At 62.0% G+C, this 55,588-nt stretch carries 44 protein-coding genes; 19 read left to right on the forward strand and 25 right to left on the reverse strand.

The features are described from left to right. Positions 1–259 precede the first annotated feature (259 nt). Positions 260–550 (reverse strand): DUF1127 domain-containing protein, encoded by a 291-nt coding sequence (locus RFN28_RS28205; protein WP_320290412.1) that lies wholly within the window; start codon positions 548–550, stop codon positions 260–262. Between the two features lie 180 nt (positions 551–730). On the opposite strand from RFN28_RS28205, the gene RFN28_RS28210 reads away from it, so the two are divergent. After that, positions 731–1,687 (forward strand): LysR substrate-binding domain-containing protein, encoded by a 957-nt coding sequence (locus RFN28_RS28210; RefSeq protein WP_320290413.1) that lies wholly within the window; start codon positions 731–733, stop codon positions 1,685–1,687. Between the two features lie 2 nt (positions 1,688–1,689). Here RFN28_RS28210 and RFN28_RS28215 read toward each other — a convergent pair whose 3' ends face one another. Continuing rightward, complete coding sequence (locus RFN28_RS28215; protein WP_320290414.1) at positions 1,690–3,900, reverse strand: bifunctional diguanylate cyclase/phosphodiesterase; 2,211 nt, start codon at positions 3,898–3,900, stop codon at positions 1,690–1,692. 119 nt (positions 3,901–4,019) lie between these two features. Here RFN28_RS28215 and xseA point away from each other — a divergent pair, with 119 nt between their 5' ends. Next, on the forward strand, positions 4,020–5,585 hold the full coding sequence (gene xseA / locus RFN28_RS28220; protein WP_320290415.1) for an exodeoxyribonuclease VII large subunit: 1,566 nt from the start codon (positions 4,020–4,022) through the stop codon (positions 5,583–5,585). A 1-nt stretch (position 5,586) separates the two neighbouring features. Next, positions 5,587–6,705: a DmpA family aminopeptidase gene (locus RFN28_RS28225; RefSeq protein WP_320290416.1), complete on the forward strand. Its 1,119-nt coding sequence runs from the start codon at positions 5,587–5,589 to the stop codon at positions 6,703–6,705. 37 nt (positions 6,706–6,742) lie between these two features. On the opposite strand, the gene RFN28_RS28230 is transcribed toward RFN28_RS28225, so the two are convergent. The 3 genes from RFN28_RS28230 to RFN28_RS28240 form a co-directional block, all read right to left on the reverse strand. Next, positions 6,743–6,997: a hypothetical protein gene (locus RFN28_RS28230; protein WP_320290417.1), complete on the reverse strand. Its 255-nt coding sequence runs from the start codon at positions 6,995–6,997 to the stop codon at positions 6,743–6,745. 467 nt (positions 6,998–7,464) lie between these two features. Next, positions 7,465–8,127 (reverse strand): Crp/Fnr family transcriptional regulator, encoded by a 663-nt coding sequence (locus RFN28_RS28235; RefSeq protein ID WP_320290418.1) that lies wholly within the window; start codon positions 8,125–8,127, stop codon positions 7,465–7,467. 493 nt (positions 8,128–8,620) lie between these two features. Then, positions 8,621–9,262 (reverse strand): hypothetical protein, encoded by a 642-nt coding sequence (locus RFN28_RS28240; protein WP_320290419.1) that lies wholly within the window; start codon positions 9,260–9,262, stop codon positions 8,621–8,623. Between the two features lie 415 nt (positions 9,263–9,677). On the opposite strand from RFN28_RS28240, the gene RFN28_RS28245 reads away from it, so the two are divergent. From RFN28_RS28245 to RFN28_RS28295, 11 genes are all read left to right on the forward strand, one after another. After that, on the forward strand, positions 9,678–11,762 hold the full coding sequence (locus tag RFN28_RS28245) for a GumC family protein (RefSeq protein ID WP_320290420.1): 2,085 nt from the start codon (positions 9,678–9,680) through the stop codon (positions 11,760–11,762). Further along, entirely contained in the window at positions 11,759–12,352 is a 594-nt protein-coding gene (gene nusG, locus RFN28_RS28250) for a transcription termination/antitermination protein NusG (RefSeq protein ID WP_320290421.1), read from the forward strand. The genes RFN28_RS28245 and nusG overlap by 4 nt, the downstream gene beginning before the upstream one ends. A gap of 527 nt (positions 12,353–12,879) precedes the next feature. Next, a complete protein-coding gene (locus tag RFN28_RS28255) occupies positions 12,880–14,364 on the forward strand; it encodes a hypothetical protein (protein ID WP_320290422.1) in 1,485 nt (494 codons plus the stop codon). 200 nt (positions 14,365–14,564) lie between these two features. Continuing rightward, positions 14,565–15,788 carry a glycosyltransferase gene (locus tag RFN28_RS28260; protein ID WP_320290423.1) on the forward strand — a complete coding sequence of 408 codons (1,224 nt, stop codon included), beginning with the start codon at positions 14,565–14,567 and terminating at the stop codon, positions 15,786–15,788. Between the two features lie 95 nt (positions 15,789–15,883). Next, positions 15,884–17,344 (forward strand): polysaccharide biosynthesis/export family protein, encoded by a 1,461-nt coding sequence (locus tag RFN28_RS28265; RefSeq protein WP_320290424.1) that lies wholly within the window; start codon positions 15,884–15,886, stop codon positions 17,342–17,344. A 424-nt stretch (positions 17,345–17,768) separates the two neighbouring features. Continuing rightward, positions 17,769–19,598, forward strand: a complete 1,830-nt coding sequence (locus RFN28_RS28270) for a type I secretion system permease/ATPase (protein WP_320290451.1) — start codon at positions 17,769–17,771, stop codon at positions 19,596–19,598. A gap of 32 nt (positions 19,599–19,630) precedes the next feature. Beyond that, complete coding sequence (locus RFN28_RS28275) at positions 19,631–20,938, forward strand: HlyD family type I secretion periplasmic adaptor subunit (protein WP_430679087.1); 1,308 nt, start codon at positions 19,631–19,633, stop codon at positions 20,936–20,938. Between the two features lie 70 nt (positions 20,939–21,008). Continuing rightward, positions 21,009–21,956: a sulfotransferase family protein gene (locus RFN28_RS28280; protein WP_320290426.1), complete on the forward strand. Its 948-nt coding sequence runs from the start codon at positions 21,009–21,011 to the stop codon at positions 21,954–21,956. A gap of 73 nt (positions 21,957–22,029) precedes the next feature. Beyond that, on the forward strand, positions 22,030–23,532 hold the full coding sequence (locus RFN28_RS28285) for a lipopolysaccharide biosynthesis protein (protein ID WP_320290427.1): 1,503 nt from the start codon (positions 22,030–22,032) through the stop codon (positions 23,530–23,532). Between the two features lie 124 nt (positions 23,533–23,656). Further along, complete coding sequence (locus tag RFN28_RS28290; protein WP_320290428.1) at positions 23,657–25,987, forward strand: RTX toxin; 2,331 nt, start codon at positions 23,657–23,659, stop codon at positions 25,985–25,987. A 302-nt stretch (positions 25,988–26,289) separates the two neighbouring features. Next, entirely contained in the window at positions 26,290–30,009 is a 3,720-nt protein-coding gene (locus tag RFN28_RS28295; RefSeq protein WP_320290429.1) for a metallophosphoesterase, read from the forward strand. Positions 30,010–30,306: 297 nt separating this feature from the next. On the opposite strand, the gene RFN28_RS28300 is transcribed toward RFN28_RS28295, so the two are convergent. The 9 genes from RFN28_RS28300 to RFN28_RS28340 form a co-directional block, all read right to left on the reverse strand. After that, positions 30,307–30,546, reverse strand: a complete 240-nt coding sequence (locus RFN28_RS28300; protein WP_320290454.1) for a hypothetical protein — start codon at positions 30,544–30,546, stop codon at positions 30,307–30,309. A gap of 90 nt (positions 30,547–30,636) precedes the next feature. Beyond that, entirely contained in the window at positions 30,637–31,635 is a 999-nt protein-coding gene (locus RFN28_RS28305; RefSeq protein ID WP_320290430.1) for a nucleotidyltransferase family protein, read from the reverse strand. Continuing rightward, positions 31,626–32,780, reverse strand: coding sequence for a PqqD family peptide modification chaperone (locus RFN28_RS28310; protein ID WP_320290431.1), 1,155 nt, complete (start codon positions 32,778–32,780; stop codon positions 31,626–31,628). Before RFN28_RS28310 ends, RFN28_RS28305 begins: the two co-directional genes overlap by 10 nt. Further along, positions 32,777–34,138, reverse strand: coding sequence for a cation:proton antiporter (locus RFN28_RS28315; RefSeq protein WP_320290432.1), 1,362 nt, complete (start codon positions 34,136–34,138; stop codon positions 32,777–32,779). The genes RFN28_RS28310 and RFN28_RS28315 overlap by 4 nt, the downstream gene beginning before the upstream one ends. 63 nt (positions 34,139–34,201) lie before the next feature. Beyond that, positions 34,202–34,771, reverse strand: a complete 570-nt coding sequence (locus tag RFN28_RS28320) for an adenylyl-sulfate kinase (RefSeq protein ID WP_320290433.1) — start codon at positions 34,769–34,771, stop codon at positions 34,202–34,204. A 17-nt stretch (positions 34,772–34,788) separates the two neighbouring features. After that, positions 34,789–36,969 carry a pyruvate kinase gene (locus RFN28_RS28325; protein ID WP_320290434.1) on the reverse strand — a complete coding sequence of 727 codons (2,181 nt, stop codon included), beginning with the start codon at positions 36,967–36,969 and terminating at the stop codon, positions 34,789–34,791. Between the two features lie 179 nt (positions 36,970–37,148). After that, a complete protein-coding gene (locus tag RFN28_RS28330) occupies positions 37,149–38,186 on the reverse strand; it encodes a hypothetical protein (RefSeq protein ID WP_320290435.1) in 1,038 nt (345 codons plus the stop codon). A gap of 4 nt (positions 38,187–38,190) precedes the next feature. Beyond that, complete coding sequence (locus tag RFN28_RS28335) at positions 38,191–39,030, reverse strand: hypothetical protein (protein ID WP_320290436.1); 840 nt, start codon at positions 39,028–39,030, stop codon at positions 38,191–38,193. 72 nt (positions 39,031–39,102) lie between these two features. Next, positions 39,103–40,383 (reverse strand): O-antigen ligase family protein, encoded by a 1,281-nt coding sequence (locus RFN28_RS28340; RefSeq protein ID WP_320290437.1) that lies wholly within the window; start codon positions 40,381–40,383, stop codon positions 39,103–39,105. Positions 40,384–40,773: 390 nt separating this feature from the next. Here RFN28_RS28340 and RFN28_RS28345 point away from each other — a divergent pair, with 390 nt between their 5' ends. Next, positions 40,774–41,022, forward strand: a complete 249-nt coding sequence (locus RFN28_RS28345; protein ID WP_320290438.1) for a hypothetical protein — start codon at positions 40,774–40,776, stop codon at positions 41,020–41,022. Between the two features lie 60 nt (positions 41,023–41,082). On the opposite strand, the gene RFN28_RS28350 is transcribed toward RFN28_RS28345, so the two are convergent. Beyond that, positions 41,083–41,670, reverse strand: coding sequence for a sugar transferase (locus RFN28_RS28350; RefSeq protein ID WP_320290439.1), 588 nt, complete (start codon positions 41,668–41,670; stop codon positions 41,083–41,085). A 716-nt stretch (positions 41,671–42,386) separates the two neighbouring features. On the opposite strand from RFN28_RS28350, the gene RFN28_RS28355 reads away from it, so the two are divergent. Then, positions 42,387–43,508 (forward strand): hypothetical protein, encoded by a 1,122-nt coding sequence (locus RFN28_RS28355; protein ID WP_320290440.1) that lies wholly within the window; start codon positions 42,387–42,389, stop codon positions 43,506–43,508. Positions 43,509–43,539: 31 nt separating this feature from the next. Here RFN28_RS28355 and RFN28_RS28360 read toward each other — a convergent pair whose 3' ends face one another. The 9 genes from RFN28_RS28360 to RFN28_RS28400 all read right to left on the reverse strand — a co-directional run bounded on the left by RFN28_RS28360 (position 43,540) and on the right by RFN28_RS28400 (position 53,043). Then, entirely contained in the window at positions 43,540–44,301 is a 762-nt protein-coding gene (locus RFN28_RS28360; RefSeq protein ID WP_320290441.1) for a LuxR C-terminal-related transcriptional regulator, read from the reverse strand. A gap of 550 nt (positions 44,302–44,851) precedes the next feature. Further along, positions 44,852–45,133: a hypothetical protein gene (locus RFN28_RS28365; protein ID WP_320290442.1), complete on the reverse strand. Its 282-nt coding sequence runs from the start codon at positions 45,131–45,133 to the stop codon at positions 44,852–44,854. A gap of 8 nt (positions 45,134–45,141) precedes the next feature. Continuing rightward, complete coding sequence (locus tag RFN28_RS28370; RefSeq protein WP_320290443.1) at positions 45,142–45,840, reverse strand: hypothetical protein; 699 nt, start codon at positions 45,838–45,840, stop codon at positions 45,142–45,144. Positions 45,841–45,900: 60 nt separating this feature from the next. Continuing rightward, entirely contained in the window at positions 45,901–47,298 is a 1,398-nt protein-coding gene (locus RFN28_RS28375; RefSeq protein WP_320290444.1) for an APC family permease, read from the reverse strand. A gap of 11 nt (positions 47,299–47,309) precedes the next feature. Further along, positions 47,310–47,477, reverse strand: coding sequence for a hypothetical protein (locus RFN28_RS28380; protein ID WP_189350760.1), 168 nt, complete (start codon positions 47,475–47,477; stop codon positions 47,310–47,312). Between the two features lie 10 nt (positions 47,478–47,487). Next, the gene (locus tag RFN28_RS28385) at positions 47,488–47,871 is read right to left on the reverse strand and encodes a hypothetical protein (protein WP_320290445.1); all 384 of its coding nucleotides are present in this window, start codon (positions 47,869–47,871) and stop codon (positions 47,488–47,490) included. An 11-nt stretch (positions 47,872–47,882) separates the two neighbouring features. Further along, the gene (locus RFN28_RS28390; protein ID WP_320290446.1) at positions 47,883–48,200 is read right to left on the reverse strand and encodes a hypothetical protein; all 318 of its coding nucleotides are present in this window, start codon (positions 48,198–48,200) and stop codon (positions 47,883–47,885) included. A gap of 414 nt (positions 48,201–48,614) precedes the next feature. Next, entirely contained in the window at positions 48,615–49,919 is a 1,305-nt protein-coding gene (glyA, locus tag RFN28_RS28395; RefSeq protein ID WP_320290447.1) for a serine hydroxymethyltransferase, read from the reverse strand. Positions 49,920–49,956: 37 nt separating this feature from the next. Then, a complete protein-coding gene (locus tag RFN28_RS28400) occupies positions 49,957–53,043 on the reverse strand; it encodes a phosphoenolpyruvate carboxylase (protein ID WP_320290448.1) in 3,087 nt (1,028 codons plus the stop codon). Here RFN28_RS28400 and RFN28_RS28405 point away from each other — a divergent pair. After that, positions 53,001–53,342 (forward strand): BRA0787 family protein, encoded by a 342-nt coding sequence (locus tag RFN28_RS28405; protein WP_320290449.1) that lies wholly within the window; start codon positions 53,001–53,003, stop codon positions 53,340–53,342. The two genes, RFN28_RS28400 and RFN28_RS28405, sit on opposite strands and share 43 nt — an antisense overlap. A gap of 112 nt (positions 53,343–53,454) precedes the next feature. Here the strand turns inward: RFN28_RS28405 and RFN28_RS28410 are convergent, their stop codons facing one another. Continuing rightward, a complete protein-coding gene (locus RFN28_RS28410) occupies positions 53,455–54,090 on the reverse strand; it encodes a LuxR C-terminal-related transcriptional regulator (RefSeq protein WP_320290452.1) in 636 nt (211 codons plus the stop codon). 376 nt (positions 54,091–54,466) lie between these two features. Here RFN28_RS28410 and folD point away from each other — a divergent pair, with 376 nt between their 5' ends. After that, positions 54,467–55,360, forward strand: coding sequence for a bifunctional methylenetetrahydrofolate dehydrogenase/methenyltetrahydrofolate cyclohydrolase FolD (gene folD, locus RFN28_RS28415; RefSeq protein WP_320290450.1), 894 nt, complete (start codon positions 54,467–54,469; stop codon positions 55,358–55,360). Between the two features lie 57 nt (positions 55,361–55,417). Continuing rightward, a partial coding sequence (locus RFN28_RS28420) for a formate--tetrahydrofolate ligase (protein WP_320290453.1) occupies positions 55,418–55,588 on the forward strand: 171 nt, incomplete at its 3' end.

Below are 55,588 nucleotides of genomic sequence, written 5' to 3' on the forward strand. Positions count from 1 at the left end.
CAGCGGTCATCGCACTCGACCGCACCAAAGGCCGAATACATGACCGCTCCAGACTGACGCCGTCGCCGCTATTTTGCCTCTTGCCCAAGAGGGGCCGTCCATACATGACGAAGCAGAAAAAAATGCCCGGTCCTGGAGGGGAACCGGGCAATGTGCAGGCAGGCCGGCGGGGAACCGGCAGGGAGTGTGGGAGCCTGCATGAAGCTTGGTCGCGCCGGGCCTTCAAAAGGTTCAAGGTGACCGAAAGCACCGAAGCCGATCAGGCGACCTTGCGGGCGAGATCCTCGATTGAATCGGCGCGCTCTTCTGCAATCGCGCGCAGCTTCACCGTCGGATCGCGGCCGAAAGGCACGGCAACGGCGACGTGGAGGTCGGCGCGGGTCAAGCCGATATCGGCAAGCTCGGCGTCCGACATCTCGCCGAGGCGATAGAAGGCGCGGCGGTTTTTCCAGGCGCGATAGGTGTCGGCGACTGCATTGAGCACGCGCGTCGCAACGGCCGGACGCGTGGTGATGCGCGGGGTCTCGGAGGCGAATTCGATCGTGGTCATGTCAGTCTCTCCTTCAGGAGTCGAGCGGACGAAACCGGGCGATCGGCGCCTGGGAGGAGCGCCGTTCCGGTTTCCATTCACATGCTTTCATGTGGACGATGCGAATGTGCCATGACGTGATTGATTAATCCAACGAATGTTTTTAATCTGTAGCATCAACATCAATGATAGGTTGGACCGATGAAAGCGCCGCTCGATCTCGATCAGTTGCAGACCTTTATCTCGATCGCCGACACCGGCAGCTTCACCCGCGCTGCCGAAGAGGTGCACCGGACACAATCGGCGGTGTCGATGCAGATGCGCCGGCTGGAGGAGCGGATCGGCAAGCCGCTGTTCGAAAAGGACGGCCGCACCAACAAGCTGACCGAGGAAGGCGACAGGCTGCTTTCCTATGCGAGGCGGCTGATCTACCTCAACCGCGAGACGCTCGCGGCCTTCGACGACCAGCGGCTCGAAGGCACGATCCGCATCGGCACGCCGGACGACTATGCCGACCGCTTCCTGCCGGAGATCATGGCGCGCTTCTCGCGCTCCAATCCGCGCGTGGAGCTGACCGTCATCTGCGAGCCGACGCCGGGGCTGGTCGAACACATCAAGCGCGGCAATCTCGACCTCGCGCTGGTAACGCACAACGACACGCGCGGCCAGTCCGAAGTGGTGCGGCGCGAGCCCTTGCTCTGGGTCACCTCGGCCAATCATGCCACGCATGAGCAGGAGATCCTGCCGATGGCGTTCGGCCGACCGAACTGCATCTGGCGGCGCGCCGCCGTCGACGTGCTCGACCGGCAGAACCGCGAATACCGCGTGCTGTTCTCCAGTTTCTCGGCCACCGTGATCACGGCCGCGGTGCTTTCGGGTCTCGCCATCTCGGTGCTGCCCGAATGTGCGCTCAGGCCCGGCATGCGCGTGCTCGGCGAAGCCGACGGCTTCGGCACGCTGCCGGATTGCCGCATCGGCATCATGCGCGGCCAGACCTCGCAGCCGGAGATCGTCGATGCGCTCGCCCGCCACATCGCCGAAAGCCTCGACAACATTTCCGTGCCGGTCGGCGAGGAGGCGGGAAGCTTCGATTTCGCCGCCCTTGCCTTCGCCAAGATGAAGCGGACCAAGCCCAGCCAGATCCTGCCCGGCTGGTAGGGTCAGGCACGCGCGGCGGAGCGCTCCGGAACGCTGGAAGACAGGCCAGGCAGCGCAAGCAACTGGCCGGGCTCCAACGGCGGCGACAGGAGATAGCCCTGCAACTGGTGGCAGCCCATGCTGACGAGCAGGGCTTTCTGTTCGTCGGTCTCGACGCCTTCGGCCGTCACCTCGACCTTCAGCGCCAGCGCAAGCTCGATCAGCGCCTTGGCGATCGCCGCCGCGCTTTTGTCCTCGTCGAGCAGGCGGATGAAGGAGCGATCGATTTTCAACTTGTCGATGGCATGGCGGCGCAGATAGCTCAGCGACGAATAGCCGGTGCCGAAATCGTCGAGCACGATGCGGATGCCAGATTTGCGCAGGGCGGCGATGACCGAATTGATCGTATCGTTGTGCTCGAGAAGGACGCTTTCGGTGGTCTCGAGCTGCAGGCGGGCCGGGTCAAGTCCGGTTTCGCTCAGGATCGCCGCGACCTGACCGGCAAAGCCCGCATCGCGCAACTGCAGCGGCGAGATGTTGACGGCGATCCAGGGCAGCTCGGTCCCGACGGCGAAACGGCACGCTTCCGTCAGCGCCCATTTGCCCAGATCGCCGATCAGGCCGCGCTCTTCGGCGATGGCGATGAACTGCGCCGCCGGCAGTGCGCTATGCACCTCGTGCCCCCAGCGGATCAGGGCTTCGGCACCGAGAATCCGCCGGCCGTCGATCGAGAAGACGGGCTGGTAGGCGAGCTTTATGCCGTCGCCCCCGGTCAGCGCCTTGCGCAGTTCGGCCTCGACCTTGCGCTTGCGCAGCAAGAGGTCGTCCATGTCGCCGGCGAAGACCTGATAGCGGCCGCGGCCGTTTTTCTTGGCCTCGTAAAGCGCGATGTCGGCCTTGCGCAGCAGGTCGTCGGCATCGGTGTCCGGCCCGGTCGACAGCGCGATGCCGATGCTGGCGCCGACAAAGACCTGGTCGTCGATCAGCTTGAACGGCTCGTGCAGCTTCTGCAGAAGCCTGTCGGCGATATCCTCCGCGCTTCTGACATCTCGAACGTCAAGCAGGATGATGGCGAATTCGTCGCCGCCGAGCCGCGCCACGGTGTCGACCTCGCGAATGGTGTGCCGGAGCCTCGCAGCCGTCTGCCTGACGAGCTCGTCGCCGGCCGGATGGCCGAGCGTGTCGTTGACATGCTTGAACCGGTCGAGGTCGAGGTAGAGCAGCGCCACCCTCGCCGCGTCATGGCCGGTGAACAGCAGCATGCGCCGCAAGCGGTCCTCGAACAAAGCGCGGTTGGGCAGCCCGGTGAGCGTATCGTGGAAAGCGAGATATTGCGCCTCGTCCTGGCTGGTCTGCAGCGCCGACGAGGCGCGGCGCAGGCGGCGCAGCAGGAACGCCAGAACGCCAGCCCCCACGAGCAGCGCGGCGGCAAGCGCCGGCGCCATCTTGCGCAGCAGGGTGAGCCCGGGCCGCTCCTGGTTCCAGCCGACATAGCCGAGGATGACGCCGCGGGAATCGACCAGCGGAACCGCCGCAGCGCCGACCGGTTGCGACAGCGGCACAAGGCGCGCGCCGTCGAGCAGGTATTTTTCGGCGATCCTGCCAATGACCGCGTCGTTGATGAACTCCACCGACACATGCAGATATTCGGTCCCGGGCGCCTGGGTGAGCCGGTTGGTGCTCGGCACCAGTGGCATGACGCTCAGGATCGCCGGATTGCCGCCGAACGACACGAGATCCTCCGCGACCATCTTGGCCGGCTGGCCGGAAGCATCGTTTGTCGGCGGCTGGGCGAGCATGGCGCGCAGCTTCCCAATGGTGGGCGCCATCACCGGCTCGTCCTCGCCATAGGCGGACAGATCGACCACCTTGCCTTCCCGCATGGCATGGATCGGGTGGTCGGCGGCGTCGAGTATGTAGACCCGGTCATGGCCGTAGTAGGAATACATCCAGACGCTGAGATTGTCGGCTATCCAGGTCTGGTTGTCCGCTTTCACGTTGGTGACGGATTCGTCCCAGACGGAAACGCTTTCCTGCTCCCGCACCAGTGACGCGATCTTGTCCTTCAGGCCATCGGCGATGAATATCTTTTGGCGTTCGAGCGAGGCATTGTCGGCCTGGGCTGCCGCGTAGACGCTGAAGCCGGCGACCATGGCCAACGCCAAAGCGGCGAGCGTCAGCACGGTCAGCGTGACCTGATGCGTCAACGGGGCGCTGTTCGGGCGTGGGCTCATGCGTTCCGGCCGGCTGTGTCGGGGCAGTCAAAGCAAATCCGGCTTAAGATCGCGTTATAATATTAGCGAGGATTGCGCCCTGCCTTGACGCAGCCCAATAAGCGTTCCCCAATCATGCGATGAGTGAAGCAGCAACCGAATCACGCAGCAACGCCACCGAATATACGGTGAGCGAGATTTCCGGCGCGCTCAAGCGCACGGTCGAGGACGCCTTCGGCAATGTGCGGGTGCGCGGAGAGATTTCCGGCTATCGCGGCCCGCATTCCTCCGGGCATGCCTATTTCGCGCTGAAGGACGACCGCGCGCGGCTCGACGCCGTGGTCTGGAAGACCACGATGGCGCGGCTGAAATTCCGCCCCGAGGAAGGGATGGAAGTGATCGCCAGCGGCCGGCTGACGACCTATCCCGGAAAATCCAACTACCAGATCGTCATCGACAATCTGGAACCGGCCGGCGCCGGCGCGCTGATGGCGCTGCTGGAGGAACGCAAGCGCCGGCTGCAGGCCGAAGGCCTGTTCGACGCCGGCCGCAAGCGGCGGCTGCCGTTCATGCCACGCGTCATCGGCGTCATCACCTCGCCGACCGGTTCGGTGATCCGCGACATCATCCACCGCATCAAGGACCGGTTTCCGCTCACCGTGCTGGTCTGGCCGGTGAGGGTGCAAGGCGAAACGACGGCCAAAGAAGTGACCGCAGCCGTCAACGGCTTCAATGCGCTCACCTGGGACGGACCTATTCGGCAACCCGATCTCCTGATCGTGGCGCGCGGCGGCGGCAGCCTCGAGGATCTCTGGGGCTTCAACGACGAGGGGCTGGCGCGAGCCGTCGCGGCTTCGCACATCCCGGTGATTTCCGCAGTCGGCCACGAGACCGACTGGACGCTCATCGATTTCACCGCCGACATGCGCGCGCCGACGCCGACGGGTGCCGCCGAGATCGCGGTGCCGGTCAAGGCCGAGCTCGAGGCGACGCTCGCCAGCCTTGGCGCGCGGCTCAATGCCTGCACCTCGCGGCATCTGGATCGCAAGCGCCAGGCGGTGCGCGCCGCGGCGCGGGCGCTCCCCTCGCCCGACCAGCTGCTGGCTTTGCCGCGCCGCCGCTTCGACGACGCAACCAGCCGGCTCGACCGGGCGCTGACGGTGAATATCGAGCGCAAGCGCGCCAGGCTGGAGCGGCAGCGGCTGACGCCGGCGACCCTGTCGCGGCGTCTCAACGAGACGCGCACGCTGACCGGCCGCGACATTGCCCGCGCGCGAGCCGCCTTCTTTGCCATCGTGCGCCAAAGCCGGGAACGCTTCCAGCGCACGTCGGCGAGACTGTCGCCGGCGCCGATCGTCAGGCAGCAGAAGCTGCAGGCCGATACGCTGGCCGGGCTGACGCGGAGACAGGAGCAGGCGATGGAGCGGCGGCTCGACCGCTTGCGTGCCGCTCTAACCCAGGCCGACCGGCTTCTCTCCACCCTTTCGCACAAGGCCGTGCTGGCGCGCGGCTTCGCGCTGGTCAAGGATGCCGACGGCTCCGTCATCAAGCGGGTCGCGGAGCTGGCGCCTGGCGCGGCGCTGCAGCTGGAATTCGCCGACGGCAGTGCCGAGGCCATCGCCACCAGCGGCGGAGCGCGGCCGAAGCTCGCCGCCAAGCCTTCCGGCAAGGGCAAGGAGCCCGGCAACCAAGGCTCGCTGTTCTGAGATGAGCACCAACGACCCGCATCTTCGCACGCCATTGGGCAAGCCGCGCCTGCGCTCGTTCAACATCGCATTGGACGGCACGCCGGGCCGCTTCAACTCAATCACCGACGTGCCGGGCGTCACGGTCGGTTACACGACGCTGATTGCCGGCGACGGCCCGCTCCAGGTCGGCACGGGACCGGTGCGCACCGGCGTGACCGCGATCCTGCCCAGACCGGTCGACGAGCTCGCCACGCCGGTATTTGCCGGCGTGTTCAGTCAGAACGGCAATGGCGAGCTCACCGGCACGCACATCATCGAGGAGACCGGCGCCTTCAACCTGCCGATCACCATCACCAACACCCATTCCTGCGGCGTCACCCGCGACGGCACGCTGCGCTGGATGAGCCAAGTCCTGCCGGCGGCGCTCGACAGCGGCTGGGGTCTGCCTGTGGCGGCGGAGACCTATGACGGTTTCCTCAACGACATCAACGGCCACCATGTCAGCTTCGATCATGTCGCCTCAGCACTGGATGGCGCAACAGGCGGCGCCATCGAGGAAGGCAGCGTCGGCGGCGGCACCGGCATGATCTCGTTCGGCTTCAAGGCGGGGTCAGGCACCGCCTCGCGCATCGTCGAATGGCAGGACAGAAGCTATACGCTCGGCGTGTTCGTGCAGGCCAATTTCGGCAGGCGGCATAATTTCACCATTCGCGGCCGGCGCGTCGGATCGGAACTCACCGAGCCGGCGGTTCGCGAAGGTGCACCGCGCGCCGAGAAGGGCTCGATCATAGCCGTCCTTGCCACCGACGCGCCGTTCCTGCCGCATCAGATGAAGCGCCTCGCCAGGCGCGTGCCGCTCGGCATCGCCATGACCGGCGGCTACGGCTATCATAGCTCGGGCGATATCTTTCTTGCCTTCTCCATCGCCAATCCCGAGGCCACGTTAGGGGCTTCAGGCCGCATCGCGCGCGCGGATTTCATCCCCGATGTCGACATCGATCCGTTCTTCGATGCGGTGATGCAAGGGGTAGAGGAAGCAATCCTCAACGCGCTGGTCGCCAATGAGGACATGACGGGGCGCGACGGCAACTTCGTGCCGGCGCTGCCAAGGGAATGGCTGAAGGAGAACTTCGGCTAGATAGCCGGCGCGCCCAACGCGTGCCAGTCCCGGCGCCTTAGTCCGACGGCTTGTCCGACTGCGTTTCGTCCGCGTTCTCTTCGGCGACTTCCTCAAGCCGCGAAGCGATCAGCTCCTGGATGTCGCCGACCTCTTCCTGGATATCCTCAAGAAGAATGCCTTCCTCGGCGGCCTGGGCGCAGCACTCCTTGGCGAGGGTTTCGGCCTGCTTCTCGATCTTGACCGGCGAATGCTGGCACTGGACTTTTTCGCCGATCCATCCGCGCAAGAACTCGATCGCATGTTCACTCATACTGCTTCTTCCCTAGCGGCAATGCCGGTTGGTGGTCATGAACGCCCCCACCCGCCAAAGGATGCATGCCCCATTCGAGCCGAGTCGGCCTCGACCGGCAAGACATCTTGCCCAAGATCCGCACAGCCGAAGGATTGGAAAGGTTTCAGAGGGCACGTTCAGATCATCGAGGATGGCGGCACCTTCGGCCGGGTTCGCTTCTGACCCTAGCCATTGTTTTGACTTTCTTTTTTGGGCTTTAAAGTTCCGATCTGCACCACAATTTGCATAGCAATACGTTGCGCGTTCAAGGCTGCCTCCGCAGCATCTCCATCGAGGTGCATCGTTCGAAGCCGCCGCTATATAGTGATATCCCCAGGCAATGTCGACTCTCTCCTTGCCGCGGCTTCTTCGGCGCGGCGGAGAAGCCACGATTTGACTGTATGGACGAGCAATGTAGCGATCAGTGCCGCATCGCAGCCGGATTGTCAGGCCGAGATATAGGACCGGTCGAATCCGGCCAGTTCGATAAGCCCCTCATGGTCGTGCAACTCCACCACGCCACTGCGGAACGAAGCCAGGCCAGCCTCCCGCAATGTCTTCAGCACGCGGCTTACATGCACGGCCGAAAGACCCAACGCGTCCGCCAGTTCGGTCTGGTTCAACGGACAGTCATAACGGTCCGGATAGCTCGCTGCCGATCGGTGCGTGCGGCAGGCCAGTTCGAGAAGAAGATGGGCGGTGCGCTCGACGGTACCCCTTCGGCTGACCCCCGCCAGATGTTCCGCAACCCTGGAATACCGGCTCGCCTCAGCCGCCAGCACCGCCTCGCAAACGGCCTGTGGGTAACGCGAGAAACAGGAACGGATGGGACCGGGGAGCTCAATCGCAGTGACGTCCGACAGTGCGGTCACCGTCTCGCTCATCTCTCCGGTGAACTCGATCAAGGCCATTTCGTGCGGCAGCGCGAAATCGACGATCACCCGTGAGCCGTTCGGCAACATCCTGGCAAATGCGGCCCAGCCGGCGGTCAGGATCAAAATAGCCGATCTGGCCTGATATTCGCGCGCAATCGTCGTGCCCGCCGGATGGACGCGGCGGATGGCTCCGGGCAGCTCGGACAGACGCTTTTCCCAACTCGAGTCGGCCAACGCGGGTGTCCGCCCGGATACAAGAGACTGTTTCGAAAAACCCATCTCGCCCCGAAGTAACTCAATGCTCAGGCAACCTGAAGCAGCAAACTTAGATCAACTACGTCGAAGGTTCCATTATGATTTCACACAACCGATCTTAAACCTACCACTTTTTGAGTACTGCCCTACCTCCCAGCGTGCCGAAACGGGCAGGCACGCCCTTTGCGCCCGCTCTTCGGACCCTGGAATCCGTCGATCATGCCTGCCACGTCATGCATGGACGGCAAAAGCACACCCGCGACGGCGCACATGTATCGTCAGCCATCACATTTCGGTGGACGCTTGGCCGTGAGGAAGGCCGCTTCGAACCGGCGATCAGTTCCGCCGCGATGCCGTTCGCAGCCGCGCTGCGGCAGGACCGCCTTTCGCCATGCCTGCCCGAACGGCGCGGTCGCCAGCAAAGCGACTGCTTCCTGGCATCGAATCGGCCTTCAGGCTCGGCGCGGCGCCATCATTGCGGCGGCCTTCTTCGCCGCCTCAGCAGGCTCGAACCATCGCCAGCTGAATCGTTCATCTCCAGCGCGGCTTTGCCTGGTGATCCGAAGGAGCCGGGATTGCCCTCTCCCGGTCGGGTTGACGCCGAAGCAGCGAATTCCGATCGCAGGTCGGCCGCTCGCGGTTCCTGCGAATATAGGACAGGGAATGACGATGTCTCTTTTTCAGGCCCGGCCGAGACGAGTGTTTCGGCGGCTCCTGCCGCTGACTGCAGGCGCGTCAGAAGCCGCGAACTAGGGGGGCGTCGCGTGCTGAACGTCTGTCGTCTCTCTTCGGCGATCTCCAGGTTGTCAATTGCCGATGCCACCGATGCGACGCGATCCTCGATTTGCGTCAATCGCTTGCGGGTAGAAAGAAGAACGGCTGAAAACAGCAGACTGCTCGCGAGAATGACGAGCACCGCCGCTATGATGCTTTCGATGTCGAACACTATCAACATCACGGCCCCGGCAAACACGCCAACGACACCGCAAGCCACCAACCGGCCCTCTCTTAGAAGTAGAGCCAGCGGCAAGGCTGCCGACAACACCAAGATGGCTCCGGACCTATTTGTCACCCAATCCACAAGCCCCCACACAATTTCGCCGTAGGTTTCCATGTTGACCTCAGACTTCCTGAGACAAATGCGGATATCCGGCGAGGGGGCGCGCAGGCTCTCCTGCACCCCGCATGGCGCCGGTAGCAACCTGCCGAGCTCGGGAAGATATTCGGCAGCATCCTAAAAGACAGCGGGAAGCCATCGGGTAGACCAGATCGACCTTTTGTCGACTTACTACTCATTAATGGTAATGGCGAGGACGTCCGCGAAGCTGATATGGTTTTGGTTGGCCGATAGCGCGATCGGTCGGCGGGCGGAAGAGAGCGATCTGGGCGTACCGTACGGCGGGCACGAACCCTCACCTTTTCACGAGCGTGGGCACGCTTAACACCTGCTGCTGCGAATTTTGAAGTGCAAGCCATTCAGCTGGCGCTGAAGGGGTAGGAGTTGTTTTTCTGGTCGCAAGGATCCGAGAATGAGCAAAGCAGCAGACGATCCGATCATAACCAGGCAATTGCCTTCACTTGACGTGAGGGAGATCTTTGACTTCTTTCTCCGCCGCTGGAGATTCGGGTGCGCAATTGCGGCTGTCACCCTCGCAATTTTCCTTGTTGGCGCCTTTACACTTCCGCCATCGTACACGGGAGTTGCACAAGTCTTACTTGACTCGCCGATCGACTATATGACTCCCCAAGACTATTCCAATACCGACTTTTCCGACAATCCAACATTCATTGAAAGCCAGATCGCGGTCCTGAAATCCGCGTCGCTTCTTCAGCAGGTGGTCGTTAGCGAAAGGCTGAAGGACGACCCCAAGATCGGGCCAACTGCATTGACATGGCTTCAAGGCGCATTGGGAGTCTCGCGTGTCGGGCTCGGCAACGTCATCGAGCTCGATGTGACCATGTACGACCCGGCAAAAGCAGCATCCTTGGCGAATGCAGTTGCCCAGGCATATGTCGCCGATCGAACAAAGACCCGTTACGAAGGCGTCCAAAAAGCCTCCACATGGCTCAGCGACCGGGCCGCATATCTGCGGTCGGAGCTCAGCCGTTCGGAAGAAGCCGTCCAGAAGTTCCGGGCGGACCATAACTTGCTGACGACACGGTCCGGCAGTTTGACCGACCAGCAGCTGTCGGAGCTGAATATCGCACTGATAAACGCTCGCGCCGAATTGTCGGCGAAACGGGCGCAATATGAGCAAGCCGACAAATTGGTGAGCAGCGGAGGCGATCTCCAATCGATGCCCGATGTGCTGCAATCCGTTGTGGTCAGCGCGCTTCGATCCCAACTCTCCGTGGTGAGCCGGCGGGAAGCAGACCTGCGGCTGAAATATGGCGAACGACATCCCGAGGTCCTGTCCGCCGAAGCGGAACGGCGCGATATCGAGGGGCAAATCTCCGCGGAAGTCCAGCGCCTCATCGGCAATCTGAAGAATGAAGTCGACGCCGCCGAGGCCCGCGAAGCCGCTCTGGTCCGGGCTTTGGGCTCGGTGTCCAACCAGTCCGAGGCCGAAGGTCAGGTCGGCATCCAGTTGCGCGATCTCGAGCGGATTGCCGCCGCGAACCAGAACCTCTTTGAGACCTTCTTGTCGCGCGCCAAGCTGACCGAGGAAAAGTCCACTCTGCTCAACAGCGGCGTGCACGTGATCACGGCTGCAACTGCTCCGCTTTCGCCAAGCTTCCCGAACAGGCCTCTTTTTGCCGCTTTGGGTCTGGTTCTCGGCGTCCTCTTCGGAGGTGCCGGCGCCGTCCTTCGCGAGCTGTCCGCATCCGGCTTCATGGCAAAAAAACAGATAGAGGAAGAGCTGGCCGTTCCGGTTCTTGCGTCCATGCCGAGGATGTCGGGCTGGTCGGGCGACACCCAGCCTATCGCCTATCTCGAGCGCAGGCCGCTCTCCAGATACAGCGAGGCGGTGCGGCGGCTTCGCCTGGGCATGGAGGCGACATCGGAACTGAGCTGTTCGCCGCGCCTCATGCTGGTGACATCGGCGATGCCCAGCGAAGGAAAGACCACCCTGGCGTTGAGCCTGGCCTGCTCCGCCGCGGCCGACGGCGAGCGCGTGCTGCTGATCGATGCGGATCTGCGCCTTTCGGCCGCCACGGCGTTCTTTGGAATGACTGAAAAGGTCGGATTGGTCGACCTTTTGACTTTGCCGATGAAGGCCGCAAACGCAATTCACCTGGACGAACGCTCGGGGATCAGCCTGCTGCCCGCCGGCGCAAAGACGAGGAATCCGCCTGCTCTTCTCGCTTCGTCGCGAATGCGCTCGATCCTCGATGAGCTTCGAGGAAAATTCGACACGGTTATCGTCGACGCGCCACCCGTGGGGCCGGCCGCCGATGCCTCGATCCTGGCAAGACATGTCGACAAGATCATCTTTGCCGTGAAGTGGTGCGAAACTTCACGCGAGGCTGTCGCCGAGGGAATCAGGCATCTTGGCGGTCGATCCAAGATCGCCGGCATAGCCCTGACGATGGTGGACGAACCGAAGCTGCCGAAATACGGCCGCTACACGTCGCTCGAAGGCAGCGTCTCGGACAGTTACTACCTCAATTGAACGAAGAAGAAATATTCGCAATGCTGAATAATGCTTTACACTGTGATCCGCTTCCGGAACCGGCAAAACATCTTCACGACGGTGGGGCTACGCGTTGGTGCGTGGTGCAGACGCATCAGCATTCCGAAAGCCTGGCCGAGCGGCATCTGTTGTCGCAAAACTTCCGAACCTACCTGCCCAAGCGGAAACGAACCGTCCGGCACGCCCGCAGCGTGAAAACCGTCTTCAGCGCGTATTTCGACAGCTATCTGTTCGTCTCATTGGCGCTTCATCAGCAAAGCTGGTACCCGATCAATTCGACGGTCGGTGTCCGAAAACTGGTCATGAGCCAAGGATTGCCGGTACCGGCGCCGCACGGTGTGGTCGAGTCCTTGATGTCCGCAACCGACGACGACGGAGTTTTGCACCCGGATATTCTATTGAGATCCGGGCAAAGAATCCGGGTCATAGACGGGCCGTTCGCGGATCAGCTTGGGATACTTGACCACGTTGGAAAGAGCGGAGCGGTCAGAATACTTCTTGATATCATGAACCGCTCGATACCGATTACAATCGACAGAGACAAGCTGGCAGTATTTTCGCAGAATTAGATTTATCGATTTTCTTGGTTGTTTCTTTTTCGCGTACATGACGCCGAAGTTGCGGCAAGGAGTGATGAATTGATACCCAATTCACCCTCGGTGCGGCAGCTTGCAAAGGTCACTCCCGGCGCCACGGATCGGCGCCCGGAAAGCCGGTAACGCGGCGTTCCGACGAGGTCAGTTCGATAACCCGACCGGGGGCTGGCCAGTATCCGACCCTGACGCCCAATTCGACAACGGAAGCGAACGGCGCCCGCAGTGACCGACAAACGGAAAGTCCATTGCAATCCTCACGCAAATCCAAAGTGGCAAGTTCCGGCGAGCCCCCGGACGAGTTCTGGCCCCGACAATATCGTCGCGCGGAGGTGGCAGTGGAGGTAGTAGCGCCAGGCTCGAATGCTTCAGCGCCAGCCTGGGCACATGGCGGGAGGTGCAACGCTTTCCGACAGGACTGCGTCGCGGATGGTGATGCGGATGCAGGGGCATTTCGAAATCATGCAACCGCGTCATCCGGCCACTTTGAAACGGTACCCGCCTTGCCGATTGCCGCCGTGCTGTTCCAAGCCCTCAATGAGGCCGGGCTCAAGTATGGCATAGTCCAGGACCTCGCATCCCTGGAGGGTGCGTTTGCCGGCCGGGACGATCTCGATATCCTTCTGGACAGACGGGACTACCCGGCTTTCTGTTCCATTGTGAGCGGGCTGCAAGGTCGTCGCGGCGTGAGCGTGTCCTGCTACGACAATGTCTGCGCGGGCCGGGAAGATTGGTTCGTGCCCGATTTTTCGAACGGCCGATATCTCCATCTCGACGTGCATATCGGTGTTCGGGTCGGAAGAGAGTTTCGCAAGCGCTATCCGGCATTCGACTACGCAGCGATCAAGCGGTGGGGGACGATCCACGTGGACGGCGCTGCCGTTCCGGTCGTCTCTCCCGAGGACGAACTGCGACTGACGATCGCGCGTTTCGCCTTTCGCGGCTGGACCCTGCCTTGGCAGCGGTGGGTCACCATGCATCACCATTGGAGGGACCCGTTCGCACAATTGCCGTTTGCGCCCGGCGAGCAAGGCTTGCATGGAGTGGAATTTGCCTTTGGCGGCAGAAGAACGGTGAACTGCAGGTTCCGGCAAAGCGGCAGCGATCTGCTCGTCCACCGCGGAGATCTTGCCAGGCTTCGGCGCTCGATTCGGGAAATGTGCGGTTTTGCCCAGCGTCATGCCATCGCAGACACCGCGGTCCACCTGGTGCGCAAGACCTCGTATCTTGCCTTGAGGTTGCTTCAGCGCCTGATGCCCGGCCGCCTTCCGCCGAAGCGACGGCCCGCCGCCGGCGGATTTTTGGTGGCGGTAATAGGGCCCGACGGCGTGGGAAAGAGCACCCAGGTCGATCGGCTGACAAAGACATTTCGATGGAAGTTCGGCTGCATGCAGGCCTATGCCGGGATCGGCGACGGCAACGGGTGGCGGCTACGCAAGGCGCTGCAGAAGGTGCTTTTCCCGCATCGGCGCCGGCTCAAGTCCCTGGCCCAGTCCGACTGCAACGATTGCGCCCACGGAACGCGGGCCAAGGGAGGCGTTGCGGCGACCGGGCTGGCCTTGTGGGCGATCCTGATCGCGTTTGAGCGATACGCTGTCGTCAAGCGCGCGCACCGAATGGCAACGCGCGGCCTCATCGTCATTTGTGACAGGTGGCCGCAGGCGCAGCGGAGAGGATATCTGGACGGACCAACCATCCCGCCGCACCTGTTCTCTGTCCGGGGCCTGTCGGTCCTCGCCCGGATCGAGCAGAAACTCTTTCAAAGGATGGAAGCGTGGCGACCGGATCTCACGCTGCACCTCGTCTGCGATTTTGCCGTCTCCGAAAGCCGAAAGCCCGGTGAGATCAGGAAAGAAGCGTTCGATGCGCGGCTGTCATTGATGGCGGAGTTGCGGGCCAAGGACCAGGAAATCCGAACCGTCGATGCAAGCTCAGGCCTAGAGGCGGTCGGCCGGGAATTGTTCAGGCATATCTGGCTGTCCCTGTAGGGACAGAACCGGCGCCAGCCCGACACTCACCAGCACAACAGATACGAGCCGGCAGCCTTCAGCGACCCCGCCAAGGCCGAACGCTCCCAGCATTGCGCCCGAAAAGGCGCAGACGGAACCCCAAACGATCCAACTCCATACGACCGATCTCCTGCCCTGCCCGCCGCCCACCGGATTTCATGTCCCTGAGGTACACGCAAATGAAGATCGTTCATGTGCTCACCCGCCTGCTTCGAGCCGGCTCGGAAGAGAATACCCTGGCCTGCTGCCTCGCTCAGGCGCGGCATGGCCACGAGGTGCTGCTGGTGCACGGCAGAGAATACGACCCAGGCTTGCGGGCATCGCTCGCCGGGGCCCTTCGGGTCATCACCCTGGACACGCTCATCAACCCGATTTCGCCTGCCCGCGACATCTCCGCATTCAGGCAACTCACCCGCCTCATGCGCGACTGGCGACCCGACATCGTGCATACGCACCAAAGCAAGGCCGGCATCATCGGCCGCCTCGCTGCCGAGCAGGCCAACATCCCCGGCATCGTGCATGGCGTGCACATCCTGCCTTTCGTGCATGTCGGCACCGGCCAGAGGCTGACCTTCCTGGCCGCCGAACGCCTTGCCGCCAAGGTCACGCGCGCCTTCGTCGATGTCAGCCAGGCGATGCGCGACATCTGCATCGCCAATCATCTGGGCGGTCCCGATCAGCATCATGTCGTCCATTCCGGCTTCGATCTGGCGCGCTTCGCCAACGCGCAATGGCCGGAAGCATCGCATCTGCTGCTCGGAACGGACGCCGGCGAGCCGAAGCCGCCGGTGGTCCTGATGCTCGCTGCACTGGAGCCGAGGAAACGCCATGTCGAGTTCATCGAGGCGTTCGGCCAGGTTGTCGACCGCATTCCGAACGTCCGGCTGCTGCTGGCCGGCGAAGGACCGGCGCGGTCCGCCGTCGCATCGGCGATCGAACGGTCCCCCTTCGCGAAGAACATCCGCATGATCGGCTTCCACAGCGAGCCCGAGCGGCTGATCAGCCTGGCGGATGTTTGCGTGCTGACGTCGATGCGGGAGGGGTTGCCTCGGGTCGTGATGCAATATCTGGCGGGCGGGCGGCCCTGCGTGGTGTCGCATTTGCCTGGCGTGGAAGAGGTGGTGACGCATGGCGTCAACGGTGTCGTGACGCCGGTCGACAATGTGGGCGCGGCCGCGGCGTCGGTCGCCGACCTTCTGGCGAACGAGCCCTATCGCGCGCGGCTGGCGGATGGCGCCAGGCTCACCGACCTTTCGTCCTGGGGGCTGGATGCCATGTGTGACCGGGTCGAAACGATCTATCAGTCCGTCCAGGCCTCAGCCCTTTCGGCCGCAAGGCCGAACGTCACGCGAGGCATTCTCGGCGGCACAGCCAGGCAAGCCTTCCGGCTGCATGGATTTTGACTGGCCGATTTTGACGGGTCGATTTCGGCAACCCGACCGGCCCGTTCGTTCGGATCGACCTCGGTCGCGCAACGGAAAGACGGACCTCAAGCCCTTTGCTCTCGAAGGATTTGCCATCGCGTCCCGAACAGCAGTCTCGATCGAACCTGGAGTCGGGCGAGCAGTTAACCGGAGTAAGAACGATGTATCGGCGTTTTGATCTGCAGGTGGTGTCGATGCCTTTCTCAAGGAAAAACCAGAGACCGAGGCTGCGCTGCAGGCGTGACCTTGCGGTCCGTTCTTTGCTCTCGATCGTTTGCGGCCTCTTCGCCATGGCCTTGGTGCTGCTTGCCGCGAATGCGTCCCGCGCCGACGGGTACACTTTCGACACCGGCGACGTGCTGCGCATATCCGTGGTCGGCGAGGCAGCCTATCCGCTGCAAGTCGTGGTCGACGATCGCGGCTCGATATCGCTTCCGTTGCTTGGCGATATTCAAGCGCGCGGCCTCACCAGCGTCGCTCTCTCGCAGGCCATTCAGGGCGCGTTCCAGCGGCAGAAGCTCATCCTCGAGCCGTTTGTGCAGGTGGAGGTCGGCCAGTACCGGCCCTTCTTCATTTCCGGAACGGTGGCTCGTGCCGGATCCTATCCGTTCCAACCGGGGATGACGGTTCGCCATGCACTCGCCGTCGCAGGCGGTTTTCGGGCCATGGTCACGGGAAATACCGAGCCGGCCCTGCAGATAGCAGACCTGCGCAGCGCTCGCTCCAACCTGGCGATCGAGGAATATCGCCTGAAGGTTCGGCTTGCCCGCCTGCAAGCGGAAAGCCGGCAGGACAAGACCTTTGTCGCTCCGCCGGATCCGCCCGTCGAATTCGGCGGACACCTGGTCGCCGATATCGTCGCCTCCGAACAAGCGCAGCTCGACACGCGCCTTGCCGCTTACCGGGACGACATTTCCTATCTCGAGGCCTCGATCGTCCGGGCGAAGAAGGAAGCAGACATGGTTGCCGCTACCCGGAAGGAACGGGAAAAGACCGCGGACCTTCAGCTCGAGGAACTGCAATCGGCCCGGACGCTGCGGGAAAAAGGCCTGGTGACGAACACGAATGTGATGAACGCGGAACGAGCCCATACCAGCTATCGCGCCGAACTTGCGCAGACCGAGTTTCAGCAGGTCCAGGCACAGCAGGAAATGCTGAACGCAGAGAGCGAGCTGCGAAAGAAGCACCAAACCTATGAAATGGACCTCATCGCGCAGACCCAGGACACGGAAGTCGAGCTGGGCAAAGTTCAAAGCCAGATAAGATACGTTGCCGACAAGCTGCTTTTCATCTTCACCTATGGCGACCAGAGGACGTTGGATGATCTGCAGGGCTCCGTGAAGATTTCGATCTTCAGGCGCGACCAGAAAGCGGCGCAGAACATCATCGCGAACGAAAACACGGAAGTGAAAGCGGGCGACGTCATCGAGGTCTCGGTCATGGCCAACAAAGGCTTCTACGCTCCCGACATGTCGGCAACCGGGGCCGCCCCAGGGGGGACCCAGGCGGTGCAATCCAACACCGTCGGCCAATAGGCGCCGGCACGCCGCCGGCCGCGCCAAAAATGGATGTGATTTCACGCTTGGAAATTTAGTGGTGATCTTCAGCACAGCACCGATAGCCTTGGGCAGTCGCCTTCGCCGCGCGAATGGCCATTCTGAAACGCGTCGGAAGCCGGTAGGCCTTCTCCACGCAACGGCGCGCCCGAAAAGGTCGCGTCGCGTCCCGCGCCGCCGCCCAGCGCGCGTTCGCCGTACAATCCTGCTCCTTTTCGCTCTCACGCTTGCCGGCGTCGGATTTCTGTCGCCCTCTTTCGATTTTGCGAGATTGGTCTCGCAGGCGCGGCATTGGGCCGATCTCCTGCCCGGCTGGCTGCACGTTCCAGATCACCGGCTGGCCCTGCTGACCGACCGGAGCGGCCTCCCGGTCTGGCTGGCGGCGGCAGCCCTGGGATTGCTGATGGCAGCCGCCGCCAAGGCAAGGCGGAAACGACGAGGCCGCGTGCCAAGCGTGTCCGCGGAGACCGGCGGCCAATCCCCTTTCAGGGACATCCAGCCGGCGCCCGGTTCGGAACTCGCCTGCGCGCTGCGCTCCTGCAGGGCAGCGCTCGCGGGCGTCGCGGTTTTCAGCGGCGTGAGCAACATCCTCATGCTGACCGGCGCCATGTTCATGCTGGAGGTCTATGATCGCGTCCTGCCGAGCCGCAGCGTTCCGACCCTGGTCGGCATGGCGATATTGGCAGGCGTTCTGTTTGTCGGGCAGGCCGTCATCGACCTCGTGCGCGGCCGCATCATGACCCGGATCGGCACCGAGCTGGACGATGCGGTCGGGGGGCGCGTGTTCAGCGCCGTCTCCAGGCTGCCCTTGTTCATCGGCCAGCAGGGCGACGGGCTGCAGCCGCAGCGTGACCTCGACAATGTCCGCACATTTCTGTCGAGCCCCGGGCCCAGCACGCTTTTCGATTTGCCGTGGCTGCCCTTTTACCTTGTGATCATCTGGAGCCTTCATCCGACTCTCGGGATCACCGCTACCTGCGGTGCAATCGTGCTGGTGACGCTGACGGCCACAACAGAGGCCTTCACGCGCAAGCCGATGGGCGCTGCGGCTCTGACAGCCGTGCGGCGCAACAGCTTCGCCGAGGCCAGCCGCCGTAACGCCGAGGTTCTTGCGGCGATGGGCATGGGCAAGCGCCTGCACGACCACTGGCAGGAAGCGAGCCGAGAATTTCTTGCGCAACAGCAGCGCGTCAGCGACATCGTCGGCGGCTTCGGCAGCTTCGCGCGCGCCCTGCGGCTCATGCTGCAGTCGGCAATGCTGGGCATCGGCGCCTGGCTGGTGATCCAGGGCGAGGCGACGTCCGGCATCATCATCGCCGGGTCCATCCTCGCAGGCCGCGCGCTTGCGCCCGTCGACCTTGCCATCGCCAATTGGCGCAATTTCGTCGGCGCCCGGCAGAGCTGGCGCAGGCTGAGCAACCTGCTCGCCCGGCTGCCCCGGGACGGGCAGCCGATGGCGCTTCCGGTGCCGCGCTCGAACCTGACGGTGGATCGCATCGCGATCGGGGCGCCGGGCACGCAACGGATCATCGTGCAAAACGTCGAATTCCGCCTGGATGCCGGCTCGGTGCTCGGCATCGTCGGACCAAGCGGTTCCGGCAAATCGAGTCTGGTTCGCGGGCTGGTCGGCGCATGGCGGCCGCTGGCGGGCCGTATCAAGCTGGATGGCGCAGCACTGGATCAATGGTCGTCGGAGCGCCTCGGCCGCTACATCGGATATCTGCCGCAGGATGTCGAACTGTTCGCCGGAACGGTCGCCGCCAATATCGCACGGTTCGAACCGGACGCGGACGCAGAGGCCGTTGTCGCCGCCGCCTGCGCAGCGGGCGTACATGACCTGATCGTCGGCCTCCCCAACGGCTACGACACACAGATAGGAGAAGGCGGAACCGCGCTTTCAGCCGGGCAGCGCCAGCGTGTCGCCCTGGCGCGCGCACTTTACGGCGACCCCTTCCTGGTCGTCCTCGACGAGCCGAACTCCAATCTCGACACGGACGGCGAGATGGCCCTTGCCGAGGCCATCCTCGCAATCAAGGCGCGTGGCGGCATTGTGGCGATCGTGGCGCATCGGCCGAACATCCTCACCACGGTGGATTTCATGCTGATGATGAAAGAAGGCCAGATGCACATGTTCGGCACGAGGGATCGCGTCCTGTCGAAGCTCTTTCCGATGCCGCAGGTCAATGCCGAGGGCCTGCAGCCGGTTTCAAGCTCACCGCAACTGCCGAATTGAAGACGCTCCGGAATCGGGCAAGCAAGGCGACCATCTTGAAGCGACCAACTGCCAACCGGCGATCCATCCGCCGCAACCTGCTCGGCGGGGTAACCGTCGTCGCGCTGCTCGTCGGCGGAGCGGGAGTCTGGGCCGGGACGGTGGACATTTCGGGAGCGGTCATCTCGCACGGCGCGGTGGTCGTCGAGAGCAGCGAAAAGAAGGTGCAGCATCCGACTGGCGGCGTCGTCGGCAAGATCTTCGTGCGCGATGGCGACCACGTACAGGCCGGAGATATTCTGGTTGAGCTCTCCGACACCATTGCGCGTGCCACACTGGCGTATGTGACGAAGAATCTCGATGAGCTCTATGCGCGAAAATCCCGGCTCGAGGCCGAGCGTGACGGCAGCGAGCGCATGGCGCTTGTTCCGGAGCTTGCGGCGCGGATGGACGACCCCGAGATTGCGGCCACGATAGCCAGCGAGCAGCGTCTGTTCGATCTTCGCCGGGTCGAGGTGTCCGGCAACAAGGCACGACTGCGCGAGCGCATCGAGCAGCTCGGCAAGCAGATCGAAGGCTATTCGGCGCAGGAATCGGCAAAGGCCAAGGAGATCGCGCTGATCAACGACGAGCTCGTCGACATCCGAAGCCTCGTCGAAATGAAGCTCACCCTCAAATCGAAGTTGACCGAATACGAGCGCGAGGCGACGCGCATCGAGGGCGAGCGGGCGCAACTTGTGTCGAGCATGGCGCAGGCAAAGGGCGCCATCGCCGAAGTCGAGCTGCAGATCCTGCAGATCGACAAGGAGTTCGCCAGCGAGACCGGGAGCGAGCTGCGCGATGTCGAAGCCAAGATCGCCGAGTTCGAGGAGAAGAAGGTCGCCGCCGAGGACCAACTGGCCCACATCGATATTCGCGCTCCCGTCAACGGCACGGTTCATCAATCGACCATCCACACCGTCGGCGGTGTGGTCGGCGCGGCGGAGCCGATCATGCTGATCGTGCCCGACACCGACAGGCTGACGGTCGAGGTGAAGGCCGCGCCGCAGGATATCGACCAGCTCCTGATCGGCCAGCACGCGCTGCTGCGCTTCACCGCCTTCAACGTGCGCACGACGCCCGAAACGGAAGGCGTGGTGTCCATGATCTCGGCCGATGTCACGCGCGACCAGCGCACCAATGAAGTCTACTACGTGGTGCGCATCACGCCCGACCCGCAGGATCTGAAGAAACTCGGAGCGCTCCAGCTCGTGCCCGGCATGCCCGTGGAAGCGTTCATACGGACCGCCGATCGCAAAGTGATCTCCTATCTGATGAAACCTTTGACGGACCAGATGATGCGCGCGTTCAGGGACCAGTAGCGGCGCGGCATGGTTCGCCGCTCGGACCGCACGCAATCCTGGTCCGCCTGCCTTGAACAGGAGATTTGTCATGATGACGACGCAGCTGAAACCTCCGATCTTTCTGATCGGCAACTATCGGTCGGGCACGACCATTACGCAGAAGTTGATCGGGCTGCATCCCGACATCGTTACCTGGTACGAGCCAAGGACATTGTGGCTCTATGCCGATCCCACGCGTCGGCACGACGAATTCGCCGAAAACGACGCTACGGAGAGAGTCGTTCGTTATATTCGCAACCGGTTCCTCGAGTACCAGTCGCGGAACGGCAACCGGCAAATCATGGAAAATACGCCGTCCAATGTCCTGCGCGTGCCGTTTGTCCACGAGATTTTTCCGGAAGCCATATTTCTATATATTACGAGAAATCCGTTCTCGTGCATAAGCTCAATGGAGCTAAAATGGCAACGAACAAAGACTCTTAAGGGTCTCAGGAGGACGTTGGCGGTAACTCCCGCTACGCAAATTCATCATTATGCGAAGGATTTCATAAAACAGATCGTTATCAAGAAGATATTAGGAAGAAAATATACGCCGAGCTACGGGCCGCGCTATAAAGGTATCGAGCAGGATCTGAAGGAATATGGGAAGCTGACGGTGATCGCGCGCCAGTGGGCGCGCGGCAATCGTAAGGCAAGAGAAGACCTCGCAAGGTTGGGAAACGGCCGCGTATTCTCGTTCCGCTATGAGGATCTCATGCAGGATCCCGAGCCGGTTCTGCGGGGCATATATGAGCATTGCGGCCTGAGCTGCGATGACAACATCGTTCGCGCGGCGAAGGAGTTGATCGATCCCGGCCGCCAGCAGAAGTGGCTCCGCCTGGATCCGAATGAACTGGCGGCGATCATCCCGGAAGTCCGGGATGAGATGGAGTTCTACCGCTACGAGATCCCGCCCCTTCTCATCGAGCATGGCTCGCAGACGCGGGCTCCGTTGGCGTTTCAGCATGTCCATCCGGATGTTCCGTCATCCCGCTGAACGGTTCCCGGGAAGATGCATTGGCCGGCCACCTTGGTCGGCCGCGTAAGCAACCAGACAAGTGGAGATTGGCGTGGGCAACATCCGGCGCGGACTGGCAAAACGCAGTGTCGTGGGCATGTTCTGGACGGGCCTGTCCATGGGCGCCCTGGCGGTTGCGGAGCTTGTCGCCCTTCTCCTCCTGGCCCGGCTGCTCTCGCCCAATGAATTCGGCCTTTATTCCGCGGCACTGATCGTCATCAAATTTTCGACCATCTTCCAGGGACTTGGCATTACGCCTGCGATCGTGCAGCGACCTGTGCTGGAAGAGCGGCATCTTCGGGTCGGGTACACCCTGTCGCTCATCCTCGGCCTTGCCGTGACCGCTCTGGTATGGGCGATGGCACCCGCCATTGCCGACCTCCTTCGCCTCGCCGATCTCACTCCGATCGTGCGTGCGATCTGCTTCATCTTCCTTTTCCAGGGGGTTTCCATGGTGGCGCTGGCCTCGGCCCAGCGTGCGCTGCGGTTCCGCTGGCTCGCGCTCGTCGACGCGATCGCCTTCGCGGTCGGTTACGTGGTTGTCGGTCCGGTGCTGGCTTGGCTCGGCTTCGGGATCTGGGCCCTCGTCGCCGCGCTCCTGGTCCAGCAACTGTTCCGCACAATCGTGCTGCTCGCCGGCCAGCCACACCCGATGCGGCCGTTGCTGGAGCGGAGCGCGATTTTCGAACTGCTCTATTTTGGCAGCGGCTTCACCATTGCCCGGGTCTGCAACTACCTCGCTACTCAGGTGGACAGGCTTGTCGTGGGCCGCTACCTCGGCGCCGATGCGCTCGGCGTCTACGGCCTGTCATCGCAACTCATGACGACTCCGGCAGTGATCGTCGGCCAGGTTCTCGATCGCGTGCTGTTTCCCACCATGGCGCTGGTCCAGGAAGAGCCCGTCAGGCTTGCTCGCGCCTACCGCAGCGCGGTCGCCGGCTGCGCCCTGCTCGTCCTGCCGGCCAGCGTGGTCGTGGCGATCGTCGCGCCCGAATTGGTTCGGGTCATTCTCGGACGGGGATGGGAGGGCGTCGTCGCCCCGCTCCAGATCCTGGCGTTCAGCATGCTGTTCCGCACGAGCTACAAGCTTAGCGACTCGGTCTCGCGGGCAACCGGAACGGTTTACGCCCGAGCCTGGCGCCAGGCTGTCTTCACCGTCGGTGTCTTCGTCGGGGCCATCATAGGGCAAGTCTGGGGCGTGGAAGGGGTGGCGTTCGGCGTTGGCGTGGCATTCGGGATCAACTTCTTCCTCATGGCACAGTTGAGCCTGCGCGTGACAGCGATGACGTGGTCGGATTTCGTCGTGGCGCACGTGCCCGGCCTTGCGCTCACGGCCACTCTCGGAATGGGCGTGTGGACGCTGGTGGAATGGCTGCGCGAGCTGCGACTGCCGCCTCTTGCCCTGCTCATCGATACGGCTTTGCTGGCGACTGTCGGGAGCCTGCTGCTGTGCTGGATCCTGCCGTCGCTGTTCCTTGGACGAGATGGGCTGTCGCTGCTGCGCCTGCTCGCGGCCGTGATGCCGGCCTGGCCCCAGCTCCGTCGCCAAGGATGAATAGGCCCTCAACTGCAGACAAGTCTTGGGAAAATAGCGGCAAGGGAGATCTGACATGTCACGAGCGCCTCGGATTCCCGACAGCGGGGATGCTGTGGGACCCGTCATAACGGAGCTTGGCTTCGTGCCCTTCCTCAGAAGTCTTCACTCGATCGATGACGGCTCGCCGGCCGAGGCCGGCGAACAAGCTTCCGCAACGGGGCAAATAAGCAGCGATAGCCTACCGAAGCTCATCGGCCTCGCCGAGGCCGCAGCAAAAATCGGCATTCATCTCGACAGCGCCGTTCTCGACACCGCAACGGCGAATGCTTCCGGCTTCTGGCAGCATGCGGCAACGCGCAATGCAGACACCGGTGCGACTTACGCCGCCGCCAGCACCGATATGATCGCCGGCACCAGCACGACGACGGCGACTACGCTCGCCATCAAGAGCGCGCTTGGCGCCGATCCGATCTTCGAGACCAGGGTGGCAGCCGCGGGCGACGATGTCGAGGAGAAGGGTTCCGGCACGATCTCGGGCAATATCAACGATCTGGAGTTGGGTTATGACGGCACGACCCGCCAGACGGTCGGCATCCGCTTCACCAGCATCGACATCCCCAAGGGCGCCATCATCACCAGCGCCTACATCCAGTTCCAGGCCAACGAGGTGAAGACCGGCGCGGCGTCGCTGCTGATCCAGGGCGACAATGTCGACGACGCCAACCCCTTCACCACCGCCAGCTTCAACGTGTCCTCGCTTCCTCGGACGAGTGCATCTACCACCTGGACGCCGGACCCGTGGGCCGTAGTGGGCGAGCACGGCCTCGCTGAGCGCACGCCGGATCTTTCGTCGATCGTTCAGGAGATCGTCAACCGCTCCGGCTGGGCGGCGCTCAACGACATGGCCTTCCTGATCACCGGCACCGGCACGCGCACCGCCGACTCGTACGAATACAATCCGGCCAGCGCGCCGCTGCTGCACATCGAATATCTCCTTCCCGGTCCGGCCGGCAGTCCGGTAGCCTTCAACACGCCGCCAGATGCCGACGCCACCGCCAACCAGATCGCCGAGCTCGCCGCGGCGGGCACTGCCATCGGCATCACCGCCTCGGCCACGGATCCGGACGCCGGTTCGACTGTTGCCTACAGCATCAATGATGCACGCTTCGCCATCAATGCCAGCACCGGCGTCATCACCCGCTCGGGCACCGGGACGCTCGACTTCGAAACCCAGTCGTCGATCAACCTGACGGTGACTGCAACCTCGTCGGACGGAAGCACGGCCAACCACACCTTCACCCTCGCCGTCCTCGACAGTCCGGAGCCGGTCGCCTTCAATACGCCGCCGGATGCCAACAGTGCCGCCAACCAGATCGCCCAGAACGCCGCCGCCGGCACGGCGGTCGGCATCACCGCGTCGGCCAAGGATCCCGACGCCGGATCGACAGTGACTTACACCATCGACGACTCGCGCTTCGCCATCAATTCCACCACCGGCGTCATCACGCGCTCAAGCACCGGCACGCTCAATGCGACGACCGAGCCCACAGTCACCTTCCACGTGAAGGCCACCTCGTCCGACGGCAGCACCGATACCCACGCCTTCAGCGTGAACGTTGCGGGCAACCAATTGCCGACATCGGTAACGCTGGAACATACAATCCTGACATCGCAGTGGTCGCCGCCGAGCCCCGACCCTATGGATATCGTCTATATCTCTCACCTCGGCACGCTGCTGGTTGCTGACAGCGAAGTCGATGAAATGTCCATTTTTACCGGCAAGAATCTCTACCAGATGAATTTGAACGGCACCCTGGCGGGCACGCTGACGACCATCAGCTTTTCCGATGAGCCGGCCGGGGTCGCCTACAACCCAGCCAACCACCATCTCTTCTTCGCGGACGACACCGGCACGAAGAGCGTTTATGAGCTGAATCCCGGGGCGGATGGGCGTTACAACACATCCGATGACATCCTGACCTCGTTCAAGACGTCGGCATTCGGCAGTTCGGACCCGGAGGGGATCACGTATGACACAAATCGTGGGGTGCTGTATGTCGCGGACGGCACAACTCAGACGATTTACACCGTCGCTCCAGGCCCGAACGGCAGATTCGATGGCGTCCCGAGCACGGGCGGCGATGACATCGTGACGAGTTTTTCCGCGCGGTCGCTCGGAACCCCCTCTGACGAGAGTGTTGCGTATGACCCGGTCCACGACCTCCTCTATATCATTCAGTCACGTAACTCGGTGGCAATGGTGACACCGACCGGACAGTTGTTGGGCACGCTCGATATCTCCGCGGCCCAGGCCCACAAGCCGTCAGGTTTGGCGCTGGCGCCAAGCAGCGGCGATCCGAGCCATCATATGAGCCTCTACATCACCGATCGCGGTGTGGATAACGATTCGAATCCGACCGAGAACGACGGCAAGGTCTACGAATTCCAATTGAACGATTGGCTGCTCGTCTGATCCAAAGCGACCTTTAAACACTCATCCCTGGAACGATAACCGCCCTCCGCGCGAGTAAGGCCGAGGCGACGAGCACGGCCGGACTTGCGGGCTTTTGCTGTCTGCATCTGTGCTGCCCCGGCTGCTGCATGAGGGAGCGCGCGAAGGTCGCGGACAGTCCCGGCAAGACATCACCGACAGCAATGCAGCCGATTCCTTCGACCGTCGCCGCCTCGATCGCGATGAGCCGGAGTTGGCTGCGATGTCCAAATCCGGACCCATCGAGGCTCAGGTCCGGAAAATAGCGGCAAAGGAGATATGACATGTCCAAACCACCTCGGATTCCGGACAGCGGCAATACCCTTGGACCGATCACGGCGGAGTTCGATTCCGTTTCCTTGCTCAAGGGGCTCCACCTGATCGATGACCATTCGCCGGCCGGCGATCCGAGCGTCGCGGAGCACGACGAGGCTGATCTGCGGGGAGCTTCCCTCACGGGAGAAGCGAGCAACGACGACAACGGCCTCGCCGCCGAAGCCAGCGTGCGCGGCAACAGCAACAGCGCGGAGCAAGCCGCTGCCAAGATCGATGATCTCATCTCCACCCATCGGATCACCCCCACCTGGGCGGGCGATGGCGGAACGAAGCTGACCGGCCTCGCAGAGGCGGCCGCCAGAATTGGCATTCATCTCGACGACACCGTCGTCGAAACCCAGACAGCGAATGGCTTCGGCTCCTGGCAGCGTGCGGGCATGGGTCTCGCAGAAAGCACTCACACCGCCGCCAGCCCCGATGCAGCCGCCGGCACCGGCACGACCGCGACGGCGACCACGCTCGCCATCAACACTGCCCTTGGCGCTGACCCGATCTTCGAGACGAGGGTGGCGACCGCCGGTGACGACGTCGAGGAAAAAGGCTCCGGCACGATCGGAACCAACATCAACGATCTGGAACTGGGCTATGACGGCACCACACGCCAGACCGTCGGCATCCGATTCACCGGCATCAACATCCCGCAGGGTGCCATCATCACCAACGCCTACATCCAATTCCAAGCCAATGAGGTGAAGACCGGCGCGACCTCGCTGCTGATCCAGGGGGATAACGTCGACGACGCGAGCGCCTTCACCAGCACCGCCTTCAATGTCTCGTCGCTCCCCCGGACGACGGCATCCACCGCCTGGACGCCGGACCCGTGGAACATCGTGGGCGAGCACGGCCTTGCGGAGCGCACGCCGGACCTGACGGCGATCGTCCAGGAAATCGTCAACCGCTCGGGATGGTCGGCGCTCAACCACATGGCCTTCATCATCACCGGCACCGGCACGCGCACGGCTGATTCCTACGAATACAATCCGGCCAGCGCGCCGCTGCTGCACGTTGAGTATCTTCTGCCTGTTTCCGGCAGCCCCGTCGCGTTCAACACACCGGCCGATGCCGACCCCACCGCCAACCAGATCGCCGAGCTCGCTGCCGCCGGCACGGCGGTCGGGATAACGGCCTCCGCCTCGGACCCCGACGCCGGTTCGACCGTCACCTACAGCGTGAACGACACACGCTTCACCATCGACTCCGGCGGCGTCATCACCCGCTCGGCAACAGGCACGCTCGACTTCGAGACCCAGTCGTCGATCAACCTGATGGTGACGGCAACCTCATCCGACGGCAGCACCGCCAACCAGACCTACACCCTCGCTGTCCTCGACAGCCCGGAGCCGGTGGCCTTCAACACGCCGCCGGATGCCAATAGCGCGGTCAACCAGATCGCCCAGAGCGCCGCCGCCGGCACGGCGGTCGGGATCACGGCCTCGGCCAAGGATCCCGACGCCGGGTCGACGGTGACCTACACCGTCGATGACACGCGCTTCGCCATCAATTCCAGCACCGGCGTCATTACGCGCTCGGGCACCGGTACGCTCAATGCGACGACCGAGCCGACGATCAACCTTCACGTCACCGCAACCTCGTCCGACGGCAGCACCGCCGCGCAGGACTTTGCGGTCAGCGTGACCACAGGGCCAACCTTCGAGAGAAGGATCGCGACCAGCGCCGACGACGTCGAGCAAGGTCCGACGGGCGGGATGGACCTCACCAGCACCAATCTCGACATGGTGGTTGAGGGTACCAAGGTCCAGACGGTCGGAATGCGCTTCACCAGCGTCGACATTCCCTACGACGCCGTCATCACCAGCGCCTACATCCAGTTCCAGGCCCAAAATACGAGTACCGGCGCCGTGTCGCTCCTGATCCGGGGGGAAAGCGACGAAGCCACCCCCTTCGAGGTTGAGACAAACGATGTCACCGCGCGGCTGATGACGAATGCCTCGGTGACGTGGACGCCACCCGACTGGACCGTGAACAATGAAGCCAGCCTCGCCGAGCGCACCCCGGACCTCTCGGCGATCGTGCAGGAGATCATCAATCAGCCGGGCTATCTGCAACTCAACGACATGGCATTCGTCGTCAGCGGCAGCAGCGGCATCCGCAGGGCCAATTCCTTCGACGGGAGCCCTACCGGCGCCCCGCTACTGCACATCGAGTACTATGTGCCGACGACCGGCCCAGTCGGCTTCAAGCACCCGCAGGATGCCGACTCCGCCGCCAACCAGATCATCCAAAATGCAGCCGCGGGCACTCTGGTCCACATTACAGCCTCGGCCAAGGATCCCGATGTGACCGATACGGTCACCTACAGCATCAACGACTCGCGTTTCGCGATCGATGCCAATACGGGCGTCATCACGCGCTCAGGCACGGGAACGCTCAATGCCGCAACCGAGCCGTCGATCAACCTCCACGTCACCGCAACCTCGTCCGACGGGAGCACAGCCGGGCAGGACTACACCGTCAGCGTCATGCCGGCGACGGCGCCGCAGGTGCTATACCGGTATGCGGTCTTTGGTGACTACGGCGACACCGACCTCTCGGGCGAAAAGGCGGTGTCGGCGATGGTGCATGCCTGGAACGTCGATTTCATTCTCACAATAGGCGACAACGTCTACGCGCCGCAGGTGCTGGATGCCGCTGTCGGCCAGCAATATCACGACTATATCGGCAACTATCAGGGCGCCTACGGAAGCGGCAGCGCCATCAACCGCTTCTTTCCGACGTTAGGCAACCACGAATACAACGAAGGCAACGTCACCAACTACCTGAACTATTTCACACTGCCCGACAACGAGCGCTATTACGATTTCCAGGTAGGGCCGGTTCACTTCTTCGCCCTCAACAGCAACAAACAGGAGCCGGATGGCCGCAGCTACACCTCGGTGCAAGGCCATTGGATGCAAAACCTTCTCGCGAGTTCCGACGCGACCTTCAACGTCGCCTACTTCCATCACACGCCATACAATCCGAGCGGCTACACCGCCACCATGCGATGGCCCTTCGAGCAATGGGGTGTGAATGCGGTCTTTGCCGGCCACCAGCACAATTACTACCGCGAGAACCGGGACGACAACGGCGACGGCGTCTACCTTCCCTATACGACCACCGGTCTCGGCGGCTCCGGCAAGACCGTGCCCGACGTTGGTGCCAACCTGGTGACGGTCACGGACCAGGGCATGCTGATCGAGTTCTACAAGGTGAGCGCCTTTAACGGGACAACCGCAACCCCCATGTTGGTGGATTCCTACTTTGTCCCGACACCCGCCGGGCGCACGCCGACGCTCGTCAACGGCGGCTATGTCCTGAACGGCACGACGGGCGCGGACTATCTATGGGGCCTTGGCGGCAACGACACCCTCATCGGCGGCAAAGGCAACGATCTGCTGGTCGCCGGCAATCAGCACAATCTGTTCGTGTTCCACAAGGGAGATGGGCAGGATACCGTCATGAATTTCGTGGCTGGTACCGGCACCGGCGATGTCCTCGATCTCAGGGATTTCGGTATCAACAATGCCAGCCAGTTCCAGCAGGTGGCCACGAACCAGGGTTCGAACGTCGTGGCTACGCTGGGCGGCGGCGATCAGATCACGATCACCGGCGTCCATGTGGAGCAGTTCCAGGACGATAATTTCCTGAGTAGCCTGCTGCTCGCTTAGAGCAATTCCAGGAAAAGTGAGTAACGGTTTTCCGTCCGGAATTGCGTGAAAACAAAGAGATAGAGCGGTTCGGCGTTGCCATGAAACGGTGAACCGCTCCAGGGAGAATTCCAAGCACGCCGCGGCGACGCTGGCCGCCTGGCATCTCCCCGTGCTCGTTCCTGAGAATGCTCGAAAATCCGCGCATGCGGATGAGCCAGATCACCGCCCAGCAAAAAGCCCGGGCTGCTCAAGCGAGCGGTCCGGGCTTTCAATGACGTCAAATAAAGGTTAGCGCCTAAATTCTCGAAACCACTATTATCCAGTCTTGCCGGGAGGGCCTAGATGGATGTGGTTCTTGTCTCCCCAGCCGTTGCCCGGCCATCCACCCGATTTGGCGATCGCCCTGGAGTTCAAGCTTGTGCCGAGCAGAAGTGTAATGGCTGGCGGCGTCACCGCCGCGAAACGTCCTGCCTTCTTGAGAAAGTCTCGACGCGCCTGAGCTTCCGAAACGAGAATCTCCGACGCCCGCTCCAATTCGTTACTTTGCAATGCCATAGCACTACCCCCTTTCTGGCTAATCTACTTTAGAGATCGCAGGCAAATAAACCAGTACGTCAAAAGGCTTACATCTTGCGCGGGTGTTAACTAGATTTTCGCGCGCGAGTAAAAAAGGGTACGAACGACGCGACGCCCAAGATCGAGCGGACCGCGTCGCGCAAGACCATCGGCATGCAAGAACCGCCTGGCGCCCCACGCCAGATTGCCGGCCAGACGCAAGGGGGCGCCAAGGACAGGATGCTTCGCAGTAAAGACCCGTCTCCAGTGCTGGAAGCGGGCCATCGGGCGCACGCAGCTTGCTGGAATCCTGATCCCGAAGAATTGTTGCAAGGCCAGGAGTTGGGTGTCGAACGCATTGCGGGCGCCCCGGTCGGCCATGGCTGCCTGCAGCGCAGTCCAGTCCATGTCGTCGCTTTTTGCCAAACGCGCCAGATCATGAAGGTGCCTGAGATCAATCCGCCCGCGCCAGTAGTCCCCCTCCTTGAGGAGGTCGTGCACCATCCAGTGCAGGGCTTGAGAATGTGGGGGAGGAATTTTCACACGCAGGCCATCCCTGTCGACGAGCCGCGGGGGGGCGAACCCTTTTCCCTGAACGGGCCGCAACTCCAGCATTCCGACGTCCTGCTGGCGGGCCGCGCCGCGACCACCTGGCACCTGGATGTAGCCAAGCCCTTCCAGGCACATCCGGGCGATCGCCTCTTCGGCCGGCTCCACACCCAGATCGAGATCACTGGTCATCCTGCTGGGAACCCGATCGGCCACGGAAAGAAACAAGGGAACGGCGCCCTTGAACAGCAGCGGAACGATGCCGCGCCGGTTCAGGGCCGCGACGGCTTCAGTCAGTTGGGCGCGCAGACGCAGGTTCCGCTCGCGATTGCAGTCGTGAACGAACCGAAGGTACGCGCGCACGTCCTGCGGCAGGCCCTGGATCTGGCCGGCATGCGCGAGCGAGGAGAACAAGTCGGGCGTGAGCAGAGTGCGGTTGGCGAGGGCAATCACGGCCTGCCAGTCGGCCGTGGCGGGGGGGCGGCCGCGAAGTCCGGCGACCAGCGCATCGAGAGCATTGCCGACGCGCATCATCGGCATGCCTTCGCGATCAGCTCCACCGCATCGTCGAGCCTGGAATAGGTCAGGCAATAGGCCTGCGCCGATCCGATGACCTTGGTCAGCGTATCAAACGCTGTGCCGGTCAGTTCTCTGCCGGGGGCAAAAGCGCCGTTGAGCAGGCCGCGCAAAGCGCTCGCCGGATCGACCGGCGCCAGGCAGGCTTTCGCGTCGTGACCTCGACGGAGCAGGATCACACTGCCGACGGACTGAGGAGAATGCGGTGCGAACGTACTGGGCACAGCAAACCGCACGCGCCTGCGATCCGGGCGGCGAAAGATCGGACGGGCATGGAGATCTGGGCAGAATTCGGCCAGAAGCGGCCATGCTCCCGCCTTGACAGCGGGAGCAAACGGAAGACCCACGCACCGCCCTTTCGAGTCCAGCAGCGCCACGTCGTCCGCGGCGAAGCCGAAGCCTGCATGGACCAATGCCATGGTCAAAGTCGTCTTGCCCGCGCCCGGATTTCCGCAGAGGAGCACGACACGTTGGTTTCCGACAAGCGCAGCCGCATGGACGGCAAGTTCATAGGCGCCATGCTCGAGAACCTCGGTGAGCAACTGCCCTTTCAGCATGACGGGAAGTTCGTCGGGCGAGCAGGACTGGATCCAGTCGGAATCCCGGAACAGATGAATCCGTCCGCGGTGCTCGGCCAGATGTAGCAGAATATCTGCAGCATCTGTCTGAACTTCGAGATGCCGAAATACGGCGATGGCCGGAAAGGCCCAGGCCGCCGGATAGGCGATGCGTATATGAAGGCCAGCAATGGCGACCACCCGACTCACATGCTCGTATGCCGACGGCGGAGACAAAGGCGCACGGGGCCGTATCAGACCCAGCCGTTCCCAATCCTCGAGCGCCGCCTCGACATACCTATTTGCCTCGTGCCTATCGATGCCGCCGCGCGCAATCTCGAACGCAATGGCCGCCGGCGGCATGCCTTCTTCCACAGAGCACCAGATGTCGGCAGCGGTATCGTTGACGGCGAAGATGGCCTGCCCGCGTGAGTCGAACAGGATGTTTTGCCTTCTGACCCGCGCCAGCCGGCCCTGGATCACGAAGGTGGAGGGGCTGTGGTCGGCAGGACCTGCCGCCACGGTTCCATCAACTGCCCGGTGCTGGCTCATCGGGTGGGCGTCCCCCCGTCCGCCAATGCGCGGCGGCGATCCAAGCCATCGGATTTTGGAAGCGTCGCGATGGCCGGAACCGGTCTCGCTGCGGGATGCATACCGGCTGCGGATGGTCGGGCCAATTCATCGAAAACGTCGGGATTTTGCGCGAGCCGCCAACGCAACCAGAGCCCGGTGGCAAAGGAGGTGAGTATCGAGGCGGTCACCAGCGCCGTGAAAAAGCGCTCGTTTATGATGCCGGCAGCATAGGCCACGCTCGCCAGCACGATGCCGGGCCCGCCGCGCGTGTTCATGGCGACGCCGTAATCAAAGGCCCTGGCCCAGCCGGCACCTGCCGTCCTTGCGGCGACGGTGCAGCTCGCCAGTTTGATGGCCGTGCTCGTGACGATGAAGAGGAGGGTGAGCGTGCCGTCGAATTGATGCGCCAGATCGAGCCGCAAGCCGACGAGCGCGAAGTAGATCGGCACGAAGAACCAGATCGAGATGTCGGCGATGTGTTGTTTCACCGCAGCAAGGTGCCGCGAAGGAAACCGCGTCATCACGAGACCGGCCAAAAGCGCGGCGAAGACGACGTTCACATGCAAGAGGCTCGCGGCCGCTACGAAGAGCAGGCACAGCAGCATGGTGTAGCCGGTCAGAGGCGCTTCGGTGAACTTCCCAAAGGCTCTTCGACGAATTGCGCGCGCGGCCGCCGGTGCGAGGAAGAGCGAGGCAAGCACGAAGGCGAGGTTGACCGCAATGACACGCGCGATGCCTGCCGCATCGGCGGCGTCGCCGCGTTGCACCGCCGTGGCGATGGCAAGCAAGCTCCAGAGAATGAGATCCTGAATAGTCGCGGCGCCGATCACATTGCGTGCGAAGGAGCTGTCCATCAGGCCAAGATCAAGGAAGATGCGCGAGATGACCGGGATCGAGGTGACGCCAACGGCAATACCCATCACCAGCTTGAAAGCGAAGCCATCGCCCGCCTGTGCGTCCGCAAACAGCGGCGCGCCTGCATAGCCCAATGCGAACGGAATCGCCAACGCGCCGACCACCAGCGCCGGTATGATACGGCCCGACCCTGCCGCGCTCTCCGCCTGCATCTTGAAGCCGGCTGTGAACATCAGCAGGACGAGGCCCAACCAGTAGAAGGCTGAAAGCAAGGCGCCCTGCGCGGGAAACCCGGCAAACAGCCATTCGTGCGCCTCGGAGGAGACAAGTCCCAGCCCGGACGGGCCCAGCGCGATCCCGCCCGCGATTTCGCCAATCACGCGCGGCAGCCTCAGCCGTTCGAACATATGGCCGCCGCCCAATGCGCCGACGAGCAGCAGCACCAGGGACAGAAAGAACCGCGCGAGCTCGGGGTCGCTCATGGCGCCGCTCCAGTCGCCGGCGCGGCCGGAAGGTGAGCGCGCGATGTCACTGGACGGAACCGGTCAATTCCAGACATAGGAGGCAACGATCCGCGCTGCGAGCTCATCCACGGAATATGCCTCGGTGTCGAGCACGAGATCCGGGTTGTCCGGCGGCCGATACTCACTGTTGTAGCCGATGAGCGTATCGATCTCGCCGCGCATCGCCCTGCCATAGAGCCCCTTCGGGTCCCTTTGCGCGCAGGCCTGGACGGAGCAGGCGACATAGCCGATCGTCAGGTTCCTGACATTTTCGCGAACATAATCGCGGGCGTCTTGCCCGGCCGTCAGCGCGGCAACCACGACCTGCAGGCCGGCATCGGCCGCCTTGTTGGCCAGATGCACCAGGACCGAGACCACGCGAAGCCGGCTGTCGGCGCCAAATCCGAGATCGGGTCCGAAGAAGCCGCGAACCTCATCGCCGTCATAGAGAATGGCCGGCACCCCCTGCCCTCGCAAATCCGCGACAACACGGGTTGCGAGCGTCGTCTTGCCGGCCGAGGTCGGGCCGAGCAGCCATAGCACGGTGCCGGGTTGCGAATAGCCGAGGCCTTGTCGGGACGTCGGCTCGAAATGCTTCGTTGCGTTAGCCATGTTTCCCCGCTTGCGCTCTATTCCTGGAACAGAGCGTGTTTCATCATCATCTCGGCGCGCACGACGTCCTGCACCTCGGATCGCATCATCCAGTTCGGCAATGCCTCTCCCGCCCTCAGGGCGCGCCGTATCTCCGAGCCGCTGATGGGCGTTGCCGCCTCGCAGGCGTTCAAGTCGACATAGCGCTCAGACTGGCTGTCGTAGCCGATGGCATCGAAGAAGATCGGTTCTATGCCTATGTCTCCGAGTTCATCGAACAGCTCCCTGCCTGCGCTCGCGCCGTAGAAGCCGCCGACGCCCGAGTGATCCCGACCGATGATGAAATGGCTGCAGCCCATGTTCTTGCGGCAGAGCGCGGTGAAGACCGCCTCGCGCGGACCAGCAAATCGCGGATAGGTTATGAAGCTTGCGAGCACCACCTTGCCCGGCGGATAAATGCCGTAGTCGAGCATGGCCTGGTAGCCGTCGAGTATGAGGTGCGGCATGAAATCCCCGCGTTTGGCGTTTCCAACCACCGGGTTGATCAGCAGGCCGTCGGCGTAAGTGCGCTCCAGGGCTGCCATCTGGATCGCCTCGTGGGCGCGATGGACCAGGTTGCGGCTATGGAAGGCCACAACGCGGCTCCAGCCCTTATGCGCAAAGACCATGCGCAGCTGGGCCGGCGTCAGGTCATAGCGCCGGTAGGGCAATGGCAGCGGCTGGATGAGGGTGATGTCACCGCCCAGGAAATGTCCGCCGCGCGCAAGCACGCGCGCGACGCCGGGATGCTCGCGCGAGTCCGTGCCGAACCATTTGCGCGCTAGCAGCTCCGGCTCGAACTCGTAGGTTTCGCCGATGTCGAGAACGGAATGCGCCATTCCGTTCTTGCTGGAAAGGAGAACACGGTCGCCCTCAGAAAATCGGCTTGCGATCTCCTTCGGGACTGCCAGGACAACCGGCATTGTCCAGGCCAGGCCGGAGGGAAGCCGGTTGTATTCGAGCACGCTTTCCAGGCACGCCCTGTCCATGAAGCCCGACAGCGGCGAGAAGGTGCCGCGGGCGATCTGCTCGACGTCGGTCAATTCGTCGTCATCGACCATGATCGTTGGCAGATCCCCGATTTCCAGATCTTCGGCCGGTCCAAGCGTTCGGCTGACCAGGCGCCCGCCATGAGGCTCGACACCGGCCAGCAAGGACGATGGGCGCACCCGGATTGAATGCGTGCCGTTATGTGCATTGCGCCGGAATTGCTCGGCGACCTTGACCACCATCCTCGCACAGTTCACCGGATATTGACCGATGGCTGTTTCGGCCGCCAGGACCAGGCCGTCGGCGCCGTCAGCCAGAGTGTTGTAGATGTCGTTGACTTCGGCGCGTGTCGGTGTCGGCGAACTCGTCATCGACTCCAGCAGGTTCGTTGCGACATAGACCTTCGCGCCATGCGCCTTGGCGTTTCGGATGATCATCTTCTGAAATGCGGGAATCTGCTCGATCGGAACCTCGCGGGACAGGTCGCCACGGTCGATCAGGATCGCGTCCGACTTCTCGGCGATGGCGGCGAGATTGCGCAGGCCGCTCAGGCATTCGATCTTGGAGATGACGATCGCACCGGGGCCGGCTTTGGCCCGGATCCCGTCGATGTCCGACGCACGATGCGCGAAGGAAAGCGCGAAATGGCGGATGCCCATCCGGCGGCCGATCGCGATGGCGGCGAGATCCTTGTCGGTGAGCGGCGGCATCTCGAGCGTGCGCTGCACCGTCACGGCCTTGTTCTGGCCGAGCTCACCACCATTCAGGACCCTCAGTATCACCGCGTCCTTGTTCTTCTCCACGACCTGGGTCAGGACTGCGTTGAAATCGATGCTGATGAAGTCGCCGACCTGAAGCTTGTCGACGATGTATGCCGGATAGAAACTGATGCTGAACTGGTCGCCCGCTACCGGGCGCGCGCTCGCAGTCAAGAACCGGTTCTCACGCACCGTGACCTTGCCTTCGGCCAGCGGGCCGGTGCGAACCTGCGCGCCTTCAGTGTCGAGGCAGAGCGGAATGTCCGTCCGCTTGTGAATGAAGGCAATGATCCGCTCGAGGTCCTCGATCTTCGTGTGAGACAGGTTGAGTCGCAGCAGCGACGTGCCGACCCGTTCCAGCCAATGGATGACCTTGTCGTTGAGCGATGCCGGACCCAGCGTGCACAGCAGCTCGACTTCCTTAGCTTTCATGGCTTCCCACCTTTATTTGGGCTTGCGATGCATTCGATGAAGGGATGAACCGATCGATCCGGCGATGAGGCGCGAACATGGACGCGTTGAACGCTTACCTTTTGCGCTCGGACCGGGCGATCACAGGTGATGCGGCTATGAAACGGTGCGATCCGCTTTCGCCGCCGATGCGATTTTTCTCACAGCGCTTCGTCGGAAAACCGGGCCACGTCACTATGTGCGGCGATCCACTGGGAATGCGCCTTGTCCCAGTGTCGGCGTGCGTCGATCCCCTTCAGCACCCTGAAGCCGGACGGCGGCATCGGGAATGTGGACGGGATCGGCTCGTCGGGCAGCCACAACAGCATGTTGTCTCGACATTCGATCGCCAGCCGCCACGTCCGTTCCAGACGATGAAACCCACGCATGTTTGCCGCGGCGAGCGCAAAGACCGATCCTGTGATCCGCAGCCTGGGTGATCGGTCGGTGGCTTTGACCGGCGTCTGATGAGTGATTTCACCCTTGGCCAGATACGCGTGCATGTGGATGAGCGTTCCGTCGATGTGCACGGTTTCCTTTGTTCCGTCCCGCTCGTTTTTTGCCGGATCCACGCTGATCCCCGAGAAGCACCCATCGAACAGGCAATCTTCGATGGTGCCGCTGAGCAGATAGTCGTTCTCCACCGCGTCATCCCGGATCTCGCTGAGCCAGCAGCCTTTAAGGCGAAAGCCCGTGGCCCCTTCGGTGAAGCGAACAGCGTCCCAGCAGCGGCGTGCGCGAACACCCTCTATCGTCGCGCCGGCGCTTTCGCCCCTGACGAGAAGAGCCGCGCTGTTGCAGTAAGTGTCCTCCCAATCCGAGGTCTGCGGCACCTCGCCGTTGAAGCGCCCGCCGATGAACCGAACGCCGGGACAGTCGCGGATGACGACCGGATAACGATTGATGGGCAGCGTCCCCTCATCGCAGCCCATCGTCGCGCTCGGATCGCCGTTCCTGCTGTTGGCAACGATGAAGGAAGCATTCCGGGCATCGATTGTTGCTCCCGCCGGCAGGTCCCGCATCGATTGTTGCTGATAGCCATACTCGCCGCCCAGCACGATCGGCTGGCCGTCCCCGCCGATGCCGGCCGGGAGAGGCGCCTGCCCGCCTTCCACCTTTTGCGAGCCGGACAACAGAGCCAATACGGGATAGGAGCCGGCAAGGCGCATGAATGAACGGCGATCCATTTTCGCGCTCATCGTTTCAAACCCGTCGATCTGCCAAATCACTCAGCCGATGGCTGTCGAGGCAGGCCAGCAGCACTGCCTCGAGGGCGCGTTCCGCCACATCCTCGGGCGATGACAGTCTGTCCACTTCGACGGCCGCCATGACGCCGGCCTGATCTTGCGTTCGCATTTCCCTGCCGAGATCGGCCGCCATCTCGCGGCAGGCACGATCCGCCGAGGACCAGAGATCGTCGTTGGTGTCAGGTGTTGCCCTTTGTATCCGCGAGGATCGGTCGCCCCTTGCCAGGAGTCGATCTCGTGCGACATCGATGCCGCCGCGCAGATGGACAAAAACCATGTCGTGCACGCCAATGGCGGACAAGATATCCTGCCATTTCTCGGATGTCTTTCGATGCTTGCTTTTCAGAAATATTGACCAGAACCCCTGCAATAAGCCCTGATCCATTATGACGATCGAGTTTGTTCTTGTTCGCTCGTTCTCGATGTAGGCGACCAAAACGGAAAGATTCCAGATAACCCTGATGATATCTGCAACCGAGGCCTGGCCGCTTTCGATGACAAAGCGAGCAATCCGTCCGAACAATGAACGGAACTCGGCATTCCGGAATCGTGGGGCGACAATGCCTATCCTGTAAGCCTGCCTCCTGGCGAATGATCTTGGTTCCCGGGCCATTCTCACGTCGCCCAGCAGCGGGCCGCACCGCCGCAAGCTGTCCGCCAACAGACCGGAGGCGGTCGTTTTTCCAATCCCGGGGAGACCGAAGAATTCCACAAATCGAATGTCCGACCGAAGCACGCGCGCCTCAGCATTTGGCGGCAGGCTTTCAGCCGGCTCGCGAAGCGTGTGCGAAGTCATTGGATTCGAGCTGGAGGAAATAACCCAGGAGGATCAAAGAGCGGAAATAAGCTCTCGCTCTTCTTCAGTTCCTCAGTGTTCGTATGCCACCCACGCGGTGCCCGTGTACCGCGTCGCATTCCCGGCAGGCGCGGCCTGCGGCGGTCGCTGCGTTCCACGGTAGAACATGAGCAGTGCCAATGGCAGCCAGAAGAAAGGCGCGGTCGATGGCCCAAAGGAATCGCTCATCTGATTTGCGACGAGGTAATTCCACACCGAAACCGATGTACCGAGCACCATCACATTCGTCTTTGTAGCGAACTCGCCCTTATCGTTGCCGATCAAGGTGCTAAGGACGGCGCTGATCAGATACGCCGTGACGAGTAAGACGATGATCGTTACCAACGCGAGACCGGGCACTCCCAGCGTCCTGAAATAATCGATGAACAGGTTGTGGCTGTGGGGAGCTATGTCGCCTATCCACTGGCCCGCCCCCACCCCGAGGAACGGATGGGCCAAGCCCAGATTGATCGAAATCGACCATAGGATTTGCCGCGATATCATGGAATGCGTATCGCTCCCCGAGAGCTGATCGAAAAGCAGGCTGTAAGCCCGTGGATTGAAATGCTGCAATGTCCGCAAACTCGCAAAAACCAATATCGGAGACGCAAATATCCCAACAATTATTGATATTGGATTCTTCTTTCTCCTTATAAGATATATACTGTATAGTACAAAGAATACCCCAAGACCAGCAACACCAACAACGAAATTGGTCTTTGAACCTGATTTCACCAGACCCAAGAGCACCGCCATGAGGCAGCCCACGAGAAGAACCCGATACCTGCGGGAAACGGTCAATCTCGCGGCGACAAGCGGCAGACCCGCCGAGAGGGCAATTCCCAGTTGGTTTGAATGCTTGAAATATCCTTCGGCCCTGTCGTGGAACCTGGCACCGCCCAGGCCGATTGTCACGAGGCACGACGTTACGACGCTCATGATGATCATCGCCGTTACGATCCTGTCAACCGCCTCGGGACCCTTAGGCCTCACGGAGATCGCCGTAACGGCCGGGATAGTGGCGAAACCAAACACCTGCGCGAAGATCGCGCGTCCGGTCCTGATCGGATCGTCGGCGTAGGTCATCGATAGCAGGGAAAAAACGATGATGAGGGCAGATGTCGTCAGCACAGCGATTGCCAAGGCCGCTTCAGTCCGATGAAGGCGTCTTGCTAACTCGCTGTAGGAGGCGACGCTTACCAAAGCGCAGAACAGGGCCAGCAAGAAGGAAATTGAGCCGTCAGCTCCGCCAATCCGAGCGGCGCCTGGGAACCAGGTCGACAAGATAAGCAGAAGAATGGATGCTTGCAGCATGGGACAGTTATATTCGCCGGAGACGACGCTTCCCGTTTCTTGGGCGCCTATGAGGCCGCCAGGTGGGGATGACATGCTTGCGGCAACCTTCCGGCGCAACAATTCAAGGCATGCTGCCGCACGGCGGGTGATTACCCCGCACACCTGTTCAATAAGCAGCGTAAGCTCAGCCGACGGATAAGAAAATGAGCGAAAACGTGCCTTTGGGACAGGGCGCCCATACGCCTTTTGTGCGAATGGCGTCCCGGTGGTCGCAGGTCACGGGGACGACAAGCGACAAGTGGTCAAAAGGGGTGATCAAAAAGGCGATCAAAGTCATGTTGGTACGGTCTCGCGGACGTGGGAGACTTGGCACGCGGCACACTGATTCTTCCATCATCGGAGATCGCCGTGCTTTGGAGCCTTGTCGCAGCCGGCGTGGCCGGCATCCTGCTGGGATTTCGCGCTCGTGCGCCTGCACTGATCGTCGCGACCGCGATGGTTGTCGTGGCCGGCGCCGTCATGGGCGATACGGGCGGCCTGTTTGACCGGCATCGCCTGCTTTCGATCCTGCTGCTTGTTGCAACGCTGCAGTGCGCCTATCTGATCGGCCTCTTCCTTGGCCTCGTCTGGCACCGCAGCGTGACCCGCGAACGATGAGCTCAAGCTGCGCCACATCAATCCATTCAATGAAAGACGTCTTGCTTAAGAACGCTTGTGTCAGGACGCCTGGTCGAATTTCATCACGGCAAAGACCGTCCGGGTGAGAATGACGAGATCGGCCCATATCGACCAGTTCCGCACATAGCGGCTGTCGGTGGCGACGCGACTGGGATAGTCCATTGCGTCCCTGCCGGTCACCTGCCACAGACCGGTAAGGCCGGGACGGGCTTTGAGATAGTCGGCCGCCCAGATGCCGTAGCGTTGCAATTCGTCAGGAACGACCGGCCGTGGACCGACGCAACTCATATCGCCGCGCAACACGTTGATCAGCTGAGGCAGCTCATCCAGGCTCGACTTCCTGAGGATATGCCCCAGGAAGGTGATGCGCGGGTCGTGCTTGAGCTTCCAGTTCTGCTCCCACTCCCTGGCGGCCTCCGGATTGCTCGCAAGATGGTCGCGCAGAACCTGCGAAGAGTTGGCCACCATGGTCCTGAACTTGTAGCAGGCGAATGGCTTGCCGTCGAAACCGACACGGGTGTGGGAGAATATCGCCGGCCCGCCGTCGGCCAGCCGAACCAGAAGCGCAATCGCCAGCATGACCGGCGCAGCCAGGATAAGCGCGATCAGCGCGACGGTGATGTCCATTATCCGCTTGCGACGGCCTCCGAGCGGATGACGGTTGTGGCCGACGCGGACGCCGGGCCTGCGGGGTTTTGTATCAAACGCACTGATTGTCACGGGTTTACCGAGGAGCGCCATGGGAGTGGAGTGCAGTTAGCTGTGCAATTCCTGCGCCCAACTTCACAGCGGGGGATCATCGCGGACAAGAGCCGCAAAGGAGGTAGCACCCCCGCTGCCGACGATTACCCCCTTAGCCTTATTCACCGGCGCCGCATGTCGCTTGCCGATCAGTTCGGGAGGCGGCGCAAGCGCTCAGTCCGCCTGCCGGCGCAATAGCGGTAGCCGGCCTGGCGCCCCTATTCATTCGGAGGAACCGCGCGCCGCCGGAGCGGCCGGGCTAAGTCTTCCGACCCAAACGACGTATCAGGCGCATCCGATTGCCGTGGTAGAAGTTCGAGCAAATTCGCCCCTAGGCTGCGCAATGATTTGCTGAATGAAACATTGGAACTGGGTCTGTTGGGGGTCAGTCGAAAAGTGCATTCCAGTACCGGCCGCCGCCGAAACAATTGAAGAAATCCGAGCCCACGCTGAAAAATGCGCAAGCCGGCAAAGGCGCTCGAGGCCTGAATGCATGCGCATTTCGCGCGCCCAATCGAGATCCCGCAAGGTGGGTTGCCCGCCCAGGGCTGTTTTACCGGCCGGCCTGATCGTGGAGAGCGCGTAACGTGACGCACAGCTCAATGCCGTCATCATTTGAGGTCCCGGCAAGGCCGGCTGCCCGCCCGGTTTCCGAGGTCGACCGTGAGGAAGCGCTTGCCGTCGTGCGCGAGCAAATAGCCTTGCTCGATCTCGATCTCTGCGGCCTCACCGTGGTCGTTGGTGCCGCCACGGGATATCAGGCAATAGCCGCTACGGCGGCCGCGCTGGCCAATGCCGGCCGTGTCATAGCGCTCACCCGAGACTCCCAACGGCATCCCGACCGGGTGGCAGCCGGCCATGCGACGCTGGCGTTTGCCAGGCAGGCCAAAGTCTCCGAGCGAGTGGAAGTGACGAACAGAATCGACAGCCGCAAATGGCAGAACGTCGACCTCCTCGCGAATTGTCTCCAGGTTGGGCCGATTTCGCGTTCGCTCGTCGAGCTCCTGCCCTCCCATGCGGTGGTTTCGCTGATGGCTGAGCCGTGGGAGCTCAGGCCAGGCGTCGTCGACTTCGACGGTTGCGACGACGCCGGCATCAAGGTCGCAGCGCCCAACCTCGGCCATCCCGCAATAGGCCTGTTGGCCGACTTCGCGCGGTTATGCTCTATCCTGCTCGATGACGCCGGCATCGATCAACACGGCGCGTCGATCGCCGTTGTCAGCGATACGCCCTGCGGACCAGTCATCGAGCATGCGCTGCGCGAGCGTGGAGCGAGAACGGACGTGTTCGCGCATCCGTTGCTTATGACCGGCAGCAAATGGGATGCGATCGTTGTCGCGATGCGGCCCTCGGACAAGCCGCCAATGGATATCAACTGCCTGGGCCATATTGCCGCGAATGCGCGCAACGCGCTGCTGGTGCAATTCAGCGGCGAGATCGATCGCTCCGCCGCCCACTATTTCGGCCTCAGGGTGTGGCCGCCGAAGCGGCCGGCTCGCGGTCAATTGGGCCTGCCGCTCGAGGCGCTGGGCGCGGCTCCGACGATCCGCAAGCTGATCGGCGGGCTGAAGGCTGCCGAAGCCGCCTATCGCGGCGCGGATCTGGGGACGGACAGCGTCGGATTCATCGTGAAGGCCGGAACGGCCGACCGGGGGCGCGCCGGACCATTCGCCGACGCGCCACCATTTCAGGAAAGGGGTCCGCGGGGGAGGTCGACCCTCTGAGCATCCGGCGGCCAGACCCGCAAACGGCCCTTCAAAGCATCATCTCTCTAAGCTTGTAGGCCACCTCCGTACGGTTCGTCGCCTTCAGCTTTTTCATGATGTTGCGGATATGGACCTTCACCGTGCTCTCACACAGGTTGAGCTCGTAGGCGATTATCTTGTTAGCCTTGCCTTTCCTCAGCGCCTCCACAACCGCGGCCTCGCGTGTAGTGAACACGCCGGTGAGTGGGCGGGCGCTGTTTGCGGCCGCATGGATAACCTCGCGAAGCGCCAGTATAGAACTGGCGGGCACGAAGATTCCTCCGGCGCGGGCGAGACCGGTGGCCTCGGCCGCAACCCTCACGGTTACACTCGTGGGAATGTAGCCGCGCGCGCCGCTTTCAAGAGCCGCGAGAATCTCTCCCGGTTCGTCGGAATCGGCCACCACGATCACCGGCACGGCGCCGACCTCGGCGACGAAATGCAAGAGCTCCGCCCGAACGCTCTGATCGGTGACCTTCCTTGCGCCCAAGATCACAAGGAAGGCGGATGGCTCCGACGCGTCTGCGATGTGGCGCAGTTCATCAAGCGATCCCACCGCCCGGACACGGAAGGCGGGATGGTGTTCGATGAGGCCGCGAGCGAGACATTCTCGCTCAAGTGCCCGCTTGTCGATAATTACAACGAGGCCGTCGGATGTATGTACTTCCTCTTCGAGACCGGGACTGCCGACCCCATTCCCATCCGGCAGATACCCATTATGCACTGTTCCTGTCGTGTCATTCCAAAGATCGGGAATTCGAGAGTACCCCATGCTACTTACTCCTCTCCGCCACCCATTCTGCTTTTTGTTTTTCCTTTCTTTGGCTTCGCGTCCTCGCCAAGCCTTCCATTTGTCACAGAATGTCCCATCCAAGGCGTTTCCGCCCTGTGCGTTACACTAACACCCACAGGAGTAGGCACGGACGCCTATTCAACATGCGGCGTACATGACCACTCCGCTCAATTGAGGCAGCCGCCCCGCGACCTACCCAATTCAATACTACGACGCTGTGGAAAACCCGCATTAATCCGGGTTAACAATTTGCTAATAATATCTTAGGTGGCTAATTTAGTCCAAAAGTATTGCAACTTGCAATTGCAATTCTGGAAAATGCACCCAGAAGCCGAATCCGGGTTCCTCTGCATGGATGTTGCGCCAGAAGGCAGCCGGGCTCGAGCCACGAAAGCGCGGCGTCGCGGCGGGCCGATGAACGCGTCCGGTTGATCGTGATTGCCCTGCCGTTGGTCGGGGATCGCTTCGCATGGCCTTCACCATCTGCCGACGCGAGCACGAACTGGCGCGAATCTCGCAGCGTCTTCGCTCAAGCGAGATGGCTGTGATGCCTCCCACTTGCCGCCATCGCCAGGATCCGAGCCCGGCGATAGGCATCCGGGATGGACAAAGCCCATACGAACAATCCGAACGCATGTCGCCCGATATACGATTGATCCGGGGTTGTCGTCATGTAGCTGATCACGGAAAAGAAAAGCACGAAGAAAGCAAACGCCAGTCCGCGCTTTGCCTCGCCTACAGCGAAGTGGCCCGCCCCGGGGAAGAGTATCGCCAGAGCAAGGACCAGGTAAGGGTTGATCGGCTTGGCCATGGACGACCTCAGGCGGCTTCGTAGACTGGAATGCTGGCCTCACTCGCAGCCGCCGCCTCGCTCAAGGCCTTGGCCTCCGCGACGGCCTTGCCGACGAGGTCAGTTGAAATCGTTGCGACGGCAAAGCGTATCTGGCGCAGGAACAGATGTGCTGCGCGCTCGCCCTGGGCGGCCTGGCGGATCACCCGAGTACCGCGAGGCGAAATGACGGCTTCCTTCACGCCTGGATCGGAAAAGAGGCTTCGGAACATCGTTGCGGCGCGCTCGACCTGCCACTCAGTGGCGCGACCGTCGCCCCGCATCAACAGTGACACGTCCATGTCCGGCGGCGCCATCCATTCAGGCAAGTCGTGGACGAGCGAGTAATATTCAGCACCGGTCGGGCGGGCGAGCGCGCCAATCGCTGGCCGGTTGCATTCGCGAAGCTCGCTCAGTGTCACTCTGAGCCAGAGCTGCGGCAGTCGACGCGTCACCATGGTGTCGGCAAGGAGTTCGACGCGGATCTGCCTGCCGTCCTCGAGGCGGCTGACGAGAATGGGAAAATGATCGTGGGCGAAGCTGATCCGTGCGTCGGAAAAGAGCTTTGCCGCCTCGTCAAGAAGCCCCCTGCGTTTCGCGAGGATGGCACGATGGTCGCTGATCGCCCGCTTGCTCATCCAAGCGCAGACGGCGGCGATGAACGCGGAAAGAGCGATTGTGGTGATCATTGGAGATCGCCTTGATGAGGACGTGGCGGCGCGGGAAGCACGCCGCCGCGTCTGACGGGTTCAGTAACCGGCGGGCTTCGGCCAGGGCATGGTGAACTGGTCACCCCGACGCACGAACCGGTAGCGCCGGAAATGGAACCAGAGCGATGCAACGATGTAGAAGCACATCATCGCGCTGAGCTGGGTGCCGTAGCCGAGGAACACGGCGAAATAGGCCGCAGCGCACAGCGTCAGCAGGACGATCACCGGTAGCGGGTGGAGCGGATGTACATAGCCGCGCTTGATCGTGTCGAGCGGCCATTTGCGCCGGAACATGACCATGTTGAAGGTCATGAAGGTGTAGCCGAGCAGGCCCGACAGAATCGAGAAGGTCACGACCTGGTCGAGCGGCGCACCAAGCGCGAAGATGAGCGCGATGGGAACCAGGAACACGATCGACCGGTACGGCGTGCGGTAGACCGGGTGCACCGCGCCGAACCAGCTCGGCAGGTAGCGGTCGCGACCCATCGAGAACCAGGCACGCGAGGCGTCGTTGATGCATCCGTTTGCCGAGGCGAGCGTCGAGAACATCGTACCGACGAAGAGGAGCACCATCAACCCGGCATTGCCCGTGACGCGCGCGGCGTCGAAGAGCGGCGTTCCGGCTTGGCCGAGATATTCCCAAGGCAGAAGGCCTGAGCAGACATACCAGGTCATGGTCGCGGCGATCAGCAGCGTCATGATGCCGGCCATGGTGCCGTAGGGCAGCGAACGCGCCGGCGATCGCACTTCTTCGGCGGCCTGACAGGTTCCCTCGATGCCGAGATAGTACCACAAGCCGAAGTGCAGGGCCGCGACGATGCCGATCCAGCCATAGGGAAGCGGAGACGTCGTGATCGCCGAAAAGTCCATCGGCACGGCAGAGGCACCGAGTTGCACAGAGACAAACAGGGCAATGATCGCCAGGAAGGCAATGGCCGTGATTACCAGATTGAAGGTCAACGTGGCCAGCACACCGCGGAAATTGAGCCACGCCAGGAACATGATGGAAAGGATGATGAACGGCTTCTGGTTGAGGCCGGTATGGCCCATCATCCCTGCGACCGTGTCGAGCAGATAGCCCACGGTGATCGCGTTGGCCGCCTCGAGCATGGTGTAGGCCATGACAAGAAACAGGCCGACATTAAAGGCCATCAACGGCCCGACGATGTGCTTGGCCTGAGCGTACTGGCCGCCAGCGGCAGCAATGGTCGACGTCACTTCGGAGTCGATCATCGCCACGCAGGTGTAGAGCAGACCGGCCACCCAGCAGGCGGCGAGCCCGGCGATCATGCCGCCTTTGCCGACAGAGAAGTTCCAGCCCATATATTCGCCGACAAGCACGATACCGACGCCGAGAGCCCAGATATGGGCGGGACCAAGAACGCGCAGGAGTTGAAGCCGCTCGGTCGCCGGCGCGGTTGCAGTCACGTTTGCCATTTCCGTCCCCTTCAGATCTGGTGGCGCTCGGCCGTCACCTCGATCTCGCCTTCGCGTGATGAGGTCAGCAGCTCGTTGTCGTAGGTGGTGTCGATGCGAATGAGATTCATAAGCATCAGCGCACCGAACATGGCTGAGAGGGCCCAGGCCACGTATTCGAGAATATTCCAGATATCCATGGTCGCCTCCCTATCGCCGCTTCGGATCGAAGCGTTCTTCGATCACCTCGCGGTATTCCCTGTCGGAAAGCCGCACGACCAAGACGAAATAGCCAATCACCAGCGCCGCCATGACGATCAGCGGGGCCCAGTTGAAACTGTAATCGAAGCGGGCGGTGATGATATCGTTCGCGGCAGCCGGGTCGGTGATTCCAATCGCCGCCCATTGCTTGGCTTCGGTCGCGTTCTGACCGAGCGCTTCCCAGGTGGGGTTGGCGATCGGGTTAGGTGTTTTGGCGGCACCGGCAAAGCCCAGGTAAAGGGGCAAATAAAGGGCGCCCACCGTCAGCACGAGCAGGGTAATGACGTCGAAGACCTGACCGGCGAGGCCCTGTTTGGGAGGTTGATATGCCATTTGCTAGCTCCTTAGCCCCGGCGCCTGCGCATCTCGTCGAGATGCTTGATGTCAAGGCCGTAGATGAAGTGCTTGTCTTCCTCATAATGGCGCAGCATGGCGACGATGGCCGCGGTGTTGAACGCCAACACCAGTCCGCATGCGACCGACAGGATGATGCGCATGGCTGGGATCGAGATGTACGGCCAGACGCTGAACAGCGCGAACAGAAGTGTGCCCCACAGCACGACAACGAAAGCCAACAGGCCAGCGCGATCGCGAGCGTGCATCTTGTCGATGCGCTGGTTGAGGCTGAGTTCGCCAGTTCGACTACTGATTGTTGCTTCCATTTGTTCTCCTCCAGACGGCCATTTTCGGCTTCGTTGCGCTTTTGCGGTAGGGAAAATTAATTTCCCAACAGGAATATCCGGCAAAGTTAATTTCGTGTCAAGTGACGCGGTGCAGATAGTGGATGGCGTCGGTAAGGCAGAGATGCTCCTGACCGGATTGAACGCGGATATAGATTTGCCTTCGCGCGCCACGCGTTCGCCATCTCGATAGGTTTGTGGGCCACGCCTTTCGGTTGCGCGGAGCGGCCGACGAAAGCTGCAAAGCCGCCTTGGATCCCCAGCGGAATTGCTCTCGGCGATCAGAGCCTCCGGCGCTGATCTATCAACGGTTGAACGCTAGGTCGGGTCATGCCGGCTTGCTCAGCAAGAACGCAGTTCCGACTTCGCCGGCGAACACCTCTTATCCGGCAAGGGTCACTCGTAGATCGGGAATCGGCTGACCAAATCGTGCACTTCCTCGCGTACCGCCGCCTCGACTGCCGCGTTACCGGTCTCGCCATTGGCAGCCAGGCCATCGATGACCCGCATCGTCATTCTGCCTACCTGGCGGAATTCGTCGGCGAGGAAACCGCGCGTCGTACACGCCGGCGTGCCGAGCCGAACCCCGGACGTGACCGTCGGGCCTTGCGGATCGAAGGGGATGCCGTTCTTGTTGCAGGTGATGTGGGCGCGGCCGAGCGCGGCCTCCACTGCCTTGCCAGTCAGCCCCTTGCGACGCAGGTCGACCAGCATCAAATGCGTATCGGTGCCGCCTGAGACGATGTCGACACCGCCCACGGCGAGGGTCTCGGCAAGGGCTTTGGCATTGGCGACGACGTTTGCCGCATAAGCCTTGAATTCCGGCGTCAGCGCCTCGCCGAAAGCCACTGCCTTTGCAGCAATGACGTGCATCAATGGTCCACCCTGCAGGCCAGGAAACACCGCCGAGTTGATCTTCTTCCCAATCTCCTCATCATTGGAGAGCACCATGCCGCCGCGCGGGCCGCGCAGTGTCTTGTGCGTGGTCGTGGTCACCACGTGGGCATGTTCGAGGGGATTGGGGTGGACGCCGCCGGCCACCAGGCCGGCGAAATGCGCCATGTCCACGAACAACTTGGCACCGACCTCGTCGGCGATTTCGCGAAACGCTTTGAAATCGATAATGCGAGGATAGGCCGAGCCGCCGGCAAGAATCACTTTGGGCTGGTTCTTGCGCGCCAGATCGCGCACTTCGTCGAGGTCGATGCGATGGGTGTCGGGACGCACCCCATAGGAAACGACATTGAACCACTTGCCGGATTGGTTGACCGGCGCGCCGTGGGTGAGATGCCCGCCGGCGGAGAGATTGAGACCCAGAAAGGTGTCGCCGGGCTGCATCAGCGCCATGAAGACCGACTGGTTGGCCTGACTGCCGGAGTTCGGCTGTACGTTTGCAAAAGAGCAGCCGAACAGCGCCTTGGCGCGCTCGCGCGCCAGATCCTCGACCTCGTCAACGAACTGGCAGCCGCCATAGTACCGGCGGCCGGGATAACCCTCGGCATATTTGTTGGTGAGCACCGAACCCTGGGCCTCAAGCACCGCCCTGGAGACGATGTTTTCGGAAGCGATCAGCTCGATCTCGTTGCGCTGGCGAGAGAGCTCGCGCTGCATGGCGTCGCTGACGGCATGGTCCGCAACAGCTACTCCAGCGCGGAAGAAACGACTTGCGGTGCCGGTGTCAGGTTTGGTCGAGATGTTCATGAAGCTCCTCCCTTGCGGCGCGACGCCACGATTGTCGTCATCCAGTCCAGCCCAGGCCGGTTGAAATGCAATTGATTGAAAGCAGAAGCGCGTTGACCGCACGCTTGGGCTTGGCCGTCGAGCCGTTCTGCGCGCGGACTTCGCGCAAAAGCTGCACCTGCAGCCGATGTATGCCGTCCAGCTGCGGCCTGATTCGGTCGAAGTGCTGCTTGAAGGCGGGGAAGCGTTGCGAAACCTTCAGGCCGCCGTTGATCTCGGCAATGGTCTTGCGGGTTAAAGCATATTCGGCGGCGATCTTGCGGTAGATCCGTTCGCTCACCTCGTGGTCCTGCACAAGCCCAGCATAGAGCCGGCCGATCTCCATGTCGGTCTGGTAGAGTCCCTTGTCGACCTCGTCGACGATGAGGCGAAAGAAGCGTGAGCGCTCGAACATCTGTCTGAGCAATTCCAGTCCAGCGTTGCCGCGAACGTTGAGGAAGGAATTGAGCGCGCTACCGATGCCGTACCAATTGGTCAGCAGATGCCGGTTTTGGCTCCAAGCGAAAACCCAAGGGATGGCACGCAGGTCGGAAATGTCGCGAGCACCGAAGCGGCGGGCTGGACGCGAACCTATCTTCAGCAGCGACAGCTCTTCCACCGGGCTTGCTTGATGGAAATAATCGATGAAGCCCGGCTCATTGATGAGGCCCGAATAGGACGCCTGCGACATGCCGGTCAAAGCCTCGAGAGCTTCACTGAACTCGGGGATTTCCTTTAGCTCAGCCTCGTTGTGTGACTTGACGGTGTGCGCAAAGACGCTCGCAGCAAGTATCTCGAGTTGATAGAGTCCTGTGCCGCGATTTGCGAACTTCGACGACACGACTTCGCCCTGCTCCGTCACGCGCATCGCTCCGCCAACCGTGCCGGCAGGCTGGGCTGCAATCGCTCGACCGGTCGGCGCGCCTCCCCGACTGACCGAGCCGCCACGGCCATGAAAGAAGCTGATCGTGATCTTGCGTTTCTGGCTGAGGGCGCAGATGCGCCTTTGCGTTTTGTTCAATTCCCAATTCGAAGCTAGGAAACCGCCGTCCTTGTTGGAGTCGGAATATCCCAGCATGACCTCCTGCCGGTTGCCGAAGTCGCGCACGGAGCGGCGCACGATCGAGACTGAAAGAAGCTGATCCAGAACATCCGGCGCGGCACGCAGGTCAGCGATAGTCTCGAAAAGCGGCACGACGCGCAGTGCGATTGCGCCGCTGCCATCGAGCGCGGTGGCCATGCCGGAATATTGGGCAAGCAGATAGACAGCCAGCAAGTCGTCACAAGAACGCGTCATACTCAAGATGAAGGCGCCAACCGCACCGCCGTTCGGGCCTGAGGAGGCTTCGCGGATAACGTCGAACAGGTCGAGAAGGTCCCGCGCCTCCTCGGAGAGCGATTTCGGATCGATCCTAAGCTGTTCACCGGCGCTGAGTGCCGAACGAATGCGCTGAGCCCATTGCGGTGTATCGGGCGTCGGTGCTTCGTCCGCATCCATGTGCTTGAAAAGCTCGGACAGCACCCGATTGACGACCGTCGAGTTCTGGCGAATGTCCAATGCGACCGTACGAAAGCCGAAGGTCTCGACCTGCTGACGCAAGGGGCGAACGAAGCGCCGTGCAACATGGTTGCCGCCCAGTTTGGTGAGGACCGTTTCGACGTGCCGCAGATCGGCCCTGAACAATTCTGACCGGGCATACGGCTTGGCCGCCGTCTCGCCGAGCGTCGCCAGCAGGCGATCCAGCATCGCTGCCGCGAACTGCCGCAGCGGCTCTCCCGGATTGCGCGCCACGATCTCCCGAGCCGCAGCGGATCGATGCAGCGCCTGGCCGAGCGCCTTATTGAAGTCTTCCGGGATGTCTACGACATTGGCGCTGACGCTGAGCACGGTGACCAACCGGCGCACCTGCTGAATGTACCAGCCAATGGCTGCCTGGCGGCACTCCGTGAGTGCCCGAGCGGTCGTCTTCGCCGTGACATTGGGATTGCCGTCGCGATCTCCACCGATCCACGACGCATAGCGCATGAAGGACGGCACCTTGAGATCGTATTTCGGGTAGTGACGGGCGAACGCCTCCTCGACGGCATCATATATCTTCGGCGTCGCCTCGAAGATTACTTCCCGGAAGAAATGCAGGCCCCAAGCAATCTCGCTTTCGACCGAGGGCCGTTCAAGTCGCAATTCGCCGGACATCCACAATAGCTCGATCTCGCTTCTGAGATCGTCGATCAGCTGCTCGCGCTCGCGCGGCGCCCAACGCTGCTGCTCAAGCTCGGTGAGCTTGCGATAGATGCGCCGATGAATTTCGAGAACAGTGACGCGCTTGGCCTCGGTCGGGTGGGCGGTCATGGTTGGCCCGACACTCAGCGTGTCGAGGGCGGCCTGCAGTTCCTCGGCCGGATAGCCGGCGGCGGCAATCTCGCCCACGACATTGGCGAAGGAGCCGATCACCTCATCTGCACCGCCCCTCTGCTCGAGCTCGCGGCGCGAACGCATCGCGATCAATTCGTTGGCGATGGCGACGAGCTGGAACCATATCCCGGTCGCCTGGAGAGCAGGGATGCGCTGAGCATCGGCGAGAGTGTCGAGGCTAACGCGCCCGGCCGGAACGCCGGCTATCCCAGGTTCACGTTCGCTGACGACAGAGGTCAGCAGCCTGAACAGAAGGCTTCTCACGTCCTCGTGACAGCTAAGCAGTCTGGCGTCGTCCAAAGCGGCACCCATTCGTCTAGGCGTTGTCCCGGATGACCGGCGGGCACCTCGGGAAACTAAGAAAGCCAACTGCAAGCAGACAGGCTTTTTTCCGTCTTGAAAACGCCCGGACGGGTAGATTTGCCATTCGTTCGGGTAGGTCGAGGCCCAGTCCAGATGGTGATCGGCAAGGGTGTCCAAGGCTACCCGGCCAGGCAGAAATCGCGATCCCGTCCGATCGTTGGTCCAGCGAGTTTCGCCCGCAGATATAACTTGCCTATAATGCAATAATGTTGCATCATAGTAAAATAGCCGACTTCGGAATAGCGCTGGTTGTCCGGTGCCATCATGCGGAACGAAAGGATATGGACGTGCAGCAGGTGCTTCCTGGTCTCTTCGAAGGGCATGCGCCAATCACCCTTCAGAATGCTTTCCACGATGCGCTTGAAGCTCTTGAGGAATGGCGGGAGAGTGAGGACGAGCCTTTCGTTAAGATCCACGACATTCCTGTCCAGATCAGCGATGTTTTCGTCAGGATGAGCGGCTGTACCGATCTGCTGCCGCTCAGAACGCGAGACGTTCTTGGCGCGATCGTCGGCATGAGCGTGGTTCGCGCCGCTGATCGCATACTTTACGCTGAAGCTGCGAAGCTTGTGATACCCTTGTGCGATCCATCGACTCGACTGTGCCGTCGCTCTTCCGAACGCGTCTAGAAATTCAAAAATACATATTCGCCGGGCAGGAGATTGTCCGACCCGGACTCGGGACTCGAGTTGGCGGGCAAATAGCCGACAATCGTTCGAGTTCAAAGACGGTCTCTTGGGCTCAAAGACGGTCGCGATTTCTTTCGCCGGCGTAGAGCGCCACCGCCATCGCCCGATTGCGAACATCCAGTTTTTCGTAGAGATTCTTGAGGTGATATTTGACGGTGTTCTCAGAAATTCCTGTGCGGGCCGCGATCTGAATATTGGTCCAGCCATCGGCCAGCACCGACAGCAACTCTCTCTCGCGTGTCGTCAGCCTCGAAAGCGGCGTGTCGTTGATTTTTGAGACATCCACATAGGGGATACAGATCCGGCCCTGCGCCACCGCGGCCAGCGTGTCGAACAGGACCGTCGGGTCGTCGAACTGGTAGCAGAACCCTTGGGCGCCGAGGCGCACGCACTGCCTGAGAATGGCCAAGTCGTGGTCATTGGAAAAGATCACGATGCGCGCACAAAGGTTGCGCCGCTGCATCTCCGTAAGCAAACTGCCTCCGTTCATGTCGGACAGTTTCCAGCCAACCACGGCAAGATCGAATTGAGAGATCGCGGCGGATGCCGCCTGGAGAAAGGCTTCGCCGGTCTGCACATTGCCGACAAGATCAAAGCGACGATCCCGCGAGATCATATCCGCCAGTGCGGCAACCACAAGCGGGTTGCGCTCTGCGATCAAGACCCTGAATCTTGTCTCTCCGCCCATTGATATCACTTGATCCCAATGCTCAGAAGCGACCATGGCGGCACGCAGGCGCACGCCTTGGTCCCTGCACCCTCCTCCGCTGTCTCCCACGATTGATCGGCGACTCCAACTAGCTTCGGGTTCTACCGGTACCGATGTCGTAGAATAGCGCATCCTAAATTCATAGCATGAATTTTATTTTCCTTCCAGTACAATTTTTCCAGCTCGATCGGGCTGGGCCTTTCTACACCAAATTTTTCTTGCCATGAATTTTTTTTGCATTCTAGTTGACGAGGTTCGCAACCCTTGCTAGGGATTTCGGCCTGAAAATCCAGTGGAAAGGCAGTCCTCACCTGGTTCGGGCTGCTATCTGGTATTCGCTCCTGGGAGGGACAGAGTGACGACTGTAATCGACGGCAAGGCCGCCGCGGGCGACGTGGTGGCGAAGGTCAAGGCCGCGGCCGAACAGTTGATCTGCGCCACGGGTGTCGTTCCCGCTATCGCAGTGGTCATTGTCGGTCAGGATCCAGCCAGTCAGGTTTATGTCTCCTCCAAAGGCAGGAAAGCAAAGGAGTGCGGCTTTCGCTCCATCGAGCATGCGCTGGCGGCTGATATCTCGGAAGGCGAACTCATCGCCTTGCTCGAGAAACTCAATGCCGATCCTTCGATCCACGGCATTCTTGTACAACTGCCGCTCCCCGACCACATCGATGCCGGCAAGATCATCCAGACCATCGCCGCCGAAAAGGACGTCGACGGCTTTCATTTCATCAATGTCGGCAAACTCGGCACCGGCGAACTGAAGACCGCTTTCGTCCCATGCACGCCCGCCGGCTCAATGCTCCTTATCGAGCGTGCGCTCGGCCGAGATCTGTCGGGCCTGAATGCCGTGGTCGTCGGCCGCTCCAACATTGTTGGCAAGCCGATGGCCAATCTTCTGTTGAATGCCAACGCAACCGTCACCGTCGCCCATAGCCGCACCAAGGATCTTGCCGGACTCTGCCGCGGCGCCGACATCCTGGTCGCGGCTGTCGGAAGGCCCGAAATGATCAAGGGCGACTGGGTGAAGCGAGGTGCCGTGGTTATCGATGTCGGCATCAATCGCGTCGGAGAAAATGCCGGCGGCAAGTCCAAACTTGTCGGCGACGTGGCCTACACGGAAGCGGCCGAGCGTGCCGGCGCGATCACGCCTGTGCCGGGCGGCGTCGGTCCCATGACGATCGCGCTTTTGATGGTCAACACACTGGCGTCGGCTTACCGCGCGGCAGGCCGGATGCCACCAAGCATTTAGTCAATCGAAGGCCGCGACGGCTCCAGGTACTCGAACGAAACGCAACGGAAGACAGTCATGGCCGAAGTGAAGACCGACATCGAGATCGCGCGTGCCGCCACGAAGAAACCGATCCAGGAGATCGGCGCCAAGATCGGCATCCCGTACGAGCACCTTTTGCCTTACGGCCACGACAAGGCGAAGGTCTCGGCCGAGTTCATCAAGTCGGTGAGGAACAACAAGGACGGC

It is taken from the genome of Mesorhizobium album, assembly GCF_033977205.1.
Lineage (GTDB): Bacteria > Pseudomonadota > Alphaproteobacteria > Rhizobiales > Rhizobiaceae > Mesorhizobium > Mesorhizobium album.

Bases quoted from the DNA above. Each gene is read 5' to 3' on its own strand.
- xseA (WP_320290415.1), top strand. From the start codon at position 4,020: ATGAGTGAAGCAGCAACCGAATCACGCAGCAACGCCACCGAATATACG.
- RFN28_RS28380 (WP_189350760.1), bottom strand. From the start codon at position 47,477: ATGGATATCTGGAATATTCTCGAATACGTGGCCTGGGCCCTCTCAGCC.
- RFN28_RS28325 (WP_320290434.1), bottom strand. From the start codon at position 36,969: ATGAAAGCTAAGGAAGTCGAGCTGCTGTGCACGCTGGGTCCGGCATCG.
- RFN28_RS28210 (WP_320290413.1), top strand. From the start codon at position 731: ATGAAAGCGCCGCTCGATCTCGATCAGTTGCAGACCTTTATCTCGATC.
- RFN28_RS28310 (WP_320290431.1), bottom strand. From the start codon at position 32,780: ATGAGCCAGCACCGGGCAGTTGATGGAACCGTGGCGGCAGGTCCTGCC.
- RFN28_RS28245 (WP_320290420.1), top strand. From the start codon at position 9,678: ATGAGCAAAGCAGCAGACGATCCGATCATAACCAGGCAATTGCCTTCA.
- RFN28_RS28410 (WP_320290452.1), bottom strand. From the start codon at position 54,090: ATGGGCGGAGAGACAAGATTCAGGGTCTTGATCGCAGAGCGCAACCCG.
- RFN28_RS28360 (WP_320290441.1), bottom strand. From the start codon at position 44,301: ATGGGGTACTCTCGAATTCCCGATCTTTGGAATGACACGACAGGAACA.
- RFN28_RS28295 (WP_320290429.1), top strand. From the start codon at position 26,290: ATGTCCAAACCACCTCGGATTCCGGACAGCGGCAATACCCTTGGACCG.
- RFN28_RS28340 (WP_320290437.1), bottom strand. From the start codon at position 40,383: ATGCTGCAAGCATCCATTCTTCTGCTTATCTTGTCGACCTGGTTCCCA.
- RFN28_RS28225 (WP_320290416.1), top strand. From the start codon at position 5,587: ATGAGCACCAACGACCCGCATCTTCGCACGCCATTGGGCAAGCCGCGC.
- RFN28_RS28315 (WP_320290432.1), bottom strand. From the start codon at position 34,138: ATGAGCGACCCCGAGCTCGCGCGGTTCTTTCTGTCCCTGGTGCTGCTG.
- RFN28_RS28205 (WP_320290412.1), bottom strand. From the start codon at position 550: ATGACCACGATCGAATTCGCCTCCGAGACCCCGCGCATCACCACGCGT.
- RFN28_RS28375 (WP_320290444.1), bottom strand. From the start codon at position 47,298: ATGGCAAACGTGACTGCAACCGCGCCGGCGACCGAGCGGCTTCAACTC.
- RFN28_RS28270 (WP_320290451.1), top strand. From the start codon at position 17,769: ATGGCAGCCGCCGCCAAGGCAAGGCGGAAACGACGAGGCCGCGTGCCA.
- RFN28_RS28320 (WP_320290433.1), bottom strand. From the start codon at position 34,771: ATGGCTAACGCAACGAAGCATTTCGAGCCGACGTCCCGACAAGGCCTC.
- RFN28_RS28335 (WP_320290436.1), bottom strand. From the start codon at position 39,030: ATGACTTCGCACACGCTTCGCGAGCCGGCTGAAAGCCTGCCGCCAAAT.
- RFN28_RS28305 (WP_320290430.1), bottom strand. From the start codon at position 31,635: ATGCCGATGATGCGCGTCGGCAATGCTCTCGATGCGCTGGTCGCCGGA.
- RFN28_RS28260 (WP_320290423.1), top strand. From the start codon at position 14,565: ATGAAGATCGTTCATGTGCTCACCCGCCTGCTTCGAGCCGGCTCGGAA.
- RFN28_RS28330 (WP_320290435.1), bottom strand. From the start codon at position 38,186: ATGAGCGCGAAAATGGATCGCCGTTCATTCATGCGCCTTGCCGGCTCC.
- RFN28_RS28355 (WP_320290440.1), top strand. From the start codon at position 42,387: ATGCCGTCATCATTTGAGGTCCCGGCAAGGCCGGCTGCCCGCCCGGTT.
- RFN28_RS28230 (WP_320290417.1), bottom strand. From the start codon at position 6,997: ATGAGTGAACATGCGATCGAGTTCTTGCGCGGATGGATCGGCGAAAAA.
- RFN28_RS28365 (WP_320290442.1), bottom strand. From the start codon at position 45,133: ATGGCCAAGCCGATCAACCCTTACCTGGTCCTTGCTCTGGCGATACTC.
- glyA (WP_320290447.1), bottom strand. From the start codon at position 49,919: ATGAACATCTCGACCAAACCTGACACCGGCACCGCAAGTCGTTTCTTC.
- RFN28_RS28240 (WP_320290419.1), bottom strand. From the start codon at position 9,262: ATGGAAACCTACGGCGAAATTGTGTGGGGGCTTGTGGATTGGGTGACA.
- RFN28_RS28280 (WP_320290426.1), top strand. From the start codon at position 21,009: ATGATGACGACGCAGCTGAAACCTCCGATCTTTCTGATCGGCAACTAT.
- RFN28_RS28215 (WP_320290414.1), bottom strand. From the start codon at position 3,900: ATGAGCCCACGCCCGAACAGCGCCCCGTTGACGCATCAGGTCACGCTG.
- RFN28_RS28390 (WP_320290446.1), bottom strand. From the start codon at position 48,200: ATGGAAGCAACAATCAGTAGTCGAACTGGCGAACTCAGCCTCAACCAG.
- RFN28_RS28385 (WP_320290445.1), bottom strand. From the start codon at position 47,871: ATGGCATATCAACCTCCCAAACAGGGCCTCGCCGGTCAGGTCTTCGAC.
- RFN28_RS28300 (WP_320290454.1), bottom strand. From the start codon at position 30,546: ATGGCATTGCAAAGTAACGAATTGGAGCGGGCGTCGGAGATTCTCGTT.
- RFN28_RS28370 (WP_320290443.1), bottom strand. From the start codon at position 45,840: ATGATCACCACAATCGCTCTTTCCGCGTTCATCGCCGCCGTCTGCGCT.
- RFN28_RS28350 (WP_320290439.1), bottom strand. From the start codon at position 41,670: ATGGACATCACCGTCGCGCTGATCGCGCTTATCCTGGCTGCGCCGGTC.